The organism is Streptomyces venetus, assembly GCF_039540295.1.
GTDB lineage: Bacteria > Actinomycetota > Actinomycetes > Streptomycetales > Streptomycetaceae > Streptomyces > Streptomyces venetus.
In genome coordinates this window covers 164,015-219,668 of the sequence record NZ_BAABET010000014.1, presented here as the reverse complement: position 1 = coordinate 219,668, position 55,654 = coordinate 164,015, and the positions used below count along the sequence as shown (strand labels likewise).

At 73.0% G+C, this 55,654-nt stretch carries 50 protein-coding genes and 1 pseudogene (2 of these 51 cut by a window edge); 24 read left to right on the top strand and 27 right to left on the bottom strand.

The features are described 5' to 3' along the window. The 3 genes from ABEA82_RS35950 to ABEA82_RS35940 all read right to left on the bottom strand — a co-directional run. On the bottom strand, window positions 1-1,132 hold the 5' portion of the coding sequence (locus ABEA82_RS35950; protein WP_345665949.1) for a sugar ABC transporter ATP-binding protein. 419 nt of this gene lie to the left of the window's left edge; 1,132 of the gene's 1,551 nt are visible here — the first part of the coding sequence; its start codon is at window positions 1,130-1,132; its stop codon lies off the left edge, out of view. A gap of 65 nt (window positions 1,133-1,197) precedes the next feature. Continuing rightward, window positions 1,198-4,140, bottom strand: coding sequence for a SpoIIE family protein phosphatase (locus tag ABEA82_RS35945; RefSeq protein WP_425588589.1), 2,943 nt, complete (start codon window positions 4,138-4,140; stop codon window positions 1,198-1,200). 143 nt (window positions 4,141-4,283) lie between these two features. Next, on the bottom strand, window positions 4,284-4,706 hold the full coding sequence (locus tag ABEA82_RS35940) for a secondary thiamine-phosphate synthase enzyme YjbQ (protein WP_345665947.1): 423 nt from the start codon (window positions 4,704-4,706) through the stop codon (window positions 4,284-4,286). A gap of 85 nt (window positions 4,707-4,791) precedes the next feature. On the opposite strand from ABEA82_RS35940, the gene ABEA82_RS35935 reads away from it, so the two are divergent. Further along, the gene (locus ABEA82_RS35935; protein ID WP_345665970.1) at window positions 4,792-5,868 is read left to right on the top strand and encodes an NAD(P)-binding domain-containing protein; all 1,077 of its coding nucleotides are present in this window, start codon (window positions 4,792-4,794) and stop codon (window positions 5,866-5,868) included. Window positions 5,869-5,959: 91 nt separating this feature from the next. Here the strand turns inward: ABEA82_RS35935 and mltG are convergent, their stop codons facing one another. Both mltG and ABEA82_RS35925 read right to left on the bottom strand, forming a co-directional pair. Then, window positions 5,960-6,805, bottom strand: a complete 846-nt coding sequence (gene mltG, locus ABEA82_RS35930; RefSeq protein ID WP_345665946.1) for an endolytic transglycosylase MltG — start codon at window positions 6,803-6,805, stop codon at window positions 5,960-5,962. 43 nt (window positions 6,806-6,848) lie between these two features. Then, a complete protein-coding gene (locus ABEA82_RS35925; RefSeq protein ID WP_345665945.1) occupies window positions 6,849-8,651 on the bottom strand; it encodes an ABC transporter ATP-binding protein in 1,803 nt (600 codons plus the stop codon). Window positions 8,652-8,755: 104 nt separating this feature from the next. On the opposite strand from ABEA82_RS35925, the gene ABEA82_RS35920 reads away from it, so the two are divergent. After that, window positions 8,756-9,205 (top strand): MarR family winged helix-turn-helix transcriptional regulator, encoded by a 450-nt coding sequence (locus tag ABEA82_RS35920; RefSeq protein ID WP_345665944.1) that lies wholly within the window; start codon window positions 8,756-8,758, stop codon window positions 9,203-9,205. A 148-nt stretch (window positions 9,206-9,353) separates the two neighbouring features. Here ABEA82_RS35920 and ABEA82_RS35915 read toward each other — a convergent pair whose 3' ends face one another. Beyond that, complete coding sequence (locus ABEA82_RS35915; protein ID WP_345665943.1) at window positions 9,354-10,781, bottom strand: cation:dicarboxylate symporter family transporter; 1,428 nt, start codon at window positions 10,779-10,781, stop codon at window positions 9,354-9,356. A 174-nt stretch (window positions 10,782-10,955) separates the two neighbouring features. Continuing rightward, entirely contained in the window at window positions 10,956-12,539 is a 1,584-nt protein-coding gene (locus ABEA82_RS35910) for a peptide-N4-asparagine amidase (RefSeq protein ID WP_345665942.1), read from the bottom strand. 203 nt (window positions 12,540-12,742) lie between these two features. Between ABEA82_RS35910 and ABEA82_RS35905 the strand changes: the two genes are divergently transcribed. From ABEA82_RS35905 to ABEA82_RS35890, 4 genes are all read left to right on the top strand, one after another. Continuing rightward, window positions 12,743-14,563: an ABC transporter ATP-binding protein gene (locus ABEA82_RS35905; protein WP_345665941.1), complete on the top strand. Its 1,821-nt coding sequence runs from the start codon at window positions 12,743-12,745 to the stop codon at window positions 14,561-14,563. Next, on the top strand, window positions 14,560-16,341 hold the full coding sequence (locus tag ABEA82_RS35900) for an ABC transporter ATP-binding protein (protein ID WP_345665940.1): 1,782 nt from the start codon (window positions 14,560-14,562) through the stop codon (window positions 16,339-16,341). Before ABEA82_RS35905 ends, ABEA82_RS35900 begins: the two co-directional genes overlap by 4 nt. 98 nt (window positions 16,342-16,439) lie before the next feature. Continuing rightward, window positions 16,440-16,910 (top strand): DUF5709 domain-containing protein, encoded by a 471-nt coding sequence (locus ABEA82_RS35895; RefSeq protein ID WP_345665939.1) that lies wholly within the window; start codon window positions 16,440-16,442, stop codon window positions 16,908-16,910. Window positions 16,911-16,945: 35 nt separating this feature from the next. Beyond that, window positions 16,946-17,191, top strand: a complete 246-nt coding sequence (locus ABEA82_RS35890; protein WP_003988613.1) for a type B 50S ribosomal protein L31 — start codon at window positions 16,946-16,948, stop codon at window positions 17,189-17,191. Between the two features lie 46 nt (window positions 17,192-17,237). Here ABEA82_RS35890 and ABEA82_RS35885 read toward each other — a convergent pair whose 3' ends face one another. After that, complete coding sequence (locus ABEA82_RS35885) at window positions 17,238-18,032, bottom strand: metal-dependent hydrolase (RefSeq protein ID WP_345665938.1); 795 nt, start codon at window positions 18,030-18,032, stop codon at window positions 17,238-17,240. A gap of 145 nt (window positions 18,033-18,177) precedes the next feature. On the opposite strand from ABEA82_RS35885, the gene ABEA82_RS35880 reads away from it, so the two are divergent. The 5 genes from ABEA82_RS35880 (at window position 18,178) to ABEA82_RS35860 (ending at window position 25,342) form a co-directional block, all read left to right on the top strand. Then, a complete protein-coding gene (locus ABEA82_RS35880; RefSeq protein WP_345665937.1) occupies window positions 18,178-20,691 on the top strand; it encodes a DEAD/DEAH box helicase in 2,514 nt (837 codons plus the stop codon). Between the two features lie 37 nt (window positions 20,692-20,728). Further along, window positions 20,729-21,601 (top strand): acyl-CoA thioesterase, encoded by an 873-nt coding sequence (locus ABEA82_RS35875; protein WP_345665936.1) that lies wholly within the window; start codon window positions 20,729-20,731, stop codon window positions 21,599-21,601. Window positions 21,602-21,808: 207 nt separating this feature from the next. Continuing rightward, window positions 21,809-23,194, top strand: a complete 1,386-nt coding sequence (locus tag ABEA82_RS35870; RefSeq protein ID WP_345665935.1) for a phospholipase — start codon at window positions 21,809-21,811, stop codon at window positions 23,192-23,194. A 119-nt stretch (window positions 23,195-23,313) separates the two neighbouring features. Beyond that, window positions 23,314-24,288, top strand: a complete 975-nt coding sequence (locus ABEA82_RS35865; RefSeq protein WP_345665934.1) for an alpha/beta hydrolase family protein — start codon at window positions 23,314-23,316, stop codon at window positions 24,286-24,288. A gap of 157 nt (window positions 24,289-24,445) precedes the next feature. Next, on the top strand, window positions 24,446-25,342 hold the full coding sequence (locus ABEA82_RS35860) for a DMT family transporter (RefSeq protein ID WP_345665969.1): 897 nt from the start codon (window positions 24,446-24,448) through the stop codon (window positions 25,340-25,342). 145 nt (window positions 25,343-25,487) lie between these two features. Here ABEA82_RS35860 and ABEA82_RS35855 read toward each other — a convergent pair whose 3' ends face one another. From ABEA82_RS35855 to ABEA82_RS35840, 4 genes are all read right to left on the bottom strand, one after another. After that, complete coding sequence (locus ABEA82_RS35855) at window positions 25,488-26,273, bottom strand: Fpg/Nei family DNA glycosylase (protein ID WP_345665933.1); 786 nt, start codon at window positions 26,271-26,273, stop codon at window positions 25,488-25,490. A gap of 45 nt (window positions 26,274-26,318) precedes the next feature. Further along, entirely contained in the window at window positions 26,319-26,513 is a 195-nt protein-coding gene (locus ABEA82_RS35850; RefSeq protein WP_345665932.1) for a cupin domain-containing protein, read from the bottom strand. A gap of 69 nt (window positions 26,514-26,582) precedes the next feature. Next, on the bottom strand, window positions 26,583-27,470 hold the full coding sequence (locus ABEA82_RS35845; RefSeq protein WP_345665931.1) for a DUF6397 family protein: 888 nt from the start codon (window positions 27,468-27,470) through the stop codon (window positions 26,583-26,585). A gap of 163 nt (window positions 27,471-27,633) precedes the next feature. Continuing rightward, entirely contained in the window at window positions 27,634-28,047 is a 414-nt protein-coding gene (locus ABEA82_RS35840; protein ID WP_345665930.1) for a roadblock/LC7 domain-containing protein, read from the bottom strand. A gap of 104 nt (window positions 28,048-28,151) precedes the next feature. On the opposite strand from ABEA82_RS35840, the gene ABEA82_RS35835 reads away from it, so the two are divergent. After that, window positions 28,152-28,580 carry a PPOX class F420-dependent oxidoreductase gene (locus ABEA82_RS35835; protein WP_345665929.1) on the top strand — a complete coding sequence of 143 codons (429 nt, stop codon included), beginning with the start codon at window positions 28,152-28,154 and terminating at the stop codon, window positions 28,578-28,580. Between the two features lie 59 nt (window positions 28,581-28,639). Here ABEA82_RS35835 and ABEA82_RS35830 read toward each other — a convergent pair whose 3' ends face one another. The 5 genes from ABEA82_RS35830 to ABEA82_RS35810 all read right to left on the bottom strand — a co-directional run bounded on the left by ABEA82_RS35830 (window position 28,640) and on the right by ABEA82_RS35810 (window position 33,576). Next, the gene (locus tag ABEA82_RS35830) at window positions 28,640-29,245 is read right to left on the bottom strand and encodes a GTP-binding protein (RefSeq protein WP_003988649.1); all 606 of its coding nucleotides are present in this window, start codon (window positions 29,243-29,245) and stop codon (window positions 28,640-28,642) included. 100 nt (window positions 29,246-29,345) lie between these two features. Continuing rightward, window positions 29,346-29,756 (bottom strand): DUF742 domain-containing protein, encoded by a 411-nt coding sequence (locus ABEA82_RS35825; protein WP_345665968.1) that lies wholly within the window; start codon window positions 29,754-29,756, stop codon window positions 29,346-29,348. Between the two features lie 22 nt (window positions 29,757-29,778). Continuing rightward, window positions 29,779-30,216, bottom strand: coding sequence for a roadblock/LC7 domain-containing protein (locus tag ABEA82_RS35820; RefSeq protein WP_345665928.1), 438 nt, complete (start codon window positions 30,214-30,216; stop codon window positions 29,779-29,781). Then, window positions 30,213-32,738, bottom strand: a complete 2,526-nt coding sequence (locus tag ABEA82_RS35815; protein ID WP_345665927.1) for a sensor histidine kinase — start codon at window positions 32,736-32,738, stop codon at window positions 30,213-30,215. The genes ABEA82_RS35820 and ABEA82_RS35815 overlap by 4 nt, the downstream gene beginning before the upstream one ends. Window positions 32,739-32,802: 64 nt before the next feature. Then, a complete protein-coding gene (locus tag ABEA82_RS35810) occupies window positions 32,803-33,576 on the bottom strand; it encodes an MHYT domain-containing protein (RefSeq protein WP_345665926.1) in 774 nt (257 codons plus the stop codon). A gap of 172 nt (window positions 33,577-33,748) precedes the next feature. Between ABEA82_RS35810 and ABEA82_RS35805 the strand changes: the two genes are divergently transcribed. Beyond that, window positions 33,749-34,348 carry a class I SAM-dependent methyltransferase gene (locus ABEA82_RS35805; RefSeq protein ID WP_345665925.1) on the top strand — a complete coding sequence of 200 codons (600 nt, stop codon included), beginning with the start codon at window positions 33,749-33,751 and terminating at the stop codon, window positions 34,346-34,348. A 27-nt stretch (window positions 34,349-34,375) separates the two neighbouring features. Here ABEA82_RS35805 and ABEA82_RS35800 read toward each other — a convergent pair whose 3' ends face one another. Then, entirely contained in the window at window positions 34,376-35,254 is an 879-nt protein-coding gene (locus ABEA82_RS35800; RefSeq protein WP_345665924.1) for an oxygenase MpaB family protein, read from the bottom strand. Between the two features lie 100 nt (window positions 35,255-35,354). Between ABEA82_RS35800 and ABEA82_RS35795 the strand changes: the two genes are divergently transcribed. Further along, the gene (locus tag ABEA82_RS35795) at window positions 35,355-35,651 is read left to right on the top strand and encodes a hypothetical protein (RefSeq protein ID WP_039931981.1); all 297 of its coding nucleotides are present in this window, start codon (window positions 35,355-35,357) and stop codon (window positions 35,649-35,651) included. Between the two features lie 134 nt (window positions 35,652-35,785). Continuing rightward, entirely contained in the window at window positions 35,786-36,643 is an 858-nt protein-coding gene (locus ABEA82_RS35790; protein WP_345665923.1) for a hypothetical protein, read from the top strand. An 89-nt stretch (window positions 36,644-36,732) separates the two neighbouring features. Here ABEA82_RS35790 and ABEA82_RS35785 read toward each other — a convergent pair whose 3' ends face one another. Continuing rightward, window positions 36,733-36,915, bottom strand: a complete 183-nt coding sequence (locus ABEA82_RS35785; RefSeq protein ID WP_003988658.1) for a hypothetical protein — start codon at window positions 36,913-36,915, stop codon at window positions 36,733-36,735. A gap of 292 nt (window positions 36,916-37,207) precedes the next feature. Here ABEA82_RS35785 and ABEA82_RS35780 point away from each other — a divergent pair, with 292 nt between their 5' ends. Together ABEA82_RS35780 and ABEA82_RS35775 are read left to right on the top strand one after the other, a co-directional pair. Further along, window positions 37,208-40,069: a DEAD/DEAH box helicase gene (locus tag ABEA82_RS35780; protein WP_345665967.1), complete on the top strand. Its 2,862-nt coding sequence runs from the start codon at window positions 37,208-37,210 to the stop codon at window positions 40,067-40,069. Then, window positions 40,066-41,372, top strand: a pseudogene (locus tag ABEA82_RS35775) (SWIM zinc finger family protein). Before ABEA82_RS35780 ends, ABEA82_RS35775 begins: the two are co-directional and overlap by 4 nt. A gap of 182 nt (window positions 41,373-41,554) precedes the next feature. Here the strand turns inward: ABEA82_RS35775 and ABEA82_RS35770 are convergent. Together ABEA82_RS35770 and xylA are read right to left on the bottom strand one after the other, a co-directional pair. After that, a complete protein-coding gene (locus ABEA82_RS35770; protein ID WP_345665922.1) occupies window positions 41,555-41,905 on the bottom strand; it encodes a hypothetical protein in 351 nt (116 codons plus the stop codon). A gap of 193 nt (window positions 41,906-42,098) precedes the next feature. Beyond that, window positions 42,099-43,265, bottom strand: coding sequence for a xylose isomerase (gene xylA / locus ABEA82_RS35765; protein ID WP_345665921.1), 1,167 nt, complete (start codon window positions 43,263-43,265; stop codon window positions 42,099-42,101). Between the two features lie 131 nt (window positions 43,266-43,396). Here xylA and xylB point away from each other — a divergent pair, with 131 nt between their 5' ends. The 5 genes from xylB (at window position 43,397) to ABEA82_RS35740 (ending at window position 49,141) form a co-directional block, all read left to right on the top strand. After that, window positions 43,397-44,842: a xylulokinase gene (gene xylB / locus ABEA82_RS35760; RefSeq protein WP_345665920.1), complete on the top strand. Its 1,446-nt coding sequence runs from the start codon at window positions 43,397-43,399 to the stop codon at window positions 44,840-44,842. A 15-nt stretch (window positions 44,843-44,857) separates the two neighbouring features. After that, complete coding sequence (locus tag ABEA82_RS35755) at window positions 44,858-46,066, top strand: ROK family protein (RefSeq protein ID WP_345665919.1); 1,209 nt, start codon at window positions 44,858-44,860, stop codon at window positions 46,064-46,066. Between the two features lie 122 nt (window positions 46,067-46,188). Continuing rightward, complete coding sequence (locus ABEA82_RS35750; protein ID WP_345665918.1) at window positions 46,189-46,584, top strand: luciferase domain-containing protein; 396 nt, start codon at window positions 46,189-46,191, stop codon at window positions 46,582-46,584. A 3-nt stretch (window positions 46,585-46,587) separates the two neighbouring features. After that, a complete protein-coding gene (locus ABEA82_RS35745; protein ID WP_345665917.1) occupies window positions 46,588-47,760 on the top strand; it encodes a bifunctional class I SAM-dependent methyltransferase/NUDIX hydrolase in 1,173 nt (390 codons plus the stop codon). 124 nt (window positions 47,761-47,884) lie between these two features. After that, on the top strand, window positions 47,885-49,141 hold the full coding sequence (locus ABEA82_RS35740) for a phosphodiester glycosidase family protein (protein WP_425588588.1): 1,257 nt from the start codon (window positions 47,885-47,887) through the stop codon (window positions 49,139-49,141). Between the two features lie 2 nt (window positions 49,142-49,143). Here the strand turns inward: ABEA82_RS35740 and ABEA82_RS35735 are convergent, their stop codons facing one another. The 6 genes from ABEA82_RS35735 to ABEA82_RS35710 all read right to left on the bottom strand — a co-directional run bounded on the left by ABEA82_RS35735 (window position 49,144) and on the right by ABEA82_RS35710 (window position 54,397). Beyond that, window positions 49,144-49,338 carry a hypothetical protein gene (locus ABEA82_RS35735; protein ID WP_003988670.1) on the bottom strand — a complete coding sequence of 65 codons (195 nt, stop codon included), beginning with the start codon at window positions 49,336-49,338 and terminating at the stop codon, window positions 49,144-49,146. Window positions 49,339-49,449: 111 nt separating this feature from the next. Further along, on the bottom strand, window positions 49,450-50,322 hold the full coding sequence (locus ABEA82_RS35730) for a phosphatidylinositol-specific phospholipase C/glycerophosphodiester phosphodiesterase family protein (protein ID WP_345665916.1): 873 nt from the start codon (window positions 50,320-50,322) through the stop codon (window positions 49,450-49,452). 185 nt (window positions 50,323-50,507) lie between these two features. After that, window positions 50,508-51,590 (bottom strand): acyl-CoA dehydrogenase family protein, encoded by a 1,083-nt coding sequence (locus tag ABEA82_RS35725; protein ID WP_345665915.1) that lies wholly within the window; start codon window positions 51,588-51,590, stop codon window positions 50,508-50,510. Continuing rightward, window positions 51,587-52,771, bottom strand: a complete 1,185-nt coding sequence (locus ABEA82_RS35720; protein WP_345665914.1) for an acyl-CoA dehydrogenase family protein — start codon at window positions 52,769-52,771, stop codon at window positions 51,587-51,589. The genes ABEA82_RS35725 and ABEA82_RS35720 overlap by 4 nt, the downstream gene beginning before the upstream one ends. Further along, window positions 52,768-53,736 (bottom strand): NADPH:quinone oxidoreductase family protein, encoded by a 969-nt coding sequence (locus ABEA82_RS35715; protein WP_345665913.1) that lies wholly within the window; start codon window positions 53,734-53,736, stop codon window positions 52,768-52,770. The genes ABEA82_RS35720 and ABEA82_RS35715 overlap by 4 nt, the downstream gene beginning before the upstream one ends. 88 nt (window positions 53,737-53,824) lie before the next feature. Further along, complete coding sequence (locus ABEA82_RS35710; protein ID WP_345665912.1) at window positions 53,825-54,397, bottom strand: helix-turn-helix domain-containing protein; 573 nt, start codon at window positions 54,395-54,397, stop codon at window positions 53,825-53,827. 78 nt (window positions 54,398-54,475) lie between these two features. Between ABEA82_RS35710 and ABEA82_RS35705 the strand changes: the two genes are divergently transcribed. Both ABEA82_RS35705 and ABEA82_RS35700 read left to right on the top strand, forming a co-directional pair. Next, on the top strand, window positions 54,476-55,417 hold the full coding sequence (locus ABEA82_RS35705; protein ID WP_345665911.1) for an NAD(P)/FAD-dependent oxidoreductase: 942 nt from the start codon (window positions 54,476-54,478) through the stop codon (window positions 55,415-55,417). Window positions 55,418-55,576: 159 nt separating this feature from the next. Beyond that, window positions 55,577-55,654 carry the 5' portion of an ATP-dependent DNA ligase gene (locus tag ABEA82_RS35700; RefSeq protein WP_345665910.1) on the top strand. The gene runs 1,461 nt beyond the window's last position, so the window shows 78 of its 1,539 coding nt (coding positions 1-78); its start codon is at window positions 55,577-55,579; its stop codon lies beyond the right edge, outside the window.

The window sequence follows — 55,654 nt, the reverse complement described above, 5'->3', positions numbered from 1 at the left end:
GCGGTGCCCGCAGGTCTCCCGCGCGGGGATTGGCCAGGAAGTTCTCCCGTACGGTCAGCTCGGCGAGGCAGCCCTCGCGCAGCCGGTCACCCGGCACGAAGCCGACTCCCCGGGCGACGGCTTCGGCGACCGTGCGGGGGCGGTAGGGCCGCCCGTCGAGCAGCGCCTGCCCGCCCAGGAGGGGCTGTGCCCCGGCGAGGGCGCGGCCCAGGTCCATGTGCCCGGCGTCCGAGAGGCCGACCAGGCCCAGGACCTCCCCGGCGGTGAGTCCCAGGGTGACCGGCCCGGTCCGGGCGGTCCGTGCACCGTCGAGGGTGAGGACGGCCGGTGTGCCGGCCGGGGTGCCGGCGGGGCGGTGGGCGGCCGGTTCCTCCTCCTCGCCGACGATGTCGTGGACCAGGCGGGCGGGGCTGTGGCCGGCGAGCCGGCCGTGGCTGACGAGCGTGCCGTCGCGCAGGACGGCGAAGGTGTCGGCGACCTGGTACACCTCGTCCAGGCGGTGGCTGACGTAGAGGATGGCGTGCCCCCGGTCGCGCAGGCCGTGCAGCACGTGGAAGAGCCGGGCGCTGTCCGCGGCCGGGAGGCGGGCGGTCGGTTCGTCGAGGACGATGAGCTTCGCGCGGGCCGCGAGCGCCCTGGCGATCGCCACCAGCGAGCGGTCGGCCGGCGCGAGCCCGGAGACCGGCGCGTCGGGGTCGAGGTGCGCGGCGACGATCCGCAGCGCGTCCACGCAGCGCTCACGGGTGCGGCGCCAGGAGATCAGCCCGGTGCGGCGCGCGTAACCGGTGGTCAGGGCGATGTTCTCGGTGACCGTCATCCACTCCACGAGACCGAGGTCCTGGTGGATGAACGACATGTTCCGTGAGGCGGCGGGGCTGCCGAGAGGGTGCCCGTCCACCGTGATCCGGCCGGCGTCGGCGTGGTGGACACCGGCGAGCACCTTGATGAGCGTGGACTTCCCGGCGCCGTTGGGCCCGAGGAGGGCGAGCACGCTGCCGGCGTGGACGTCGAGGTCGACCCCGGCCAGCGCGACGGTCCCGCCGAACCGCTTGCCGAGCCCGCGGATGCGGACCAGGGGTTCGGGCCCGGAGGGCGAAGGCGCCTTCGCTGGCGTGTCGGGAGCGTCGCACACCCGATCAAATTACAGCATTTCGGGCATTTATCGGCTGCCGTGACGCACCCGGGCAGGCGGACGCCTCACGCCGCTTCCAGCCCGCATTCGGCCCAGATGACCTTGCCCTCCGGGAGGTAGCGCGTGCCCCAGCTCTGCGAGAGCTGCGCGACGAGGAACAGGCCGCGTCCGCCCTCGTCGGTGCTGGCCGCCCGGCGCAGATGGGGAGCGGTGTTGCTGGCGTCGGAGACCTCGCAGACGAGGGTGCGGCCGTACAGCAGCCGCACCCGGATGGGCCCGGCGCCGTGCCGGATGGCGTTGGTGATCAGCTCGCTGAGGATGAGCTCCGCGGCGAACGCGGTCTCGTCGAGCCCCCGGTCGGCCAGCCACCGCAGCGCGGACGCCCGGACGTCGCCGACGACCGCCGGGTCGGCGGGCAGCTCCCAGGCGGCGATCCGGGCGGGGTCCAGGGCGTGGACGCGGGCGACGAGCAGGGCGATGTCGTCGTTCGGGTGCACGGGCGCCACGGTGTCCAGGATTGCCTGGCAGGTCTCCTCGGGCGGGCGCTCCGGGTGAGCCAGGGCCGTGCGCAACTGCTCCAGCACCACATCGACGTCGCGGTGCCTGTCCTCGATGAGCCCATCGGTGTAGAGGACCAGCTGGCTGTTCTCGGGGAGGTCGATCTCGGCGGCGTCGAAGGGCAGCCCGCCGAGGCCGAGCGGGGGCCCGGCCGGCAGGTCGGGGTAGGACACGGCGCCGTCGGGGTGGACGAGCGCGGGCGGCGGGTGGCCGGCGCGCGCCATCAGGCACCGCTGCACGGTGGGGTCGTAGATGGCGTAGAGGCAGGTCGCGCCGATCACCCCGGCGCCCTTGCCGTCGGGGTCCTCGCGGTCCAGCCGGCCCACGAGGTTGTCCAGGTGGGTGAGGACCTCGTCCGGGGGGAAGTCGAGCTCGGCGAAGCTGCGGGCGGCGGTGCGCAGCCGGCCCATGGTGGCCGCGGAGAGCATGCCGTGGCCGACGACGTCGCCGACGAGGAGCCCGACGCGTGCACCGGGGAGGGGAATGACGTCGTACCAGTCCCCGCCTACGTCGGACTCGGCGGGCAGGTAGCGGTGGGCGACCTCGACGGCGTCCTGGTCGGGCAGCCCGTGCGGGAGGAGTCTGCGTTGCAGGGCCAGGACCATGGCGCGTTCATGGGTGTACTGCCGGGCGTTGTCGATGGACAGGGCGGCACGGGCGACGAGTTCCTGGGCGAGCGAACAGTCGTCGTCCCCGAAGGCGCCCCCGGCGCGGTAGAAGCTGGCGACGCCCAGGACGACACCGCGGGCGAGCAGCGGCACCGCGATGAGGGAGTGGACGTGGGCCAGCAGGTGTCCGGTGTGCTCCGGGTCCTGAGCCAGCCATCCCGCGGCGGCCCCCAGGTCGGGTTCCAGCACCGCCTCGCCACTGGTCAGACTGTGCAGCTGGGGAGCGGTCGGGCCGAAGTCGCTGCGCTCGCCGGGTGGGGTGAAGGGCAGCCCCGCACGGATGCCGTGGACCACCGTGCGCCGCAGGTCGGCGAGGGGGTCGGTGGATTCCTCGCCGCGCAGGACGGCGTCGGCCAGGTCGATGGTGACGTGGTCGGCGAGGCGCGGGACCGCCGTCTCGGCCAGTTCCTCGGCGGTGCGGCGTACGTCCAGGGTGGTGCCGATGCGGGCGCTGGCCTCGGACAGCAGCTCCAGACGCCGGCGGGCCGCCAGGGCGTAGGCCCCGACGTGCGGCTCCCCCACCATGACGAGCCCCCGGGCCGGGAACGGTGATCCGGGGTGGTCGCCCGGCCCTCCCCCGCCGCCGACCGTGACGGTGCCGCCGAACTCCGCCGCCGCGCCGTTGCCGTCCGCTGCGACCGTGGCGCCGGGCTGCGCCGAGCCGCGGTCACCGTTGGGCGTGACGATGGCGCCGGACTCCGCCGGGGCTCGGTCGGCGGCAGGCCCGATCGCCGGTCCGGGCGCGGTGGGGAGAGGCTCCGGCGGCAGGGTGAGCGACTCTCGAGCGGGCCCCGGGGCGAGGGCGAGGGCGGCGAGGTCCGGCACTTCGTCCGCCTGGTGCGGGAGGACGAGGTGGCCCCCCGCCCGGGTGGTGCCGGGCAGCATGGCCTCGACGGCGAAGCCCCGCACGCCCGAGGCACTCGTCATGGGGCGGCTCACGAGCGTCACACGCCGGCCGTCGGGCAGGGTCACCTCCACGGCCGCCCGCTGCGCGCGCGAGATCAGTTCGGCGGCCTTCTCCGTCAGGATCGCCTGGTCACGGGGGTGGAACGCGTCGGCCAGCGCATCCATGGCGAGGCCGTGCCGCAGGTCGGCCCCGGCGGCCAGGTACGTCCGCAGCAGGGCCCGCTCGTGCGCGGAGCTCTGCCCCAGCAGCCGCCGCTCGATGGTCTCGGCCGCCCGGCGGATCTCCGCACTCAGGGCGGGGTGCTCGAAGCCGCGCGGATAACCGAGGCACAGGACGCCCTCGATGCGCCCGCTGAGCGGGTCACGCACGGGCAGCGCGACGCAGGCGTTGGACTGGGCGCGCTCCGCGAAGTGCTCGGCGCCGTAGACGCGGATGAGCTGCCGCTCCGCCAGGGCCAGTCCGATGCCGTTGGTGCCGGCGACCTGCTCGGCGAACACGAACCCCGGGACCACCTGGATCGGCGGGAGGCTCCTGGCCATCGAGGGATCCCCGAAGCGGCGCAGCAGCACCGTGCCGTTCGCGTCGGCCACCGAGATGTTGACCTGGCTGCCGGAGAACGTGTCCTGGAGACGGTCGATCACCGGGACGGCCGCCCGGACGATCCGGCCACCCGGGTCGAAGTCGTCCGTGTAGGGAAGGTCGGACCGGTCCGGTGACAGTCCCAGGGTGCGGCTGCGCTGCCAGGAGTTCAGGATGGACGGCCGCACGCCCGTGTCGACCGGCTCGCCCTGGAGAAACCGCTCGCGGAGACCAGCGGGCCCCGTGCTGTCACTCGCACGCCCCGCCGGCCTGAATTCCTCGCCGGACCGAACCACGCTTCGCCTCGCTTGCGCCCGGGATCATCGCTGCCCGGAAGAGCATCTGGCATTGATGAGGATACGGGCATTGCGGGCATGCGTCACGGTGCGCCAGGGCCGTCGGGGCAGGGCGACGGGGCGGACAGCCCGGGCGGGCGGCCTCACCCCAGGAAGCTCAGCCGCACCTTCCGCTGCGGATTGTCCTTGTTGGTGTCCACCAGGCACACCGACTGCCACGTCCCGAGCTCCAGCCGGCCGCCCAGCACCGGCAGGGTCGCGTGGGGCGGGACGAGGGCCGGCAGGACGTGGTCGCGGCCATGACCGGGACTGCCGTGCCGGTGCTGCCAGCGGTCGTCGGCGGGCAGCAGGGTGTGCAGCGCGGCCAGGAGGTCGTCGTCGCTGCCGGCGCCGGTCTCCAGAACGGCGATCCCGGCAGTCGCGTGCGGGACGAAGACGTTGAGCAGGCCGTCGCGGCCGGCGGCCGCCTCGCGCAGGAAGGACTCGCAGTCGCCGGTGATGTCGACGACCTTCTCCGTGGCACCGGTGGCGACGTTCAGAACTCGGGTGGTGAAGACATCTGACATGCCCTCCATCCTGACGTACGTGCCGTCGGCCGTGCCGCAGCACCGGCCCGGGAAGATCCACGGCCCCGGCGCGGTTGGCAGCAGCGTGAACCACACACGCGAGGTCGAGGTAGTCGTCGCGGGCGCCGGTCAGGCCGGTCTGGCCGGTGCCTATCACCTGCGGCGGTCCGGTTTCGAGCCGGACCGCGACTTCGTGGTGCTGGACCACTCCCCCGGGCCCGGCGGCGCCTGGCAGTTCCGCTGGTCGTCGCTGACGTACGGCAAGGTGCACGGGATGCACGCGCTGCCGGGGATGGAGCTGACGGACGCGGACCCGGCGCGCCCGTCCGCCGAGGTGATCAGCGACTACTTCGACCGGTACGAGCGGGCCTTCGACCTGCGGGTGCGGCGGCCCGTCGACGTGCGTGCCGTACGCGGGGGCCCCGGCGGGCGGCTGCTGGTGGAGACCTCGGAGGGGGTGTGGTCGACGCGGGCCCTGATCAACGCGACCGGCACGTGGGACCGGCCGTTCTGGCCGCGTTATCCGGGGCAGGAGACCTTCCGGGGACGGCAGTTGCACACCGCGCAGTACGCCGGGCCCGAGGAGTTCGCGGGACGGCGGGTCGTCGTGGTGGGCGGGGGCGCGTCGGGCACGCAGCACCTGCTGGAGCTCGCCCCGTACGCCGCGGCCACCACCTGGGTGACCCGGCGCCCGCCCGTCTTCCGCGAGGGTCCGTTCGACGAATACGCGGGCCGGGCGGCCGTCGCGCTCGTCGAGGAGCGGGTCCGGCAGGGGCTGCCGCCGCGCAGCGTCGTCTCGGTCACCGGGCTGCCGCTCAACGACGCGGTCCGGCAGGGCATCGAGGACGGGGTGCTGGATCGCCGGCCGATGTTCGACCGGATCACCCCGGACGGGGTGGAGTGGGACGACGGCGGGCACGTCGACGCCGATGTCATCCTGTGGGCCACGGGCTTCCGGGCCGCCATCGACCACCTCGCTCCGCTGCGGCTGCGCGGACCGGGCGGCGGCATCCGCATGGAGGGGACGCACGCCGCCGCAGACCCCCGCGTCCATCTCGTCGGCTACGGCCCCTCGGCCAGCACCATCGGCGCCAACCGCGCGGGCCGCGCGGCCGTGCGGGACATCAGACGGCTGCTGGAACGGGAGCCGGCCGCGGCGTGACCGACCGGTTCCCGGGGGGCGCGGGCCGTGGGCGACTGCGGGCCGTCCCCAGCTGATCGCACACTTCCCCGCGCCCCTGTGGGGGAACGGGTCACCCGGCCGCCTGTGCGCCCGCGCTCTGCTGCCGGGCGTTGAACTCGGCCACGTTGCGCTGGTGTTCGGCGTAGTCCGCGGTGAAGCGCGTGTCGCCCGGGCGGACCGTGACGAAGTACAGCCAGTCGCCCGGCGGCGGGTTGACGGCGGCGCGCATGGCGGCCTCGCCCGGGTTGTCGATCGGTGTGGGCGGCAGCCCCATGCGCTGGTACGTGTTGTAGGGGCTGTCGATCCGGGTGTCCTCCGCCGTGGTCCGGAGGGTGGAACGGCCGAGGGCGTAGTTGACCGTGGAGTCCATCTGGAGCGGCATGCCGCGTTCGAGGCGGTTGAAGACCACCCGGGCGACCTTGCCCATGTCGGCCTCGGTGGCCGCCTCCGCCTGGACGATGCTCGCGATGGTGACGGCCTGGTAGACGTTCATGGCGTTGCGCTGCGCCCCCGCCGCGAGGGGAGCGCCGTTGAACTTCTGGTTCGCGGTGTCGACCATCAGCGCCAGAAGCTCCTCAGGACCGGTCTCCTCCCGGAGCGGGTAGGTCGCCGGGAAGAGGTACCCCTCCGGGTTGCCCCGGGCGTCGTCCGGCAGTTTCAGGTCGACCTTCGCGAGGGACTTCTCCGTGCTGCCGGCGGGCAGGGCGAGCGCCTTGTCGACGGCCTCGTACACCTGGCTCGCGCGCCGGCCCTCCGGGATGACCAGGGTCAGGGCCCCACGGCCCTCCTGGCGCCCCAGGATCAGCAGCGGCACCGCCACAGCGGTGCCGACGACGACAGCTCCGGTCACGACGAGGGCGATACGGCCCCGGCGTGTCAGCCGGATCCTGCTCCGTGGCGGAGTGTTCTTCTGCATGCGGGCACAGTAACCCGCATATCGTCACTATCCGGGCATATTTTCAGCTTGTCGGCTCCAGTTGCGCGTCCCGGCGTACGAGCGCCGCGTACCGGCCGTCCCGCTCCAGCAGTTCCTCGTGCGTGCCGAGTTCGACCGCGCGCCCCGAGTCGAGGACCACGATCTGGTCGGCGCCCCGGACGGTGGACAGGCGGTGGGCGATGGTGAGGGTGGTGCGGTCGGCCGACAGGGCGTCGATGGCCTTCTGGACGGCGGCTTCGGTCCGGGTGTCCAGGGCGCTGGTGGCCTCGTCGAGGATGAGGACCGGCGGGTCGCGCAGGATGGTCCGGGCGATGGCCAGGCGCTGCTTCTCGCCGCCGGAGAAGCGGTGGCCGCGCTCGCCCACGACGGTGTCGTAGCCGTCGGGCAGGGAGGCGATGTGGTCGTGGATCTGCGCCGCCTTCGCCGCCTGGTACAGCTCCTCGTCGGTGGCGTCGGGCTTGGCGAAGCGCAGGTTGTCGGCGACCGAGGCGTGGAAGAGGTACGTCTCCTGCGAGACGACGCCGACCGCGCGGGCCAGGGTGTCGAAGTCGAGGTCGCGGACGTCGACCCCGTCGAGGGTGACGCGGCCGCCGGTGACGTCGTAGAGCCGCGGCACCAGATAGCCGAGCGTGGACTTGCCGGCGCCGGTGGGGCCGACGATCGCCAGGCTGCCGCCGGCCGGGACGGTGAGGCCGATGCCGTCGAGGACGGGGCCGCCCTTGCCGTCGTAGCCGAAGGAGACGTTCTCGAAGCGGACTTCGCCCTTGACCCGGTCCAGACGCACCGGGTCCGGACGCTCGGTGATGTCGACCGGCAGGTCGAGGTACTCGAAGATGCGCTGGAAGAGGGCGAGCGAGGTCTGGATCTGCACACCGGTCGACAGCAGGCTCACGGCCGGGCGGAACAGGCCCTGCTGGAGCGAGACGAAGGCGACGATGGTGCCGATGGAGACCTCGGGGCCGCCCGTCTGGAGGGCGATGCCGGCGGTCCAGTAGATGACGGCGGGCAGGGCGGCCATGACGATGGTGATGACGGCCATGCGCCACCGGCCGGCCATGTTCGACCGCACTTCGAGGTCGACGAGTTCCTCGGACTCCTCGGCGAAGGACCTCGTCAGCGAGTCGGAGCGGCCCATCGTGCGGCCGAGCAGGATGCCGCTGACGGAGAGCGACTCGGTGACCGTGGCGGCCATGGCGGCCATCTGCTTCTGGCGCCGGGTGGTGATCTTCCGGCGTTCGTTGCCGACGCGGCGGCTGATCCACACGAACACCGGCAGCAACAGCAGTGAGACGACGGTCAGGCGCCAGTCGAGGGCGACCATCGCGACGATCGTGGCGACCACGCTGGTGAGGTTGGAGACCAGGGAGGTCGCGGTGGAGGTGACGGTGGCCTGCATGCCGCCGATGTCGTTGGCGATGCGGGACTGCACCTCGCCCGTGCGGGTGCGCGTGAAGAACGCGAGGGACATCCGCTGGAGCCGGCCGTAGACGGCGGTGCGCAGGTCGTGCATGACGCGCTGCCCCACCGTCGTGGAGATCAGGGTCTGCAGCACACCGAAGACGCTGGTGAGGACGGCGCTGAGGATCATGCCGAGGGCGAGCAGGCTGAGCAGTCCGGTGCGCCCCTCGGGGATCGCGACGTCGAGGATCTCCTTCAGCAGGAACGGCGTGGCGACCGAGACCAGTGACGAGGCGCCGACCAGCAGGCCGACGATCGCCAGGCGGCCCCGGTAGGGGCGGAAGAGCCGGAGGATGCGGCGGACCTGGCGCGGCTGTTCCTCCGAGCCGGCGGGTGGGGTCCAGGGGGCTTCGTGGTCGGGATGCATGGGCTCCTTCGAGAGCGGTACGGCGCCGGGGGCGCTGGGCGGATCGGATCGTAGCTCATTGTTACCTATACTCACAATGAACGGCATCCTGATATTGTTCCCGCATGACCACGCCCGATCCCGACGGTCTGCTCGCCGAGCAGTTGCTACGGCTCACGCGCCGGGTGCACCGCATCCAGAAGCGCCATCTGGAGCACCGCGACCTCGGCATCACACCGGCCCAGTCCCGGCTGCTGCGCACCCTCGCGCACTGGGGCTCGCCACCGCGCATGGCCGATCTGGCCGAGCGCCTGGAGGTGGTACCGAGGGCCGTGACGACACTGGTCGACGGGCTGGAGGCGAGCGGCAAGGTGCGCCGGGTCCCGGACCCGGCGAACCGACGGGTGATCCGCATCGAGCTCACCGACGACGGCCGGGACGCGCTGCGCGAGCTGCGCGCGGCGCGCAGGTCGGCCGCGGAGGAGATCCTGGAACCGCTGACGGAGGATCAGCGCGAGGCGCTCGGGGGGCTGCTGGACGCCCTGGTCGACGGGGCCCCGGCGCGCTCTTGCTGAGGGGCCGGTCAACGAACCCTTGCCGAGGAGCTGGTCAACGCGCCCTTGCCGAGGAGCCGGCCCAAGACGCCCGCCGTCCGGCGCACACAACGGGCCGCGGCCGCCGCTCGTCCTGCTGGAGCGGTGGCCGCGGCCCGTTCACCTGCGGTCAACCGACCTCGGGGGCGGGTTCCTTGGGCTTCTGGGTGGGGATGCCGGGCGCCGGGTCGAGCACCGCCGGCGGCTCGACGGCGCTCTCGCCACCGTCGCTCCCGGCATCGTCCTTCTCGTCGCCCGGCTCGGCCGCGTACTCCCCGTCGAGGGTCTTCCTCGCCCGGTCGATGTCCAGCGCACCCTCCCAGCGGGACACCGCGAAGACCGCGACGCAGTTGCCGAGCAGGTTCGTGACGACGCGCATCGAGTCCATGATGCGGTCCACACCGAGCAGCAGGGCGACGGCTCCCGCCGGGATGGCCCCCAGGGAGGAGGCGGTCGCGGACAGGGCGAGGAACGCCGAACCGGGGATGCCCGCCATGCCCTTGCTGGTCAGCATCAGCACCAGGACCACGGTGACCTGCTGCCCCAGGCTCAGGTCCACGCCCACGGCCTGGGCGATGAACAGCGTGCCGATGGACAGATAGAGCGAGGCGCCGTCGAGGTTGAAGGAGTAGCCCGTGGGCAGCACCAGACCCACGGCGTCGTCGCGGGCACCGGCCCGGCGCAGCTTCTGCATCACACGCGGCATGACGGCCTCGGTGGAGGCGGTGCCGAGCGCGAGCAGCATCTCCTCGCGGATGTAGCGCAGGAACTTCCACAGGCTGAGCCCGGTCACCAGCCGCAGGGCGACGGAGAGCAGCGCGATGAACAGCGCCGCCGCCACGTAGCAGAGCACGATGAGCTTGGCGTAGGTCTTCATCACGCCCAGCCCGTAGTTGCCGACCAGGTGGGCCATCGCGCCGAAGACCGCGAGCGGGGCCAGCCGCATGACGAACCCGACGACCGTGAAGATCACGTCCTGGGCCTGGTCGATGGCGGGCAGGATCTTCGGCACCCTGGTGTGCCCGAGGTGCAGCAGGGCGGCACCCACCAGGCAGGCCAGGATGAGGACCTGGAGCAGCTCGTTCTCGGCGAAGGCCCCGACGAAACTCTCCGGCAGGGCGTTGAGGACGAACTCGGTCGTCGAGGGCAGCTGACCGCCGCCCGTCGTCTGGTCGACCGCCGCGGCGTCCAGCGAGGAAGGATCGACGTTCATGCCCTTGCCGGGGCCGACGACGTTGGCGGCGACGAGACCGATGACCAGGGCGGCCGTGGAGGCGACCTCGAACCAGACGAGGGCCTTGACCCCGATCCGGCCGAAGGCCTTCAGGTCACCGGCCTTGGCGATGCCGACGACGACCACGCAGAAGACCAGGGGCGAGATCACCGTTTTGATGAGCCGGGTGAAACCGTCGCCGAGCGGCTGGAAAGCCGTGGCCGTGTCCGGCCACAGTTTCCCGACGACGATTCCGAGCACGAGCGCGCAGAGGACCTGCGCGAAGAGTGAGGTACGCAGAGTGCGTGCGACGCGTCGCGGCAGGGACGGTACGGACGGTGGCACGGGGCCTCCTAGGGGGACGGGGCACGCAGAAGCCGGAGGGGACTTCTGCCATACGGAAAGCGGCTTCCGTAGCCGTACACAATGGAGGCCGTCTTGATCGCGCACAAGACCGCAACGTTTCAGCCACGTAAAAGCGTCATAAGTGACACACGTCACACGCGCCACTCAGGTCACTCAGCAGCGGCGGTGATCCTCCGTGAGCACCCCCTGCGCGGTCGTGAGCGTCCGGTCGTAGCAGCCCCGTGAGCCGTACTGCCGGTAGCGCTCGCTGGTGGCACCGACCGCATGCCGCTGGTCACGCGGCACGTTGGCGGTGTAGGTGGCATCGCCCGTGTAGCTGTCGTCGAGTCGTGACCAGGCGGTCCGCCGGGCGCCGTGCGAGGCGACGGTCGTGGCGCGGTCGCCGAGCGTGAGCACCGTGCGCAGCCGGTCACCGGCACCGAGGGTGGTCGTGCCGTCCATCGTGTAGGTCCGGTGCGTGCGGGTGGTGCGGCCGTCGGACGTCACCGACTCGTCGTCGGTCCAGGTGGCGTTCAGGCCGTCGGTCGTCTCACCGTCGGTCCAGCGGTGCACCGAGGCGTGGGCGAGGGAACGGCTGACGGTGGTCGTGACGCGCCCGTGCGAGGTGTCGACGTATCCGGCGACGGTCAGCCGGTGGGCGCCCTCGGTGTCCACCCGGTGCTCCGCACCGGGCGTGTAGGCCGAGGAGTCGGTCAGCTCGCCCGCGCGGTGCGCGGTCAGCTTCCCGGTGACCCGGGCCCGGTGCTCGTCCTGCCAGACGAGCACGTTCACCGGCGTGCTCCAGCCGGTCTGCCCCTCGGGGACACCGACGACCGAGACCTCGACGCGGTGCGGGCGGCCGTCGTTGAGGATCCCGGCGAAGGGGGTGAGGTCGTAGGTGATCGGCTTGATGTCGAAGGCGCGCGGGCCCGGGGTCACGTACCAGAGGAACGGGTTGGACCAGCCGCCCGTCCACACCGTCGGGAACGGCGTGGCGATGCCGGCGAGGCGGCCGTCCACACTGATCTGCACCTCGCGGTAGGGACCCCGCCCCGCCTTGCAGGAGTACGGAGCCGGATCGGGCACCGACAGGTACCAGTACTCCTCGCAGCCGCCGCCGGAGCCCGTGGCGTACACCCCGGCGAGGATGCGTTCGCTGTTGCGCGGGGTGGTGAGCGTCGAGTCGCCGCCCAGGGTGAGGACCCGGTCGGGGCTCGTGCCGTCCGGGCGGCCCCGGTAGAACGTCAGCGTCACCGTGACGTCGAGGACGCCCGTGTAGGTGTCGTCGACGACGTTCCCGATGAGCATCTCGACGTCCTGGGCGTGGCGGAAGGTGTCGCTGTAGCGCGTGACGTCCTTCTCCACGGACCACTCGATGCCGTCGGGCGAGGGCTGCGGCGTCGAGGTGCGGAAGATCTCGACCCCTCCGACGTGCAGATAGCCGAGCCGGTCGTACTGCCGCCCCTTGACCTTGCCGTCGAGCCGCAGCACCACCTTGCTCCAGCGGTCGCCGCAGTCGCCGGGCGGGGTGTACGCGCCCCGGTACGGGGTGAAGTCGCGGAACTGCGCCCGGGCCACGGTGACTTCGCAGGAGGCGCCGGCCGGCTTCGGGACGGGCGGTGCGGCCGTGACCGGGTCGTGCCAGTCGGTGCCGAACTCTGCGGGGACGTCGGCCGCGTGGGCCGGACCGGTTCCCAGGAGGGTGCTCGCCAGGAGAGCCGCTCCGGCAAGCATGGACATGACTATCCGTCTCTTCATGGCCGGTGTTCTACGGGGAGTCCACCGCCTCCGCAATGAGCACCCGCCCGTCCGGGCAACCCTGTTCCCGCCCCTGTCGGCCGGTTCCGTTCGGTGCGCGGAAAACCGGTTGCCCCCGACCACGCGGCGGCGCGAACCTGTCACGGTTTGTTGCCGTCGGCCTCACCCCCCCCTTCCCCCCTGACACGAGCCACTGGGACGTCATGCAGATTCAAGACCTTCCCTACCCCGACCCGGGCGTGCCGGACGCGCGTTCGGGTCCCCGATTCCTGTGGTGGCTCTTCCGCAATCAGCTGGGCGGCCAGCTCAAGTCGCTGACCTGGGGGCTGCTGCACTTCGCCTCCGTCGCCACGCTGCCGTTCTGCGTCGGTGTCGCCGTGCAGGCCGTGGTGGACCGCTCCGGTTCCCGACTCGCCCTGGCGGGCGGGCTGCTGGCGCTGGCCTGCGCCGGAAACGCGGTCGGCGACACCTTCTTGCACCGCACCGCCATCACCAACTGGATCACGGCCGCCGCCCGCGTCCAGCAGCTGCTCGCCCGCAAGGCCGCCCACCTGGGCTCGGCGCTGACCCGCCGGGTCGCGGCGGGTGAGGTGGTCTCCGTCTCCACAGGGGACGTCGAGAAGATCGGCTGGTTCGTGGAGGCCTTGTCGCGGTTCACCGCGGCCCTGGTCACCATCGTGCTGGTCTGCGCCGGCCTGCTCGTCTACCAGCCGGCGCTCGGCGTGGTCGTCGCCGTGGGCCTGCCCGTGCTGGCGATCGCCGTGCTGCCCCTGCTCCCCCGTGCCACCCGGCGCGCCGACATCCAGCGCGAGAAGGCGGGACGCGCCACCGAACTCGCCTCGGACACCGTCGCCGGCCTGCGCGTGCTGCGCGGCATCGGCGGGGAGGAGCTGTTCCTGGAGCGCTACCGCCACGCCTCCCAGGAAGTCCGCCACGCGGCCGTGCGCAGCGCCCGGATGTGGTCCCTGATCTCCGCGATCCAGGTCCTGCTGCCCGGTCTGCTGCTCATCGCCGTCGTCTGGTACGGCGTGCATCTGGCGCGCCAGGGCCGGATCACCGTCGGCGAACTGGTCACCGTCTACAGCTCGGTGATGGTCCTGACGTATCCGCTGCGGCACTTCGAGGAGATCGCCATGGCGTACTCCTTCTCCCGGCCGTCGGCCAGGCGGGCCGCGCGCGTGCTGTCGCTGGAGCGGGCGACGGACACCGCCGGGTCACGCGCGGCCGACGGACCCTCCGGAGACCTGTACGACCCGGACACCGGACTGCTCGCGAACGCCGGCCGGCTGACCGCGGTGGTCTGCGGGGACCCGGACGCGGCCGGCCGGCTGGCGGAACGGCTGGGCGGACACCCCTCGCAGGAGGGCACCTCGGTGCTGCTGGACGGGGTGCCGCTCGACGAACTCCCGCTGGAGAGCGCCCGCACGTCCGTCCTCGTCCAGGACAAGGACCCGGTGCTGCTCTCCGGCACGCTGCGCGAACTGCTCGACGTGCCCTCCTCGGGCGGCGTCGAGCCGCGGGCGGCGCTGGCCGCCGCCCAGTGCGAGGACGTGCTGACCGCGCTGGTGCAGGGTTCGCTGGACGCCGCCGATCCCATGGACGCCCGGATCACCGAACGCGGCCGGTCCCTGTCCGGCGGTCAGCGCCAGCGGCTCGCACTCGCCCGGTCGCTGCTCACCGACCCCGAGGTGCTCGTCCTGGACGAGCCGACCTCGGCCGTCGACTCGCACACCGAGGCACGGATCGCCCAGGGCGTGCGGGAGCTGCGCGCGGGGCGCACGACCGTGGTGTTCACGTCCTCGCCGCTGCTGCTGGACCGCGCCGACCAGGTCGTCTTCCTGCACGACGGCGAGGTCGCGGCGGCCGGCACCCACCGCGAGCTGGTGCACACCGAGTCCCGCTACCGGGCGGTCGTCACCCGCGAGACGGACGAGGAGACCGCCACGCACGAGCGGTCCGGCCGGGTGGCTCTCGACGACGTACTGGAACTGGAAGAACTGGAAGAGATCGAGGAGACAGCATGATCGGCGTGGCGCCACCGGCGTACGACCCGGCGGCCCCGACGACGGCGAACACCCTGCCGGTCGGCGCCCCCTCGACCGTCCGCGCCTACGTGGCCGAGCTGCTGCGCAGGCACCGTCGGGCGTTCCTTCTGCTCATCGCCGTCAACACGGTCGCCGTCCTCGCCTCCATGGCCGGGCCGTGGCTGCTGGGCGGGCTGGTGGAGCGGGTGTCCGACGGGGTTCGGGACCTGCGGCTGGAGCTCACCGCGGGGCTCTTCGTGGCCGCGCTGGCCGCCCATGCCGTGTTCGTGCGCGAGGTGCGGCTGCGGGGCGCGATGCTGGGCGAGCGGATGCTGGCCGATCTGCGCGAGGACTTCCTCGTCCGGTCGGTCGGGCTGCCGCCCGGCGTGCTGGAGCGGGCCGGGACCGGCGACCTGCTGTCCCGCATCACGACGGACGTCGACCGGCTGGCCAACGCGATGCGCGAGGCCGTGCCGCAGTTGTCGATCGGTGTGGTGTGGGTGGCACTGCTCATGGGCGGCCTGGTCGTCACGGCGCCGCCGCTGGCGCTCGCCGTGCTCGTCGCCCTGCCGCTGCTGGTGGCCGGCTGCCGCTGGTACTTCCGGCGGGCGCCGGCCGCCTACCGCTCGGAGGCGGCCGGGTACGCCGCCGTGGCCGCGGCGCTCGCGGAGACGGTGGACGCCGGGCGCACGGTCGAGGCACACCGCCTCGGCGCCCGGCGGGTGGCGCTCTCCGAGCGCCGGATCAAGGAGTGGACGGCGTGGGAGCGCTACACGCTGTGGCTGCGGTCGGTGCTCTTCCCGGTCGTCGACGTCACCCATGTGACCGTGCTCGGGTCGGTCCTGCTGATCGGCGGTGTGTTCGCCCTCCGGGGCTGGATCGACGTCGGCCAGCTCACGACGGGGGCGCTGATCGCCCAGATGCTCGTCGACCCGGTGGGCATGATCCTGCGCTGGTACGACGAGCTCCAGGTGGCCCAGGTGTCGCTGGCCCGGCTGGTCGGTGTCCGGGACATCGAGCCCGACGCCGGTGACTCATCCGTGGCTCCCGACGGCCGCCGGGTCCATGCCGACCAGGTGCGCTTCGGCTACCTGGAGGGCGTCGACGTGCTGCGCGAGGTGTCCCTGGAGGTCGCTCCCGGCACCCGGCTGGCCCTGGTCGGCCCCTCGGGTGCGGGCAAGTCGACCCTGGGCCGGCTGCTCGCCGGGATCTACACGCCGCGGGAGGGCCGGATCACCCTGGGCGGCGCCGAGCTGTCCCGGATGCCGGCGGAACGCGTCCGCGCCCACGTCGCCCTGGTCAACCAGGAGCACCACGTCTTCGTGGGCTCCCTGCGCGACAACCTCAGGCTCGCCAGGACCGACGCGGCCGACGCCGAGCTGTGGGCGGCGCTGGGCGCGGTCGACGCGGACGGCTGGGCCCGTGCCCTCGACGGCGGCCTGGACACGGAGGTCGGCTCGGGCGGCCTGGCGCTCACGCCCGCGCAGGCGCAGCAGATCGCGCTGGCCCGCCTGGTGCTGGCGGACCCGCACACCCTGGTCCTGGACGAGGCGACGTCCCTGCTCGATCCCCGCGCCGCCCGTCACCTCGAACGCTCCCTGGCCAAGGTCCTCGACGGCCGCACCGTCGTCGCCATCGCCCACCGCCTGCACACCGCGCACGACGCGGACGTCATCGCGGTCGTCGAGAACGGCCGGATCAGCGAACTGGGCAGCCACGGAGAACTGGTGGCGGCGGACGGGGCGTATGCGGCGTTGTGGAGGTCGTGGCACGGGTGAGACACCGGGCGGGGCCACCGGGTCCTTGGCGTTGCGCGGTGCCGAGGCTCGGTGGAAGGCTGGAACCAGGCACCGGCTCGGGGAACCTGGAGGCACCCGTGAACAGCTCCGACGGCTGGGGAGACGAGGTCTACCAGCCGGACCAGGACGAGCAGAGGGAGGACACGGGGCTGCTCGACGCCGAGGACACCCTGGAGGACGACGGCGTCGACGATCCCCTGGACCGGGGCTGGTCCCCTCCGGAGCGGCCCTGGGCCGTCGAGCACCTCGGTGTGACGGCGGCCGAGCGGCAGCGGGGCGAGACGCTGGACGAGCGGCTCGCCGAGGAGCTGCCGGACTCCGCCGGCCAGGACGGTGACGGCCTGGGGGACTGCGACGGCACCGACGGGGAACTCCTCGACAACGAGGTCGGCGCCGCCCGCTCCGGGCGGCTCGTCGCTCCCGACGAGGGCGCGCACGAGGACGAGGAGAGCGCGCTGGTCGCCACGGACGTGGGCATCGACGGCGCGGCCGCGTCGGCCGAGGAGGCCGCCGTCCACGTCGTCGACGAGGACACCCTGTCCGGCTGACCGCAGCACCGAACCGAGTCGTCCGAGGAGCGGCCATGCAGCAGGACAAGCACCCCGACTACCACCCCGTGGTCTTCCGCGACCGTTCCGCCGGTTACGCGTTCCTGACCCGGTCGACCGCGACCAGCGAGCAGACCATCGAGTGGGACGACGGCGAGACCTACCCGGTCGTGGACGTGGAGATCTCCTCGGAGAGCCACCCCTTCTACACGGGCAAGGCCCGCACGGTGGACTCGGAGGGCCGGGTCGCCCGCTTCGAGCGGCGGTACGGCGGCTCGTGAGCCCCCGAGGGCCAGCCCCGGGTGAGAGCGCCCGGGCCGCAGGCGCTCAGATGACGTTGAGCGCCGCCGCGCAGCCCACTCCGCCGAGCACCATGAACACCGGCATCAGGACCCTGATCTCGACCCAGCTGCCCGCTCGGAAGCGCATCGGCTTCGGCGGCCCGACCGGGTACCAGCGCTTGCGGCCGACCGGGACGGGCCACAGGATCGGGCAGCCCGACACGGTCAGCGCGTCCCCGATGTCGTGCACGATCGCGCCCAGCACCACGGGCAGCCCCAGCCACAGGTACTCCTGGCCCGGCGCAGTGAACAGCCAGTCCGCTCCGTTGCCCGGCTTGTCCAGGACACCCGCGAGGATCCACGAGGTGGTCGCGGCCAGCAGCCACACCAGCACTTCGCTGCTGGAGCCGCGCGTCGCCCGCCACAGCAGGCCCTCGATGGCCAGGACCAGGTGCACGAAGAGGATCGCCAGCACCCCCCACCGGTCGCTGCTGATCGCCACGACCGAGGTGCCCGCGCCGATGAGGACCGCCCACAGCCAGGTGTGCGTGAGCGTGCGGTGCCCGCCGGAGCGGCGCGGGTCGCCCTGCTTCTTGGTGGCCTTGTAGACGGCGTACGACAGCTTGTCGACGATCTCGCACAGCCAGCGCGACAGCGGCCCGAAGGACCGGGAGATGGTGGCCGCCTTGTGGTCGAGGTCCGGGGCGAGCGCGGCGCCGGCGCATATCAGGGCGCCGACGAGGAGGACCGGCCAGGGCATCGCGTGCCCGGCGGCGGCCGCCGCCGCACCGACGCCGAGCCAGGCAGCGGCGCCCGACAGTGAGTGTGCTGGTCCCATCATCGCGCTTGTCCGCCCCATTCCTCATGTGCCGCTGTCCAGTTGACCAGGTGCGCTGACGTGTCGTCGGCGGCCAGCGTATCGCTCGTGATCTTGGGGCCCGCAGCCGATTCCCGCATCGGGCGCCTCGCCAGGCAAGATGGGGGGCGTGACCCTCATCGATCAGCTGCCGCGGACCGCCGACCCCGACGCCCTCTACGAAGCCTTCGAGTCGTGGGCCGGTGAGCGGGGTCTCACGCTCTACCCCCACCAGGAGGAGGCGCTGATCGAGGTGGTCTCCGGCGCGAACGTGATCGTGTCGACGCCCACCGGGTCCGGCAAGAGCATGATCGCGGCGGGTGCGCACTTCGCGGCCCTCGCCCGGGACGAGGTCACCTTCTACACGGCGCCGATCAAGGCTCTGGTCTCGGAGAAGTTCTTCGAGCTGTGCAAGATCTTCGGCACGGAGAACGTCGGCATGCTGACCGGCGACGCCTCCGTCAACGCCGATGCCCCGGTGATCTGCTGCACCGCCGAGGTCCTCGCGTCGATCGCGCTGCGCGACGGCAAGGACGCGGACGTCGGCCAGGTCGTGATGGACGAGTTCCACTTCTACGCGGAGGGCGACCGCGGCTGGGCCTGGCAGATCCCCATCCTGGAACTGCCGCAGGCGCAGTTCGTGCTGATGTCGGCGACGCTCGGTGACGTCTCCTTCTTCGAGAAGGACCTCACCCGCCGCACCGGCCGCCCGACGGCGGTGGTCCGCTCGGCGACCCGCCCGGTGCCGCTGTCCTACGAGTACCGCTACACGCCGCTCACGGAGACGCTCACCGACCTGCTGGAGGCCCGGCAGGCGCCCGTCTACATCGTGCACTTCACGCAGGCGCAGGCCGTCGAGCGGGCGCAGGCGCTGATGAGCATCAACATGTGCTCGCGTGCGGAGAAGGAGCAGATCGCCGAGCTGATCGGCAACTTCCGCTTCACCACCAAGTTCGGCCGCAATCTCTCCCGTTACGTCCGGCATGGCATCGGCGTGCACCACGCCGGCATGCTGCCCAAGTACCGCCGCCTGGTGGAGAAGCTCGCGCAGGCCGGTCTGCTGAAGGTCATCTGCGGCACGGACACGCTCGGCGTGGGCGTCAACGTCCCCATCCGCACGGTGCTGTTCACGGCCCTCACCAAGTACGACGGCACCCGGGTACGCACCCTGCGGGCCCGGGAGTTCCACCAGATCGCGGGCCGGGCCGGGCGCGCCGGTTACGACACGGAGGGCTTCGTCGTCGCGCAGGCGCCCGAGCACGTCGTGGAGAACGAGAAGGCGCTCGCCAAGGCGGGCGACGACCCGAAGAAGCGCCGCAAGGTCGTCCGCAAGAAGGCCCCCGAGGGTTTCGTCGCCTGGTCGGAGCAGACCTTCGAGAAGCTCATCGGCTCCGAGCCGGAGCCCCTGGCCTCCCGCTTCCGGGTCACGCACACCATGCTGCTGTCGGTGATCGCCCGCCCCGGCAACGCCTTCGAGGCGATGCGCCGCATGCTGGAGGACAACCACGAGCCGCGCAAACAGCAGCTGCGGCACATCCGCCGGGCCATCGCCATCTACCGTTCGCTGCTCGACGGCGGCATCGTCGAGAAGCTCGACGAGCCGGACCCGACCGGCCGGGTCGTCCGCCTCACGGTCGACCTCCAGCAGGACTTCGCGCTCAACCAGCCGCTGTCCACCTTCGCGCTCGCCGCGTTCGAGCTGCTCGACCCCGAGTCGCCGTCGTACGCCCTGGACATGGTGTCCGTCGTGGAGTCCACGCTGGACGACCCGCGGCAGATCCTCGCCGCCCAGCAGAACAAGGCGCGCGGCGAGGCCGTGGCCCAGATGAAGGCGGACGGCGTCGAGTACGAGGAGCGCATGGAGCGCCTCCAGGACATCACGTACCCGAAGCCCCTGGAGGAGCTGCTCTTCCACGCGTACGACACGTACCGCAAGAGCCACCCCTGGGTCGGCGACCATCCGCTGTCGCCGAAGTCGGTCATCCGTGACATGTACGAACGGGCGCTGTCCTTCACGGAGTTGGTGTCCCACTACGAGCTGGCGCGCACCGAGGGCATCGTGCTGCGCTACCTCGCCAGCGCCTACAAGGCCCTCGACCACACCGTCCCCGACGACCTCAAGTCCGAGGATCTTCAGGACCTGATCGCCTGGCTGGGCGAGATGGTGCGCCAGGTCGACTCCAGTCTGCTGGACGAGTGGGAGCAGCTCGCCAACCCGGCGGAGATGACCGCCGAGGAGGCCCAGGAGAAGGCCGACGAGGTCAAGCCGGTCACCGCCAACGCGCGTGCCTTCCGCGTCCTGGTCCGTAACGCCATGTTCCGCCGGGTCGAACTCGCCGCTCTCGACCAGGTCGAGGAGCTGGGCGAGATGGACGCGGAGTCCGGCTGGGACGCCGATGCCTGGGGCGAGGCGATGGACAAGTACTGGGACGAGTACGAGGACCTCGGCACCGGCCCCGACGCGCGTGGCCCCAAGCTGCTGATCATCGAGGAGGAGCCGGAGAACGCCCTGTGGCGCGTCCGGCAGATCTTCCACGACCCCAGCGGCGACCACGACTGGGGCATCAGCGCGGAGGTCGACCTCACCGCCTCCGACGCGGAGGGCCGCGCGGTCGTCCGTGTCACCGACGTCGGCCAGCTGTGAACGGCCGGGCAGCAGCGAGCACAGGAGAATCCCACCCATGACGACGAATCCGGCCGAGAGACTGGTCGACCTGCTCGACCTGGAGCAGATCGAGGTCAACATCTTCCGTGGCCGGAGCCCGGAGGAGTCCCTCCAGCGGGTCTTCGGCGGGCAGGTGGCGGGCCAGGCCCTGGTCGCCGCCGGCCGCACCACGGAGGGCGACCGCCCCGTGCACTCGCTGCACGCGTACTTCCTGCGGCCGGGCATCCCGGGCGTGCCGATCGTCTACCAGGTCGAGCGGGTCCGCGACGGACGGTCGTTCACGACCCGGCGGGTCACGGCCGTGCAGCAGGGCCGCACGATCTTCAATCTGACCGCCTCCTTCCACAAGCCGGAGGAGGGCAGCTTCGAGCACCAGCTGCCGCCCGCCCGCGAGGTTCCGGACCCCGAGTCGCTGCCGACGGTCACGGACGAGATCCGGGAGCATCTGGGCGCGCTGCCCGAGCAGTTGGAGCGCATGGCCCGCCGCCAGCCCTTCGACATCCGCTACGTGGACCGGCTGCGCTGGAGCGCGGACGAGGTCGAGGACGCCGAGCCGCGCAGCGCCGTGTGGATGCGCGCGGTCGGCCCGCTCGGTGACGACCCGCTCGTCCACACCTGTGCCCTCACCTACGCCAGCGACATGACCCTCCTGGACGCCGTCCGCATCCCGGTCGAGCCGCTGTGGGGCCCGCGGGGCTTCGACATGGCGTCGCTGGACCACGCCATGTGGTTCCACCGCCCGTTCCGCGCGGACGACTGGCTGCTGTACGACCAGGAGTCGCCGATCGCGGTCGGCGGGCGCGGCCTGGCCCGGGGCCGGATCTACGACCGTGAGGGCCGGCTGGTCGTGTCGGTGGTGCAGGAAGGGTTGTTCAGAAAGCTGGGCTGACACGAGGCTCCACCGGTGCCACTCGGGGCGGTTTCGGCTGCCTCCCCGGAGCTGGGATTCATACGCATGTCGCATGCATATATGCCGGTTCGATGCTGGACGCCGATCGGCTGTCGCTCGGAAACTCTCGCGTAGCACGTCCGCACCGCGCTCATTGCACCCTCCCGTGCGGAAGGCCCGGGAGACCGGACGACGCGAAGAGGACTCATGCCAAGGATCTCCAGACGTACGGCACTCACCCTGACTGCGAGCGCCCTCACGGCGGTCGCGGTCACGCCGGAGGCGACCGCCGCGGCGGCCGACGCCGTGACACCGGGCCGGCCGGACACGCACTGGCTGAACCCCGTTGTGCGGTGCGACCTGCTCACGCAGGTGACGCCGCGGCACAACTGGCTGGTGACGGCCGTCGCCATCCGGTACGCGGCACCGATCGACACGCGCGGGGGTGTGATCCCGCCCTCCGCGTTCCACGTCACCGTGACCGTGGCCGGGCGGACCACGGCCCGGACGGTGACCCGCGTCTACCCGAACACAGCGGCCGAGGTGGACGACCGGGCCGACCCAGGACGCCCGGGCGACCACCTGATCATCGAGCTGGATCCCGGCGACGCCAACGCGCGGGCCGCCGGGGCGACCGACCCGCTTCCGCTCGACCGGGCCTACGCGGTCAGGCAGGTGGCCGACGTCACGGCGGGCGGCAGCGGCCCGGTGCTCGCCGCGCATCCGTTCACCATCCGCAACGACGGAGTGCGCACCCCCGTGGTGGACGGCTTCAGCGCCGGATCGTTCACCGACTCCACCGGATTCGAGCTGGACTTCCGCCTCCATCAGCCGGCCCGGTACCTGCGGCGCCCCGGGGCGGGCACCCGGTACCCGCTCGTGGTCACGCTGCACGGCGGCGGCGAGGTCGCCGACAACAACATGACCCAGCTCACCGGCAACCGGATCGCGGTCGCCTTCGCCCAGCCTGAACGTCAGCGCAGGAACCCGGCGTTCGTGCTCGCCCCGCAGATCCCCCTGCCCCGCCCCATGGACGGGCCGGACGGCACGGACTGGACCGACACCAAGGTGCAGGGCGCACTGGTCGGACTCATCGACGCGGTTGCGGCCGGGTACCCGGTCGACGCGGACCGGCTCTACCTCGTGGGCCTGTCGTCGGGCGCGCGGGGAATTCTCGACCTGCTCCCGAAACAGCCCCGCAGATACGCCGCGGCCGTCGCCACCGCCGGCTGGGGAGACCCCTCGGTCATGGACAGGATCACGCACGTCCCGCTGTGGACCGACCACTCCGTCGACGACGCCACCGTCCCCTACAAGGACGGGCGCTTCGGCAAACCAGGCACCTGGACGCTGATGAACGCGTTGGAGGACGCCGGCGCCAAGGTCACCCGCGGGGAGTGGGGCAACGACCTGCCCAAGGCGCAGTTCGAGGCCCACTCCCGGGCGCTGCTGCGCCGGGCCCGCCGTACGGGCAGTCATGTGCTGTTCACCAGCTACCCGGCCGGGACGACGCCGGTGAACCCGCACCTCGCCTGGGCGCAGACGTACGAGAACGACGTCCTGATCGACTGGCTCTTCGCCCAGTCGCGCTGACCGATCGATCCGGCGGTGCCGACCGCCTGGTTTCCCGCCTCACCGGAGGTCATTCGATGCTTCCACCCCAGGGTCCCGCCGGCGCCGCACGGTCGTCCGGGTCCAGATCCCGCGTTGCGATGACGCTGACCGCGCCGGCCACCACCATCGCCCTGGTCCTGCTGGCCCTTTTGGTCCCTGCGACGGCCACTGCCGGGTCGCTGTCCCGTGACGAGCGGGACAAGCCCGCCGAAGCCGCCGGCGAGCTGCTGTCGCAGGGCAAGCCCGCGACCGCGTCCTACGGATCCGGCGGCGGCACACCACCTGGAGACGGCGTCCCGGACCCGACGACCGCCTCACTGGAGGCCACGAACGGACCGCTCGCCACCGCCAGGTACACCGTTCCCGACCCGAGCGGATACGGATCCGGCACGGTGACGTACCCGACGACCGGCGGCTCGTACCCGGGCATCGTGCTGATGCCGGGCTATCGAGGGACGCAGCAGAACCTGCAATGGCTCGCACCCCGCCTCGCCTCATGGGGCTTCGTCGTCATCAACGTCGGCACCCACACGCTCACCGACGATCCCGAATCGCGCGGCCGTCAGATCACCGCCGCCGGAAGCCAGTTGCTCGCACTCGGCGACGCCGCCGGAACTCCGATATCCGGGAAGCTCAACGGCACGCTCGGCGCGGTCGGCCACTCGATGGGCGGCGGCGGTGTGATGGCGGCCCTCCGGGACGATCCCCGCTTCCGGGCCGGTGTGCCCACCGCCCCGTACCATCCGGCGGGGAACTTCTCCTCAGTCACCGACCCCACCCTGTTTCTGACCTGCGAGAGCGACCCCGTCGCCAACGGCGACACCTACGCGGTGCCCTGGTACGACTCCATGTCTCGGGCCGAGAAGCTCTACATCGAGGTTCCCGGGGACCATCTCTGCCCCATGACCGGCTACGGCGACAAGGCCAAGCAGGGCAAGTGGATCGTGTCCTTCCTCAGCCGCTGGCTGCGCTCCGACACTCGCTTCGGCCCCTTCCTCTGCGGCACGGAGCGGGACCCCGACAAGAACAACACCTCGCTGGTCACACGCTGGATGGACAGCTGCCCGTTCTGAGCCGGAACGCTTCGAGCGCTGCCAGGCATCGCGATCGCGGTCGGCGGGCCGCAAGCCATCCGCACGCCTGCGATCGCGCTCGTGCCCCGCTGCGGCGACCATGGCAGGAGGAGACACCGCCGGCGTCACACGCCCGCCGATCGGGGAGGTGGACACGCTGCACACCGTGCTCCCCGTCGTCTTCGCGGTCTGCGCGGCCTTCAGCAACGCCGTCGCGACGGTGTTGCAGCGCAAAGCGGCGCTGACCGTGCCGCGCTCCCAGGGGTTCCGGGCCGGACTGATGCTCGACCTGCTGCGCCGGCCCGTCTGGCTGGCCGGCATCCTCGCGGTGATCGGCGCCGCCGTCTGCCAGGCACTGGCGCTGGCGACCGGGCCGCTGACGATCGTGCAGCCCCTGTTCGTGCTGGAGCTGCCGCTCACTCTGATCGTCGCGTCACTGCTGATGCACCGGCGGCTGCCGGGTTCGGGCTGGCTGGCCGTGACGGTGGTGGTGGCCGGGCTGGCGGTCGCGCTGGCCGCCGCCTCCCCCGCCGGCAACCGCACGCATGTGGAGCTGGACCGCTGGATCCCCGCGCTCGCCGTGTGCGCGGGGGCGGTCGCGGGCCTCATCGTCGCGGCTCTGCGGCGTCCGGAGGGCCGCGCCCGGGCCGCCTGCCTGGGTGCCGCGACGGCGATCAGCTACGCGGTGACGGCGGCGCTGATGAAGACGGCCACGCACGTGCTCGACGAACAGGGGCTCGTGGGCTTCTTCACCGCCTGGCAGACGTACGGGTTCGCCCTGACGGGCGTGTGCGCGCTGTTCCTGCTGGAGAACGCGATGCAGGCCGGTCCGCTGGTCGCCTCGCAGCCCGCGCTCACCCTCGGCGACGCCACGGTGAGCCTCGCGCTCGGCATCACCCTGTACGAGGAGAAGATCCGCTCCGGGTGGTGGGTGCTGCCCGAGCTGTTCGGCGTCGCGCTGATCGCGGCGGGCGTGATCGCCCTGGCGCGGATTCCGCTCACGCAGTCGCTTGTGGCGCCGGACGAGGAACGTCAGACGGCGGCAGCGCCCTGAGCCGAGGAGGTCGCCCGCAGGGTGCTCTTCATCGTCACCGAGGTGACCCTCTCCACGGGGAGCGAGTTCGTCGTGGACGGCGGCCTGCTCGCCGGGCCGCCGGCCGTGCTGGATCCCGACGGCTGAACGGGCCGCCGCGGCCGGCTCAGCCGTCCGGCTGGCAGCGCGGGCACCACACCGTGCCCCGGCCCGCCATCCGGGACCGGCGCAGTCCGGTGCCGCAGCGCGGGCACGTCGGGTCGGGGTCGTCACGGTGGCCGGTGAGCCAGGAGTCGCGCGGTGGCACGCACCCGGCGGGGACGGCGGCTCTCAGGGTGCCGCGCATCCGGCCGTACAGGCGACGGAGGTCGGCCTCGGTGAGCTCACACGCCCGGCGGTCGGGGCGCAGCCGGGCGCGCCAGAGGATCTCGTCCGCGAGGAGGTTGCCGAGACCGGCGAGCACCGACTGGTCGGTGAGCGCCGTCTTGAGGCTTCCGCGGCGGGCGGAGAGCACGGCGTCGAACTCCGCGCGGTCGACCGCCAGCGCGTCGGGGCCCTGCCGCCGCAGCAGCCGGTCGATGTCGGAGTCGTCGTGGGCCAGCCAGAGTCCCTGGAGTTTGCGCTGGTCACGGAAGCGCAGCTGACGGCCGCCGCTCAGGGTGAACAGCACGCGGTCGTGCGCCTCGACGGCATCGTCGGGGTGACCGCAGACCAGTCGGCCGGTCATGCCGAAGTGCAGGACGAGCGTGGGGCCGCCGGTCCGGGCGAGCAGCCACTTGCCGTGCCGCTCCGGCGCCCCGAACCGCCGCCCCTCCAGTGCGCTCCGCAGGCCCCGCGCACTGACGTCGTGCAGCACCCCCGCGTCCCGCACGTCGACACGCCGGACGATCCGGCCCCTCGCGCAGGACTCGAACACCTGCCGGAAACCCTCGACGTCGGGCAGCTCTGGCATGACCGTCTCCCGCCTTCGCCTCCGGACGGGGACGCGGCCGGGGCCTCATCGCCGCGTGGGGGTGCGCCGGGCCCGGGAGCGCATGATCAGCGCGGCGGCGTAGCAGACACAGGGCGTATCGCCCGGGTTCACATAGCCGTGTACCGCGTCCGCGGCGATATACGCCGAGTCCCCCGTGCCCAGATCCGTGGCCGTCTCACCGACGGGGATCGTGCGCTGCCGGCCACCGGGTTCCTCCATGACGTCCTGCTCGGCCGCGCGGCGGACCCGGACGGGCGCGGGTTCGGTGAGCAGATATGCGGCACCGTCTCACATCCGCCCGGCCGAGAATCGCCGGCCTCTGCGGCGCAGCCGTCCCAGCAGGCCGGGGGAACCGGTGGGGCCCGGGGACGCGGGCCGGTCGTCGGCCGGTGCCGGGCGTGGGGCCGGGCGCTCCTGTCGGGCCACTTCGATCGTGTGGGCCAAGTCCGTGCGGAACCAGGCCACTTCGTCCGGTTCACCAGCCGTCATGAGTGTCTCGGCGAGCTCGGCGGCGGGTGAGCCGGGCGCCCCGTGCGACGGGAGGCGAGGCCGGCAGCGGTCCAGTTGCGCGAGCTCGTACGGGCCCTGGACCACCTCCGCCACGTCAGCCGGGTCGAGGAGGCAGGCCACGGCTGCCGCCTGGGCCCACGGATCGTCCCCCGCCTGCCGCAGCAGGAACCCGATGTGGCGTCCCCGCCAGTTGCGGGGCCGGCGGTCCAGGCCCGTCTTCAGCGCCGCACGCAACGGTGCCGGCGTGACCCGGCCGGTCAGCAGCCGGGCGTTGCTCTCCTCGGCCGCGAACTGCTTCAGTTCCTCGGCCAGATACAGCCAGACGACGGTCCGGTAGCGGTTCAGGTAGAACGTCACCGGCACGAGCAGGCCGAACCGCGCGAGACTCGTGAACCTCGCGGGCGTCACCCCCATGAGCTCGGCGCCCTCGTTGGTACCGGCGGTCGCGACGCGCTCGCGCAGTCCGCCCGGGAAGCCGTCCTCGGCGCGCAGCCGGTCGATCTCCGCACGGGCGACCCGGCGGCCACCGCCTCCTTCGTCAGGAACGGTGCGGATGAGGCCGAGATGCACCGCCAGGTCGAACTCACTGCGCTTGAGGTCGAGCTCGCGGGCGGCCCGGCCGGGCGCGCAGGCGAGGCGGTCGGTCATCGTGATGGTGTTGGACATGGTCGATCCCCCGTGGAGTCAGCGGCTCGCACCGCGTTCGGTCGCCGCGTTCGGTCACTGCGTTCAGTCGCCGCGTGCGGTCGCCGTGGAAAAACGGTAGCCGCTGCGGCGCACCTCGTGGCGAGCCTGTGGATAACTCCACGGGGGATGATGAAAGAGCAGGTCAGACGTCTGTTCTCGGTTTCTGTTCGGGCTGGCGCGCATCCACGTCGAGGTGCTCGCCGACCCGGTTGACCAGAAGGGTCATCTCGTACGCGATCTGGCCGATGTCGGCCTCGGCGCCGCTGAGGACGCACAGACAGCTGCCCGTGCCGGCCGCGGTGACGAAGAGCACCGCGTCGTCGAACTCGATCATCGTCTGGCGTACGCTGCCCGCGCCGAAGTGCCGTCCCGAGCCCTTGGCCAGGCTGTGCAGTCCGGACGACACGGCCGCGAGGTGCTCGGCGTCCTCGCGGCGCAGTCCCGTGCTCGCCCCTGTCACCAGGCCGTCGTTGGACAGGACCAGTGCGTGCCGCACCTCGTGGACGCGCTCGGTCAGGTCGTCCAGCAGCCAGTCCAGTCCCTGGTTCTGCGCCATGTTCCGATCTCCCCGTTTTCTCCCCGTGCGATTCTCCTCCTGGCCGGAGGATCTCCACGCCAGCCTTCCCCACGACCGCGGCCGGGGCAAGGAGGATGGGAGCCATGGCAGAGAAGATGACCGATGCGCAATGGCGGGAGTTCGTCATGTACGGCACCCGCACCGGAAAGCTCTCGACGGTACGGGCCGACGGGAGCCCGCACGTGGCCCCGATCTGGTTCCTGCTGGACGGCGACGAGGTGGTGTTCAACACCGGCGAGCGCAGCGTGAAGGGACGCAATCTGGCCCGTGACGGCCGGGTCGCCCTGTGCGTGGACGACGACCGACCGCCGTACTCGTTCGTGGTGCTGCGGGGCCGTGCCCGCCTCGTGAAGGACCTCGACGAGGTACGGCACTGGGCCACCCGGATCGCCGCCCGGTACATGGGCGAGGAGCGCGCCGAGGAGTTCGGCGCCCGCAACGCTGTCCCGGGCGAACTCCTCGTCCGCGTCACGATCGACAAGGTCCTGGCGGAGCGGGACCTCGCGGACTGAGCGGGCGACCGGGCGACCGGGCGACCGGGCGATCCGAGAAATCCGAGGGGTCCGAGGGATCATCCCACCGAGTCGAGGAGCCGGGCGGTGTGCATCCGCCCGGCGTACTCGACCAGCCGGATCAGCACCTCCTTCCCCGAGTCGCGGTCCCGGGCGTCGCACAGCACCACGGGTGTGCCCCGGTCGAGGTCGAGGGCGCGCGAGACGTCCGGGGCGCCGTGGTGCCGGGCACCTGCGAAGCAGTTGACGGCCACCACGAACGGGATGCGCCGGTGCTCGAAGTAGTCGACCGCGGGGAAGCAGTCCTCCAGCCGGCGGGTGTCCGCGAGGACCACCGCCCCGAGCGCCCCTTGCGCCAGTTCGTCCCACAGGAACCAGAACCGGTCCTGGCCCGGCGTGCCGAACAGGTACAGGGAGAGGCCGGACCGGATGGTGATGCGCCCGAAGTCCATGGCGACGGTCGTGGTGGTCTTCTGGTCCACGCCGTCGGTGTCGTCCACCGACTGGCCTGCTTCGCTGAGCAGTTCCTCGGTGCGCAGCGGCCGGATCTCGCTGACGGCGCCCACCAGGGTGGTCTTGCCCACGCCGAATCCGCCGGCGACCAGTATCTTCAACGCCAGTGCGGCGCTCTCGCCGTCGGTGGCGTCGGAGTGCTCGGAGACCATTGATCACTTCTCTCGGGAGTACCGGCTACGGGTGGTGTGAGCAGGCAGGTGGGTGGGTGGGTGGTGTGCGGTCGTCCGCAGCGCTGTCCGTCTGGCGCGCCTACAGCGCTCTCAGTCCTTCGATCACCTCGCGCAGAATGCGTTCGTCGGGCAGCTGGGCCGGCGGTACGGGGCGGCTGACGGTGACGAAGCCGAGTTCCAGGAGGTCGCCGAGGAGGACCCTGACCACGCCCACGGGCAGGTCCGCCCCCGCGGCGAGTTCGGCGACCGACTGCGTCTCCGTCCGGCACAGGTCGAGGAGGTTCCGGTGCTCCGGGCCGAGCGGGGCGTCGTCCACGCCGGGTGCCCCGGGGTCCAGGGTGACCAGGGCGATCAGGTCGAACCGCACGCCGGTGGGCCCGGACCGGGTGCGTCCGCCCGTCATGGCGTAGGGGCGGACGAGAGGGCCGGCCTCGTGGTCGTACCACTGGCTGCTCCGCTCGTGCGGGGCTCCCGTCATGTCCTCGGTCATCTGCACCGACCGCTCTCCCGGTTCATCCGGCGGCGGGTGGCCGCGCGCCCACGCGCGGTGCCGTGCCGAGGTGCTCGCCGACGCGCTTGACCAGGCGGGCCATCTCATAGGCCACGAGGCCGATGTCGGCGGTCACGGCGGTGAGGAGGGCGAGGCAGGAACCGTCGCCCGCGGCGGCCACGAACAGGAAGCCTTCGTCCATCTCGACCATGGTCTGGCGGACCCCGCCGGCACCGAAGTGCCGCCCCGCCCCCTTGGCGAGGCTGTTGAAGCCCGAGGCGACCGCGGCCAGGTGTTCGGCGTCCTCGCGGCGGAGGCCGGACGAGGCGCCCACGGCCAGGCCGTCGTTGGACAGCACCACGGCGTGCCGGACCTCGCTCACGCGGAGCACCAGATCGTCCAGCAGCCAGTCGAGTTCGCCGGAGCGCCGGGCGGAGTGTGTGCTCGGATCCTGGATCATGCGGGGTCTCCTTCGCTGCTGTCGCTGCCCGTGGCGGGGCCGGGAGTGGTGCCGCGGCCGGGTCGCCTGCCGCCGCCGCGTGCCCAGCCGTCGCGGTACGCCGCCATGCGGTCGCGTACGAGTTCGGGCGTGCGTTGGTCGTCCCGGGGCGCGGGCGGTGACGGTTCCTCGGCGCGTTCGTCGCGCAGTTGGGGGGCGAGACTGGCCTGCCGTACGCGACGCGGGAGGTCTTCGGAGCCCTCCGGCTGCTCCTGGGGCCGGTGCAGTCGCAAGGTGGCGACTCCTGGGGGTGCGGTGTGGCTCGGGGTGTCGGCGGCTGCCGGTACCGGGGCCACCAGAGCGCGCCGGCCGGGGGGTGGGGTGACGACGTCCGGGACGGTGTCCTGGTGCGGGGCGGCGTCGGGCACGCGTGCGTGGGCGCGTTCCTCGGACTCCCGCACGGGGGCCGCCGCACCGGGGGAACGTTCGACCGCCCCGGTGGGCAGCAGGGCGGTGGGCAGCAGGACGACCGCGGTGGTGCCGCCGTAGGGCGAGGTCCTCAGGTGGACCTTGATGTCGTGCCGGGCGGCGAGCCTGCTGACCACGAACAGTCCGAGCCGGTCGCTGTCGAACAGGTCGAGCGCCTCGGACTGGGCGATCCGGCGGTTGGCCTCGGCGAGGGTCTCCTCGCCCATGCCGAGGCCGCGGTCCTCCACCTCGACCGCGTAGCCGTTGCCCACGGGTTCGCCGGTGACGCGCACGCGCGTGTGGGGCGGCGAGAACTGGGCGGCGTTCTCGATGATCTCGGCCAGCAGGTGCGTGAGGTCGGCGACGGCCGCGCCGGCGACGGCCGCCTCGGGGAGTTGCCGTACCTCCACGCGCGCGTAGTCCTCGACTTCGGAGACGGCCGCGCGGACCACGTCGGTCAGGGAGACGGGCGTGCGCCAGGCCCGGCCGGGGGCCGCTCCGGAGAGGATGATCAGGCTCTCCGCGTGGCGCCGCATGCGGGTGGTGAGGTGGTCGAGGCGGAAGAGGTCGCTGAGTTCGTCGGGGTCGTCGGAGCGGCGTTCCATGCTGTCGAGGAGGCTGAGCTGGCGGTGGACGAGGATCTGGCTGCGCCGGGCGAGGTTGACGAAGACTCCGGAGATGCCGCTGGCCAGTTCGGCGCGTTCCACGGCGGCTCGCAGCGCGGCGCGGTGGACCGTGCCGAGGGCCTCGGCGACCTGCCCGGTCTCGTCCTCCGCGGGTGGTCCCGGTGGGGCCTCCGCGCGGACATCGATCTCCTCGCCCGCGCGCAGTCTCCGCATGGCCTCGGGGAGTTTGCGCCGGGCGATCTCCAGGGCGTCGTTGCGCAGACTCACCAGCTCCACGACGAGGCCGCGGCCGATGCGTACGGAGATGACGAGTGAGGCGGCGACGGCGGCGAGGCCGAGCAGGACGGCCGCGCCGGCCGGGGTGAGCAGCCCCCGGGTGAACGGGTCGGCCCGCCGCGCGACACCGCGTCCCGCGTCGTCCTCGATGCCGCGCATACCGTCCCGCACGCGCGCGTGGGCTGTGTTCCAGGTGCCCTCGGGTGCCGCCTGGAGCGCCTTGGTGCCCGGTCCGCCGGTGAGGATTCTGTCCTCGGCGTCGCCCAGCCCGGCGTAGGCGCTGCTGCCGGAGAGGGCGTCCCATGCGGAGCGTTCGGTGCCGCGGAGGTCCGCGACCGACGTCTCGGTGAGGGTGCGGCGCAGCTCGACGGCGCCGGTGAAGAGCCGAAGCCGCTCCCCGGTCAGCGTGCCGTACAGCCGGGCGCTCGCCAGGACCGCGTCCTCCTGGGCCAACGCCTCGCCCGCGCGGGAGAATTCGAGCAGCACGCGCGCGTCGGAGCCGAGGTCGGCGTCCTGGATGCCGGTGAGGGCGCCGCCGACGCCGAAAGCCGCCGCGATGGTGCGGGTGTAGCGGCTGTACGTCTCGGCCCAGTCGGCGTGCCCGTGCCGCACCGCGGTCCGCAGCGGGCGCAGTTGCTCGGCACCCGCGACGAACGCCTCCAGCCGGCGGGCGACTCCGGCGGGCAGTTCCTCGCTGTCGGCGACGGTGTTGTCCTCGCCGAGCCGCAGGGCGGCGACGGCCCGGTCGGTGCGCCGGGCGAGTTCGTCCAGCTCGTCGGTCCGTACGGCGGACGGATCGGTGGCGTGGCGTACGGCGGCCGCGCGTTCGGCCTGGAGGGCGGCGACCGCGGCGGAGACGGGGGCGCGGACCAGGGCGTCCACCCGCTGGACCTGTCGCAGCCGGGAGACGTCCTGGGCGGTGGTGACGGTGGCGTAGGCCCACAGCGCCAGGAGGGAGACGACCGGCACCATCAGCAGACAGACGATCTTGGCGCGCACGGTTCGGGGGCGTACGTGCCAGCGCTCCGCGCGCGTGGACGCCCCGTCCGGTGCGGTGTCCGAGGACGCCTCGGGTCCCTCGTCGGCCGGTGGTCCGGCGTGCGCGCGGCGCCCGCGCGCGGGTGGGGGCGGCGCCTGGGCGCCGGTTGTGGGGGTCCTACGGGGTGTACGCATGGACTCCTCGCTCGGAAGTGGTTCGGGGGCGTGCCACCCCGGATTCAGTGCGTGCCGCCCCGGATCAGGGCGTGGCGCGCTCGACCGGTCGCTGGGCGGAGGCGGATGCCTCGCGCTCCCCTGCCGTCGGCGACAGCGCGACGAAGGCCGAGGTCAGGAAGAGGTAGGACCCGAGGCCCACGGCGAGGGGGAAGATGAACTGCATCGCCGTGGCCCCGGGCAGCGCCTCCCCGGAGGGCGTCACGCGCACGCCCACCGCGAACATGCCGGTGTAGTGCATGCTGCTGACGGCCGCGCCCATGATCAGGGAGGCGATGGTGACCGCGACCGGGGACTTGATGTTGAGCGCCGCCCACAGGGCCGCCGTCGCGGCGACGACGGCGATCAGGACGGAGAGCCCGACGAGCACCGGGTCGTAGGTCACGTCCCCGTGCAGGCGGACGGCCGCCATGCCGAGGTAGTGCATGCTGGCCACGCCGACGCCGGTGGTGAGCCCGCCGAGGAACAGGGCCCGGCCGCGGTCCCGGCCGTAGCCGACGGCGAAGACGCCGGCGCAGACCACGACCATGGCGACGAGCAGGCTCAGGAGGGTGAGCGGCACGTCGTAGCGGATGTCGGTGCCGGTCACGCGGAAACCGAGCATGGCCACGAAGTGCATGGTCCAGATGCCGGTGCCGATCGCCGAGGCGGCGGTGACGAGCCAGTTGCGGCGCGAGCGCCCGGTGGCGGCGAGCGCGCGGACGGTGCAGCGCAGCCCCAGGGCGGCGCCGATGCAGGCCATCACGTACGAGAGCGCGGGGGTCAGCCACCCCAGGGCTGCGTGGTCCAGGTGTCCCATGGCCCCGGGACGCTAGACCCGCCATGGGCGCATGAAGGGGGCGCATTTCGAAAGGTGTTGGAATATGACACAAGGACACACCGGAACGATCGGGTCACGCTCGAACGTGTGCGCTGAGACGTCATCCGTGCCGGTGAGGCGTCATCCGGGCCGGTGCGGAATCATGCCGTACATGAGCGACGACCAGACGCGTGTCCAGGAGTTCTTCACATCCCGCGCCGCCGACTGGGACAGCCGGTTCCCGGACGACGGCCCGGCCTACGCGGCCGCGGTCGCGGAGCTCGGGCTGCGTGCGGGCGACCGTGTGCTCGACGCGGGGTGCGGCACCGGACGCGCCCTGCCGCCGCTGCGTGCCGCCGTGGGGCCCTCGGGCATGGTGGTGGGGGCCGATCTGACGCCGGCCATGCTGCGGGAGGCCGTCCGGGCGGGGCGGGACCGTGACGGGGCCCTGCTGCTCACGGACGTCGCCGCGCTGCCCGTGCGCTCGGGGTCGCTGGACGCCGTGTTCGGAGCGGGCCTGATCTCGCATCTGCCGAGTCCGGCCGGGAACCTGCGGGAACTGGCCCGCGTGGTGCGTCCCGGTGGGGTGCTGGCCCTGTTCCACCCGATCGGCAGAGCGGCCCTGGCCGCACGGCACGGCCGCGCGCTCACCCCGGACGACCTGCGCGCCGAGCCCAACCTCCGTCCGCTGCTGGCCCGTTCCGGGTGGCGCATGACCTCGTACGTCGACGAGGACACCCGCTTCCTCGCGCTCGCCGTCCGCGAGGGCTGAGCCGCCCCCGAGAGGGGGCTCCCCCCTCTAGACGTCACGCACGGGACAGCCGCGGACACCCGGCACCGGGCGTGTGCCCAGGTCGGCGAGCCGGTAGCCGTACGGATAGCCCTTGATCTCCCAGTTCTGGCGGGCGAAGTGCGGGGCCCGCCGGGGCGGCAGCAGACGGACGGCGCGGCCCCGCAGCCGTACCGCGCGCCGCACCCACGCGCGCGTGGCGGCACTCGGCGGCGGGTAGCGGAAAGCCCGCAGCAGCGAGTCGTCGAGCAGCGCCAGGATCGCGGTCCGCAGCACGGGGGCGAGCGGGCGCGGGTACCAGGAGGCCATCAGGTCGAGCGTGGCGTCCGAGACCCGCCGGGCGTCCTCGTCCCAGGCGAAGTGGGCCGCCTCGTAGGCGTCGAGGTACGCCTCGAACGCCTCGTAGGTCTCGGGGATGTCCTTGATGCCCATGTGCCGGCCCAGCGTGCGGTAGTGGACGGCACTGGCGACGATCTCGTGGCGCGACATCCGGCGCCAGCCGTAGGCGTCGATCCACCGTTTGGGCATCACGACGAACGTGCAGAGCACGTAGCGCATGTCGTCGTCATCGATGTCGTAACCGCGGTGCATCTGGTTGATGCGCCGGATCGCGGTCGTCGCCTCGTCACTGCCGAAGCCGTGCTCGACGATGGCGTCCAGGAGCAGCGCGGTGTCGTCGTAGCGCTTCTGCGTCCGGTCCGTGAGCTCCGCCGTTTCGGCCAGCAGCCGGCCGATGGCCGGGACGGCGTACGTGCGGTAGAGAGCCAGCTCCAGGGCGCGGGTGAAGTCCCAGGGGAACTCGTAGGCCAGGCTCAGCCGGTAGATCTCCGTGGCGTCCCGGTGTGGGTCCATCCGCCGGATTTGTTCCAGCCGTGCGAAGCGCTTCACCGGGCACTCCCCCTTCTGTCACCGGACCTCCAACTTTACGTTGGTGACAGGGAGACGACCGGCGAGGCGGAACAATCGCCCAGGGGGAAGGTGGTTCGGCATGTGGAGCAGGGTCCGGAAGGCCGGGGTCACGGTCGCTCATGCCTGGCGCACGGAGACCAAGACCGACGAGGACAAACGTCCGCACAATCTTTTCGAGGCTGCCGCCACGTATGTGGCGGCGGGCGCGGAGGACGACCTGGACCGGGCCGACGAGGCGGCCGGCTGGGTGTCGCCGGAGGCCCTGTCGTTCGGGGTGAACGAGCTGGCCTGCCGGGCCGTCATCGCGCTGGCGCGGGAACGCGGCGAGTCACCGCGGACCGTGGCGCGTGAGCTGTTGGGACTGCCGGCGGCGTGACGCGCCGCGGCCCGGCGGCCGATTCGCCCCGTCCGCCGGAAAACTGCAGCTCCGAGCGCGCTTCCGAGGCCGTGACAAGCGGCTTCCGCGCGCACTAGGGTGCGCCGTTGGACGAAACCGATGGGGAGGCTGGGATGGCCGGGACGGACGAGGATGCCGTCGCCGCCGCGGACGACGCGCTCTATGTGCTCACGGCGGTGCTGCTGACGCCGGCGAAGTTCCCGAGCGTGCTGGGCGACGACTATCCGGAGGCGTGCGCGGCGCTCGGCCTCGCGCCGCTCGCCGACGGGTACGGGCTGGTGCTCGGCCAGGACGGCGAGGGTGCTCGCTGGACGGTGGTCATCGACGACGTCTCCCTGGTGGCCGTCGCCATCGCCTCCTGGGACTGCGGCATGGAGTACGAGCTGTCGCCGGACGAGCGCACCGTCGTCGCGGCCCTGCCCGGCTGGCCGCTCGCGGTCGCCGTCGCCGCGCCCGGAGTGCCCGCGCCGCACGACCCCGGCCCGGAGGCCGACGACCGGCCTCCGCTGGCTCCGCCGGACACCAGTACCTGGGGGCCGGCGCAGCGGCGGCTGGGCGCCGACGAGATCGCGCTGCAATGGGCGATGTGGCGGGACCAGGTCGACGACTCGGCCTTTCCCACGCCGGGGTCACCGGACGCGTCGGGCGGCACGGACGAGGCGGCCGACCGGCCGGAAGGGGGCGGGGAGAAAGCGCAGCCTCGCCACACCGGCATCCGGCGGGTCCTCGCGGAGGCCCACACCTACGTCGACTCGCCGCCGCCGCTGGGGCGGGTCCGGTCGTCGTTCGCGCCGGGTGACGCACGGACCCTGCGGGCCGACGGTCCCGGCTGGTCGCTCGTGGCCAGGACCGACGACATCGCCTTCGTGCTGCTCGACGAGGAACCCGGCGAGGTCCTGCCGGTGGGCCGGGGGCCGGAGCTGCCGGGTCTCCTCCAGGCCCTCGACAACATAGCCGTACGGCCGAACTGACGATCCCGGCCGAGCCGACGATCCCCCGACCGAGCCGACGATCCCCCGGCCGAGCCGACGACCCCTTCAGGACCGGCGGCCACGGCCGGTCAGCGGCCGATTTCCTTGCGGGTCACGCGGCGCAGCCTGCGCCGCTGCGACGGGTCCAGCGTGAGATACGCGGCGGCCGGGACTCCCAGGATGATCAGGAGCGATGCCCACCAGGGCAGCCAGATCAACAGGATGAGTCCGGCCGCCACACCGCCTGCGGCGATCTTGGCGTTCTTGGACATGTCTGTCGCCTCCTTCGCGGCCACTGCCGCTCTCTGTCTCGAGAACGGGCCCGCGCTTGCGGCGGTTCCGGACCGCGACCCTGAGACATCCCTGAGGTGCCCCCCTACGCACCCCTGACTCCTTCATGGTGACTCAGCTCACAGCCAACGCATACCTGCAGATTCCGGAAGGTGCTGTACCCTCGGCGACTCCGACTCACTAGTCAAACTTGAGGAATTAGCCATAACCGAGCATCCGACTCCCCCGGCACCCTCCTCCACGCTCTCCCCGGCATCCTTCGCATCCTCCGAACTGGCCGACTGCCGCGCCGTCTTCCTCCCCGGCGACCCGGCCCGCACCGGCAGCGTCGCCTTCTGGCGGCCGGACGGCGCGGCCCCACCGGTCGTGCCCTCGGCGTCCGTCGCCGAAGCGCCCATCGCCGACCTGACCGTCGCCGACCTCACCGTCGCCGTCCCCGGCGTCCACGGAGTCGATCCGCAGCCTGTGCGCGCCGTCCTGTTGCCGCTGAGCGGGGCCCTGCCGGTCCTCGTACGCACGCGTGCCGGCGCGTCGGGGCACCGCGCCACCCGGTTCTGGGGCGCGGCGGCCGTGCACGCCCTGCACCTGGTGGCGCGCGGGCTGCTGCTGCCGGGGCTCTCCCCGGGCGACCACGACGCCTGGCGCGCCGGCCCGCTGCGCGCCGAGGACGTCGAGGCGGTACGCCGGCTGGCCGCCGCGATGCCGCCCGAGGCGCACGCCGTACCGTTGCCGGGCGGCGGTCCGCTGCGGCTGCCCGACCCGGAGCAGCTCCTGCGCGCCTTCCTCGACGCGGTCGCCGACACCCTGCCCCGCTCCCCCGCCGCGCCACTGGTGACCGGCGGTGCCGCCTACGCGTCGCCCGATCCGGTGCACCTGCCGGAGCAGCGCGCGTGGGCCGCCGACGTCGCCGCGGGCCACGACGCGGGGGTCCGGCTGTCGCTGCGGATCGAGGCGGACGGCCTGACGGACGTGGCGGCCGGGGGCGGGACCGCCGGGGACGCGGACGTGACGTTCCGGGCCGTGCTCCAGGTGCACAGCGTGAGCGACGCCGCGCTCGTCGCGGACGCCGCGGACGTCTGGGCCGGTACCGGGGGCGAGGCCTTCGGCCCCCGCGCGCGGATGGACGCCCTGCTCGCCCTGCGCCGCGCGGCCCGGGCCTGGACCGCGCTCACGCCGCTGCTGTCGGCCACCGTGCCGGACGCGGTCGAGCTGGCCGACGAGGACGTCACCGAGCTGCTCGGCACGGGCGCCCGGGCGCTGGCGGCGGCCGGTGTGGAGGTGCACTGGCCGAAGGGACTGACCCGGGAGCTGACCACGCGCGCGGAGGTGGGCCCCTCCGACGAGGAGCCGGAGTCCGGCACGGGTTCCGCCGCCCTGCCCTCGTTCCTGTCCGCCGACGCGCTGCTGGCCTTCAACTGGTCGTTCGCGCTGGGCGACCGGCGGCTGAGCCGCGCGGAACTGGACCGACTCGCCGAGGCGAACCGCCCCGTGGTGCGGCTGCGCGACCAGTGGGTCCTGGTCGACCCCCGGGAAGTACGCCGGGCCCGCGCCCGGCAGGACCACAAGGTCACACCGATCGACGCGCTGGGCGCGGCCCTGACGGGCTGGACCGAGGTGGACGGCCGGCGGGTCGAGGTACGGCCCACCGGGTGGCTGGCGGCCCTGCGGGAGCGGCTCACGGATCCGGAGGCGCAGCGGCCCGTCGAGCAGCCGACCGCGCTCGCCGCCACGCTGCGGGACTACCAGCGGCGGGGCCTGAACTGGCTCTCCGGTATGACGTCGCTGGGCCTCGGCTGCTGCCTCGCCGACGACATGGGGCTCGGCAAGACGATCACGCTGATCGCCCTGCACCTGCACCGGCAGACCGACACCGGGACCGTCGGGCCCACCCTGGTGGTCTGCCCGACGTCCCTGATGGGCAACTGGCAACGGGAGATCGAGCGGTTCGCGCCCGGCACCCCCGTGCGGCGCTTCCACGGCCCACGGCGGAGTCTGGACGGCCTGGCCGACGGGGAGTTCGTGCTCACCACGTACGGCACGATGCGCCTGGACGCGCCCCGGCTCACCGAGGTGCCCTGGGGCATGCTCGTGGCGGACGAGGCCCAGCACGTGAAGAACCCGCACTCCTCGACCGCGCGGGCGCTGCGGACCATCGGGGCACGCGCGCGCGTGGCGCTCACCGGCACCCCGGTGGAGAACAACCTGTCGGAGCTGTGGGCCATTCTCGACTGGGCGACCCCGGGGCTGCTGGGCAGGCTCGGCACCTTCCGCCGGCGGTACGCGGAGGCCGTCGAGGGCGGGCAGGACCCGGGCGCCGCGGACCGCCTGGCCCGGCTCGTACGGCCGTTCCTGCTCCGTCGCCGCAAGTCGGACCCGGGGATCGCGCCCGAGTTGCCGCCGAAGACGGAGACCGATCACGCCGTGTCGCTCACCCAGGAGCAGGCGGGGCTGTACGAGGCCGTGGTGCGCGAGGCACTGGCGGAGATCTCCGGCGCCGGCAGCATGGCGCGTCGGGGACTGATCGTGAAGCTGCTGACCGGCCTCAAGCAGATCTGCAACCATCCGGCGCAGTACCTCAAGGAGGAGCGGCCGGTGATCGCCGGACGCTCGGGGAAGCTGGAGCTGCTGGACGAGCTGCTCGACACGATCCTCGCCGAGGAGGCGGGCGTCCTGGTGTTCACGCAGTACGTGCGGATGGCCCGCCTCCTGGAACGGCACCTGGCCGCGCGCGGCGCGCCCTCGCAGTTCCTGCACGGCGGGACGCCCGTCGCCGAGCGCGAGGCCATGGTGCGGCGCTTCCAGGACGGCGAAGTGCCCGTGTTCCTGCTGTCGTTGAAGGCGGCGGGCACCGGCCTGAACCTCACCCGGGCCGAGCACGTCGTGCACTACGACCGCTGGTGGAACCCGGCGGTCGAGGCGCAGGCGACCGACCGCGCGTACCGCATCGGCCAGACCAGGCCCGTCCAGGTGCACCGGATCGTCGCCGAGGGCACCATCGAGGACCGCATCGCCGAACTGCTCACCCGCAAGCGGGCGCTGGCGGACGCGGTCCTGGGCTCGGGTGAGGCCGCCCTCACGGAGCTGACGGACGCGGAACTGGCGGACCTGGTCGAACTGCGAGGGGGCCTGCGATGACTCGGCACGACGATGACACGGAGCGCACGTTCGCCGCGCTGCCGCCCGCGCACGGACGCGGGTTCGCGCAGACCTGGTGGGGCCAGGTCTGGCTGAAGGCGCTGGAGGACACGGCACTGGACTCGGCGCAGCTCAAGGCGGGCCGCCGGCTCGCGCGCGCCGGAGCGGTCGGGGCGGTGTCGGTACGTCCGGGCCGGCTCACGGCCGTCGTCCATGATCAGGACGGTACGGCGCACCGGGCCGACGTCCTGCTGGAGACGCTCTCGCCCGGGCAGTGGGACCGCCTGCTGGACATGACGGTGGAGCGGGCCGGTCATGTGGCGGCCCTGCTGGACCGGGAGATGCCCCCGCACCTGGTCGAGGACGCTGCGGCCGAGGGCGTCGAACTGCTGCCGGGCCTGGGCGATCTGGAGCCGGAGTGCGACTGCGGAACCTGGGACCACTGCGGGCACACGGCGGCGCTCTGCTACCAGCTGGCCCGGCTGCTGGACCAGGACCCGTTCGTCCTGCTGCTGATGCGGGGGCGCGCCGAGACGGACGTGCTGGCCGACATCCAGTCGCGCAGCGGAGCACGCGCCTCGGGTTCCTCCGCGCCGGAAGGGGTGGACGCGGCCGAGGCGTATGCGGCCGGTGACATCCTGCCCCCGCTGCCGGCGCTGCCGGAACTCCCCGACGAGCCCGGTGCACCGCCGTCCCTGGACACCGAGACGCCGCCCGCTCCGGGTGTCGACCCGGCGGCGCTGGAGTTCCTGGCCGCCCGGACCGCCGCACGGGCCCACCGGATGCTCGCGGAGGTGGCCCGGGGTGTCTTCGGCCCGTAGCCGGCCCGGAGCAAGCCGTCGCACAGGACGCGGTGCGGCTGGCCGCGGGCGATCCCGACCGCGATGTGACGGACCGGCTCGCCGCCGGATCGGGACGCGGCCGGGCCGGGCTGGCAATCGCCGTACGCGCCTGGCGGTACGGCGGTGCGGACGCGCTGTCCGTCCTCGACGAGGAGTGGCGGGTCGAGGGCGGAGCACTCGCACGCGCGCGTGCCGCCCTGGAGTCGGCCTGGGACGCGGACGAGCGGCCACCGCTGCGGGCGCGGGGCAACCGCTGGACGGTCGTCGGCGCGCCGGTCCAGCTGCGCCTCGGCCGGGACGGCCGGTGGTGGCCGTACCGCCAGGAACGCGGCCGCTGGGCGCCCGCGGGAGGCGCCGCACAGGACCCGGCCACCGCGCTGGCGGCGGCGGAGCTCGCCGCCGGGGAGGGAGCCGCGCCGTGCTCAGGTCGCAGGCGCCCGGTGGCCGGGCCTGGCTGCTGACCTGGGACCAGGCGCACGACACACTGGCGTTCTACCGCCGCGCCGCTGGTGGGAGCCCGAGCCGCTGCCGGGCGAGGCGACGGACGTCGTGGTGTTCGTCGATCCTGACCGTGTCCGTCGAGCCTGACGTGTTCGTCGATCCTGACCGGACCCGCGACGGGTCCGGCTCCGGAGCGGCGGTGTCAGGGCAGTAGCGCGCCGGGGTCCAGGGACGGCAGAAGCGATTCGAGGTCGCTCGGCAACCGGCTCGGGAGGTCCGACGGCAACCGGCTGGGCAGTTGACTCGGCAACGCGGAAGGCAACTCGGAGGGCAGCCCGGTGGGCAGCTCGACCGGGATGCTGAACGACGGACCGGGACTGCCGCTCGTGCTCTCGGCGGGCGATTGCCGGTCCGGTGAGTCGTCGCGTCCGGAGGCCATCAGCACCACGACGGACACGGCCGCGACGGCCACGAGCAGGACGAGCAGGACGAACAGCGGGTTCCGGCGCCGGTGCGGACCGGGCGGCTGAGGCGGTACGGGCGGCATGGCCATACCGACCAGAGTCGCCGCGCACCGGTCAGGGCACGAGGGGCGCACGGAAGCCGATACGGACTCATGGCATGGATCGCATGATTCCGGTGCACTGCGGACCCGTCGGCCGGTCACACCCGCGACCGGCCGACGGGTCCGCACGCACGCGTGGAGGCGCCCCGAACCCCGGAACGGCCCCCACGCGCGCGTGAGCTCAGCCACGCGCCCCCAGCAGGTGGTCCATCGCCAGCTGGTCCAGCCGCTCGAAGGCCATGCCGCGGGCGGCGGCCGCGTCGACGTCGAAGGCCTCGAAGGCCGACCGGTCGGCGAGCAGGGCCTGGAGGCCGTCCGCGGCGGTGGGCTGGGCGAGTTCGTCCAGGCGGGACGCGCGCAGCGCCTCCTGGACCTCCGGGTCGGCACGGAAGGCGGCGGCGCGCTCCTTGAGGATGAGGTAGTTGCGCATGCAGCCGGCCGCCGAGGCCCACACCCCGTCGAGGTCCTCGGTCCGCGGCGGCTTGAAGTCGAAGTGCCGCGGGCCGGTGTAGCCGCCCGACTCCAGCAGGTCGACCAGCCAGAACGCGGCCCGCAGGTCTCCGGCGCCGAACCGCAGGTCCTGGTCGTACTTGATGCCGGACTGGCCGTTGAGGTCGATGTGGAACAGCTTGCCCGCCCACAGTGCCTGCGCGATGCCGTGCGGGAAGTTCAGCCCGGCCATCTGCTCGTGCCCCACCTCGGGGTTGACGCCGTACAGCTCCGGCCGCTCCAGGCGCTCGATGAACGCCAGGGCGTGGCCGACGGTCGGCAGCAGGATGTCGCCGCGCGGCTCGTTCGGCTTGGGCTCGATGGCGAAGCGCAGGTCGTAGCCCTGGGAGGTGACGTACTCACCGAGCAGGTCGAAGGCCTCCTTCATCCGGTCCAGGGCGGCGCGGACGTCCTTGGCGGCTCCGGACTCGGCGCCCTCGCGGCCGCCCCAGGCCACGTACACCTGGGCGCCGAGCTCGACGGCGAGGTCGATGTTGCGGATGGTCTTGCGCAGCGCGTAGCGGCGCACGTCGCGGTCGTTGGCGGTGAACGCGCCGTCCTTGAAGACCGGGTGCGTGAAGAGGTTGGTGGTGGCCATCGGGACCTTCATGCCCGTGGCGTCCAGCGCCTGCCGGAAGCGCTTGATGTGGGCCTCGCGCTCGGTGTCGCTCGAGCCGAACGGGATCAGGTCGTCGTCGTGGAAGGTGACGCCGTGGGCGCCCAGCTCGGCCAGGCGCCGCACTGTCTCGGCCGGGTCGAGGGCACGCCGCGTGGCGTCGCCGAAGGGGTCGCGCCCCTGCCAGCCGACGGTCCACAGGCCGAAGGTGAACCTGTCCTCGGGGGTGGGCTGGAAGCTCATGCCGCGGCTCCTTGCTCGCTGGGGCTATTTCGTCATGCCGATTTACAAATTAGTATGCGGGCACCTCTCTGGGAAGGGACAAGATGTCCCGGGACGAGAGAAGCGGGGACGCGAGAAGAGGGAGAAGCCCGATGTCAGCAGCCGAGGGTCCGCTCGTCGTCGGCGTGGACTCGTCCACCCAGTCCACCAAGGCGCTGGTCGTCGACGCGGCCACCGGCCGGGTCGTCGCGAGCGGCCAGGCGCCGCACACGGTCTCCTCCGGGGCCGGGCGCGAGAGCGATCCGCGCCAGTGGTGGGACGCGCTGTGCGAGGCCTTGCGCCAGTGCGGTGACGCGGCCCACGAGGCCGCGGCCGTGTCGGTCGGCGGGCAGCAGCACGGCCTGGTCACCCTGGACGGCCAGGGCGATCCGGTGCGCCCGGCGCTGTTGTGGAACGACGTGCGCTCGGCGCCGCAGGCCCGGCGGCTGACGGAGGAGCTGGGCGGCGCGAAGTTCTGGGCCGACCGCACCGGAAGCGTCCCCGCCGCCTCCTTCACGGTCACCAAGTGGGCCTGGCTGGCCGAGCACGAGCCCGAGGCGGCCCGCGCCACCAAGGCGGTGCGCCTCCCCCACGACTACCTCACCGAACGGCTCACCGGGCAGGGCACCACCGACCGCGGTGACGCCTCCGGGACGGGCTGGTGGGCGTCCGGGACGGAGTCGTACGACGCGGAGATCCTGGCGCAGGTGGGGCTCGATCCCGCACTGCTGCCCCGAGTGGTCCGGCCCGGCGAGGTGGCGGGCACGGTGCGCGACAGTCATGATCTGCCGTTCTCCAAGGGCACGTTGGTCGCGCCCGGCACCGGCGACAACGCCGCCGCGGCACTGGGCCTCGGGCTGCGTCCCGGCGTGCCGGTGATGAGCCTCGGCACCTCGGGCACCGTGTACGCGGTCTCGCGGCACCGGCCCGCCGATCCGAGCGGCACGGTGGCGGGCTTCGCCGACGCCCGCGGCGACTGGCTGCCGCTCGCCTGCACTCTGAACTGCACGCTCGCCGTCGACCGGGTCGCGACGCTGCTGGGCCTGGACCGCGAGGCCGTGGAGCCCGGCACGGCCGTGACGCTGCTGCCCTACCTGGACGGCGAGCGCACCCCGAATCTGCCGAACGCCTCCGGTCTGCTGCACGGCCTGCGCCATGACACGACCGCCGGCCAGCTGCTCCAGGCCGCCTACGACGGTGCCGTCCACTCGCTGCTGGGCGCGCTCGATCTGGTCCTGGACCAGGACGCCGACCACTCGGCGCCCCTGCTGCTGATCGGCGGCGGCGCCCGGGGCACGGCCTGGCAGCAGACCGTACGGCGGCTGTCGGGGCGGCCCGTGCAGGTCCCCGAGGCCAGGGAGCTGGTGGCTCTCGGCGCCGCCGCGCAGGCGGCCGGGCTGCTGACGGGGGAGGACGCGGCGGCGGTCGCGCGGCGCTGGAACACGGCGGCCGGGCCGGTCCTCGACCCCGTCGAGCGGGACGAGGAGACGCTGGCCAGGATCGCCGGGGTACTCTCCGACGCGGCTCCGCTGCTGGAGCGGCCCGCGAAAACCCACTGAGGACTGGCGTCAGGCATGACCGCACCACCGCACGAGGCTCGTCCGGCCGGGCCGGGAAGCCCGCTGCCGGACACCCAGCAGGGCATGCGCCGCCGCAACCTCGCCCGGGTGATGCACGCCGTCAGCGCCGAGGGGCCGCTGTCCCGGGCCGCCGTCGCCTCGCGGATCGGTCTGACCCGGGCCGCGGTGTCGACGCTCGTCGACGAACTCATCCGCTCGGGGCTGCTCGAGGAACTGGGCCCGGAGCGGCCGGGACGGGTGGGCCGCCCCGGCTCTGCGCTCGCCGTCAGCGGGCGCGGGCCCGCCGGCATCGGCGCCGAGGTCGGCGTCGACCACCTGGCGGTCTGCGCGGTCGACCTGCGCGGTCGGTTGCGGTCGCGGGCGGTGCGGCAGGGCCCGAACCGGGGCCGCTCCCCCCGCCCGGTCGTCGAGGAACTCACCGAGCTGATACGCCGGGTCGTCGCCGAGGCGGAGGGCGAGGGCCTGTGGCCGGCGGGGCTCGCCGTGGCCGTGCCGGGTCTGGTGGCGCGCGACGCCCGGACCGTGGTCCGTGCCCCGAACCTCGACTGGCAGGACACGGACCTCGGTGACCTGCTGCCGGCGGGCCTCCCGCTGACCGTGGACAACGAGGCCAACTTCGGCGCGCTCGCCGAACTCTGGCTGGGCGACGGCACACCGCGCGACTTCCTGCACGTGTCGGCGGAGATCGGTATCGGTGCAGCGGTCGTGGTGGACGGCCGGCTGCTGCGCGGGACCCGCGGTTTCGCGGGCGAGCTGGGGCACGTGCCGGTCCGGCCGGACGGGCCGGAGTGCCCGTGCGGCGGGCGCGGGTGCCTCGAGCAGTACGCCGGTGAGGAAGCGGTGCTGCGTGCGGCCGGACTGGAGCCGGACGAGGACCGGGTCGGGCTGCTCGCGGGGCGTGCCGCGGAGGGCGACGAGGACGTGATCCGCGCGCTGCGCGACGCCGGCACCGCGCTCGGTGTCGCCCTGACCGGGGCGGTCAACCTGCTCGACCCGGAGAGCGTGGTGCTGGGCGGGGAGCTGTCCGGGCTGGCGCCCTGGCTGCTGCCCTCGCTGCGGGACGAGCTGGCGCGGCGCACGGCGGGCCCGGCCTGTCCCGTGTCCGTGTCCGGGCTGGGCCCGCGGGGGCCGCTGCTCGGGGCCGCGCACTCGGTCGTGCGGGCGGTGCTGGACGATCCCGCCGCCGTCGCCGAGCGGGCCTGAGACCGGTCGCCAACTCCTCCCGGACGAGGCCGGATCGAACTCCCGTGCCCCCGCACCTCACGTCCCGGTTACAAACCGCTCAACCTCTGGTTGCGGCCCGGTGATCGGGCGACGATGGGACCATGACTCTGGCCCAGCGCGCCCTGGAGCGCCTGCAGGCCTGGCCCGACCTGATGGCGGGCCCGGCGAGTTGCGGCACCGGACGGGCGCTCCGTTCCGCCCGTGACGAGATAGTCCACTTCCACTCCACGCGAGACGTGGACCTCCACCTCACCCACCGGGCCATCCAGCGCATCCACGACGACCTCGCCGGTTCGAGCGCGATCCACCTGGTTCCCGGCTCGTGCTGGGTGACGGTCCACCTCGACTGCGGGGCGGACGTCGACCTGCTGCTGGGTCTGGTCAGCATCGCCCTCAAGGCCCACCAGTCCCGGCCCGTTCTGGACGAGCCGCTGTCCGCACGGTGCAACTTCCACCGCGTCACGGTGCTTCCGCGTGACGTGGCGGCGGGCGGCTGAGCCTTGGCGGCCCGACCGGAGGCGGTCAACGCCGAGGCCTGGCGCGTCTACGGAGAACACCATCTGCGGCGCGGCACCGTGCTGCCCGAAGCGGCCAGGATCGGCTGGGGCTTCGAGGACGCGGGGCCGGGGACCGAGATCCTCGGGGAGCTGACGGGCCGACGCGTGCTGGACCTCGGGTGCGGTACGGCCCGCCACGCCGCCCATCTGGTCCGTGACCACGGCGCGCTGGTGGACGCGGTCGACGCCTCGCCCGGACAGCACGAGCGGGCGCGCGCCCGCTACGGCTCCCTGCCCGGGCTGCGCCTGGTCCTGGCGGACGCCCTGGAGCATCTGCGCACGGCGGAGCCGTACGACGTCATCTACGCCGTCAACGCCGTCCCGTACATCGATCCGCACCGGCTGCTGCCCGCGCTCGCCGGGGCTCTCAAGCCGGGCGGCAGGCTCTGCTTCACCGTGCTGCACACGAACGCGCAGGGTGCGGGGCCGTCGGAGGAGGCCGCCGCCCGTCCGGAGATCCTGCGGCCGGCCGGCGGCGGTGACGTGACCGTCCAGATGTGGGTCCTCACCGAGGACCTCTGGACGGCCCTGCTCACCGAGCACGGGCTGCGGGTGGAGCACGTCGACGTCCTCGACGCACCGCAGGCCGAAAACGACGCGTCCTACCGGCTCTTCCAGGTGACACGGCCCCTGCGCCGCTCCTCACGGCCGCGCACCGGGAAGCCGCCCCTCGCCCATGCCGCGCTCGGGGTCGGCGCGATCCTGCACGGCCCGCGCGGGCTGCTCCTCGGACGGCACCGGCACGGCACGTGGGAGCTGCCCGGCGGGACCGTGGAGCCCGGGGAGTCCCTGCGGGAGGCGGTCGTGCGCGAACTCGGCGAGGAGACGGGGCTCGAGGCCCGTCCGCAGGACGTCCGGCTGCTCGGGACACTCCTCGACGACGCGGGCGGTGTCGTACGGGTGACCGTGGCCGCCCGGGTCACCGCCTGGCGCGGCGAGCCGTCGGACCAGCCCGGGGAGAGCGTCGGCCGTTGGCGCTGGTTCGCTCTGGACCGGCTGCCGGAGGAGCTGTTCGTGTGCAGCGCGCAGGCGCTCACGGCCTGGCGGCCCGGGCTGCCGATCGACCACGCGCCCGCTCGTTTCACGCCGTACGCCACTGGAACGGACGACAGCTGAAACACCCGGAGGGGTACGTTTTCTCACCCGTTCCCGCGTAGTCGGCGCAGAGGTACTCCGTCCGCCCCCGCTGTCTGCTGCACTTCCTCTGACAGTCGGGAAACCTGACGAGACATCAGGGGGCATGGTGACAGGTCGTCACAAGCGACGGGGAGCGGGCAGAACGGTCCTGGCGTTCCTCACGGCGTTCGGCGCGCTGGCCGGTGCGGCCCTGGTGGGGGCGGCACCGGCCGGCGCCGCCCAGGAGGCCGTCGCCTCGCCGCACAAGAGGGTCGCTCCGGGCGTGACGTACGAGCAGTTCGACATCCCCGCGGCCGGAGGAGTGGCGCACGCGCATGTGCTGAGCGTCGACCTGGACCACCCACACGTCCGGGTCGATCTGCTGTACCCCGGGGCGGTGGCCTCCCGCGCGGCGGTGTCGCGGATGGCCGACGGTCAGGGGGCCGTCGCCGGTGTCAACGGGGACTTCTTCAACATCAGCGAGACTCAGCACCCGGGCGTCGAGGCGACCGGCGCGAGTGTGGGCCCGGCGATCGCGGGCGGGCAGACGCTGAAGGCGGCCGTGCCCGACGGCCAGCGCTTCGGGCCGGCGCTGCCGCCCGGCACGACCACCGAGGACGTGTTCGGCGTCGGCACCGACGGGCGGGCGCGGCTGGACCGGCTGGCCCTGGACGGCTCGGTCGGTACGTCCGAGGCGCGGCTGCCGCTCGGCGGACTCAACCAGTACGCGCTGCCGGTGGGTTCGGTCGGCGCGTTCACCACCGAGTGGGGCAGCGTCTCGCGCGTGCGCGCCACCTGCGGCACCGACACCGACCGGGCCGCTCCGTGCAGCACGGACACCTACGAGGTGACGGTCCGCGACGGCCGGGTCGTCTCGGCCGCCGACACCCCGGGCAGCGGTCGCATCAGCAAGGGGACGACCGTGCTGGTCGGCCGGGAAGCGGGCGCCCAGCAGCTGCGCAAGCTCTCCACCGGCGACGCGGTCGAGGTCGAGCACCGTCTCGTGGCGGCCGGGAACGGCGTACCGTACCGGCTCGCCCTCGGCGGCTACCCGGTCCTCACGGGCGGGCGGCCGCTCCCGGGCCTGGACGACACGACCTCGGCCGTCCGTACGGCCGTGGGCATCGCCGACGGCGGACGGCGCATGCTGCTGCTGGCACTGGACGGCGCGCCCGCCTACCGCAGCGGCCTGACGATCGCCGAAGTGGCCGCCGCCATGCGCCGGCTGGGCTCCGAGGACGCCTTCAGCCTGGACGGCGGCGGGTCGTCGACGCTGGTGGCCCGGAAGCCGGGCGCGAAGAGCGTCTCCGTTCGCAACCACCCGAGCGGCGGCGCCGAACGCGCCGTGCCGAACGGCATCGGCGTGTTCTCGGGGGCCTGACCTCAGGGCCGCAGACTGCTGACGATGTCCGCCGTCGCCGTGAGGCCGCTCTGGATGGACGGGGCGATGCTCGTGCTGGCCAGGTAGAAGCCGAGCATCAGGCAGACCAGCGCATGGGAGACCTTCAGCCCGCCGCTGCGCAGGAAGATCAGCGTCAGGATCAAGAGCAGCAGCACCACAGAGATGGAAATGGCCATCGTCAACTCCTCCGCCACGCCGCCATGTCCGGTTCACGGCGTTCGGCCGTAAGTGTGGCGTAGCGGAGGGTTCGTCCGGGCGGCTGACCTGTCCGCCGAACGTGTGATGTCCTACCGGCCCCGCACCGACCGCCGGGTGTCGAGGAACTCCTCCAGTCCGGCGAGGTCGTCGGTGTTGAGGAAGTCGACGCCCGCGGCGAGCAGTTCGCCCCACAGCGCGTCGCGGGCGGGTCCGACCAGGTCCGGGGTGGCCCAGAATCGCACTTTCTGCCCGCGCCGGTGCGCGGTGCGGACGATGCCCCGCAGCTTCTCCCGTTCGGCGTCCGGGAACGCGCCCACGCCCTGCCAGGTGAAGTTGAGTGTCCAGTTGTCGCTGATCAGCGGGATGAAGGAGGCCGGTGCCGGGCCGCCGAGGTCGGCGAGGCGGCCGTCGTAGAAGGCGCGCCGGACGGCTTGTGCCTCCATGGGCGCGCGGGCCGCGCGGTCGCCCGAGACGACGGCGGTGACGGGGCCGGGCCGGACGTGGCCCTTGGCGTACGTCGTGAACAGGTGCCGGTAGCGCCCGAGGTGGCGGTCGAGTTCGCGGTACGTCGACGCGCCCTCGGTCTTGATGTCGACGAGGAGTTGCAGTGACCCGCGGTACCCCCGGTACACACGGCCCCGGTTGGCCCGGACGCGCGCGGCGAGCGGGTCGAGGTAGAGGGATTCGAGGGTCCGGGCCGGGTCGAGATCCTCCGGGTCGTGGGCGACGAGGAGCTGGTCGCCGACGAGGTAGATGTCGGCTTCGACGCTGCCGAACCGGTGGTCCAGGGCGTCGAGCAGGGGGCGTGGGTGCTCGTAGTCGTTGTGGGCGTGGGCGCGCCACAACGGGCGGGTCCCGTGCCCCCGTTCGCCTGCCGTCGCGGGGCCGGCGGGGAGGGTGACCGCGCCCGCGAGGGCGGCGCCGAGGGTGGTGAGGGCTCTGCGACGGGTGGTGAGGGCCATGCTCTGCCTCCCTGGAAGTGCCGTACGGGAACCCTGCGAGTATGGGGTTCCGGCAGGTCCAAGGAGCAGCCCCGTGCGTGGAGTTGGCCGGACTGCCGCCCCGCGTTCACTTCGCCGGAGGGGGCTGCACGAAAAAGCCCGCCCCAGGTGGGGCGGGCTTTCCGCGGCCGTAAGCCAGGTGTACGTCAGGGGGCCTGGAGGTCGACCAGTCCGGCCAGTGCCTCCCGGTGGGCGCCCGCGGTGCCGTACGCGATGGAGTCGGCCTTGGCGCGCTTCAGGTAGAGGTGCACCGGGTGCTCCCACGTCATGCCGATGCCGCCGTGCAGTTGCAGGGCTTCCTCGGCGGCGTGGACGGCCACGGGTGCCGCGAAGGCCTGGGCGACGGCGACGGCCACATCGGCGTCCTCGCCGGTGGACAGCGCGTCGGCGGCATTGCGGGCGGCCGCGCGGAGGTTGACGACCTCGAGCCACAGCTGGGCCAGCCGGTGCTTGAGCGCCTGGAAGCCGCCGACGGGCCGGTTGAACTGCTTGCGTTCCTTCAGGTAGCGGACGGTCTCGGTCAGCGTCCACTCGGCGAGGCCGGACTGTTCGGAGGCGAGCAGCCCGGCGCCCGCGCGCAGAGCCCGGCGTACGGCGGGTTCGGCGTCGCCCAGAAGGCGGCCGGTGGCGCCGTCGAGCGTGACGGTGGCGAGCGGCCGGGTCAGGTCCAGGGAGACCTGGGGCGTGACGGTCGCGGCGGTGGCGTCGACCGCGTACAGCCCGCCGTCGTCCGCGGGTACGAGCAGCACGTCCGCGGCGACGGCGTCCGCGACGCCGGTCACCTCACCGTGCAGCACCCCGCCTTCGTGGCGGACGGCCTTGTACGCGCCGCCCGGCGCGATGTTCAGCGCGACCGCGAGGGCGCCGATCCTGCGCCCCGACGCCAGTTCGCCGAGGAGGTCGTCGGCGCCGCAGGCCAGCAGGGCCTCGGTCGCGACGACGGCGCTCGTCAGGTACGGCACGGGCGCGACGGCCCGGCCCAGCTCCTCCAGGACGACGGCGGCCTCGCGGTGGGTGGCGCCCTGGCCGCCCAGGGACTCCGGGACCAGGAGACCGGCGAGGCCCATGCCGTCGGCCAGCGCCTTCCACGCCGCGCGGTCGTGCGGGGCACCGGACTCGGTGCGGGCGATCACGCCGGACGCGTCGCAGTGGTCGGCGAGCAGGTCGCGGACGGCGGCGCGCAGCGCCTCTTCCTCCTCCGAGTACAGCAGGTCGGGCTGTGCGCTCATCGGGCCAGGTCCTTCCAGGCGACGTCCTTGTCGGTGCGCGGTTCGGCGGGCAGGCCGAGGACCCGCTCGGCGACGATGTTCAGCAGGACCTCGGTGGTCCCGCCCTCGATGCTGTTGCCCTTGGAGCGCAGGTAGCGGTAGCCGGCCTCGCGGCCGGTGAAGTCGACCAGTTCCGGGCGGCGCATGGTCCAGTCGTCGTACGACAGGCCCTCCTCACCGAGGAGTTCGACCTCCAGGCCGCTGATCTCCTGGTTGAGGCGGGCGAAGGCCAGCTTCATGCCGGCGCCCTCGGGGCCGGGCTGGCCCGCGACGAGCTGCTGACGCAGGCGTTCGGCGGTGAGGCGGGCGACCTCGGACTCGACCCAGAGCTTCAGCAGCCGCTGGTGCAGGTCGTGGGTGCGCAGCTCGGGGCGTTCGCGCCAGGTCCTGGCGGCCGGGCCGATCATGCCGCCCTCGCGGGGCAGCCGCATGCCGCCGATGGCGACGCGTTCGTTGTTGAGCGTGGTCTGCGCGACGCGCCAGCCGTCGCCGATCTCGCCGAGGCGGCGGGAGTCGGGGATGCGGACGTCGGTGAGGAACACCTCGTTGAACTCGGCCTCACCGGTGATCTGCCGCAGCGGCCGGACCTCGACGCCGGGGTCGGTCATGTCGCAGACGAAGTAGGTGATGCCGGCGTGCTTGGGCACGTCCGGGTCGGTGCGGGCGATGAGGATGGCCCAGCGGGAGTTGTGCGCCCCGGAGGTCCACACCTTCTGCCCGTTCACCACCCAGTCACCGTCGTCCTGCCGGACGGCACGGGTGCCGAGCGCGGCGAGGTCGGAGCCGGCGCCGGGCTCGCTGAACAGCTGGCACCAGACCTCCTCGCCGGTCCACAGCGGCCGCAGATAGCGCTGCTTCTGCTCCTCGGTGCCGTACTTGAGGATCGTCGGGGCGGCCATGCCGAGCCCGATGCCGTTGCGGCGTGAGTCGTTGTCGGGGGCGCCGGCAGCCTCCAGCTCGGCGTCCACGACGGCCTGAAGGGAACGGGGAGCACCGAGTCCGCCCAGACCTTCCGGGTAGTGCACCCATGCCAGCCCGGCGTCGTAGCGGGCCCGGAGGAAGTCAAGGCGGTCGGTCGAGGCCGGCGGGTGGGCGGCCAGCAACTCCCGTGTGAGACGGCGCAGTTCCTCGGCACTGCTCATGCTGTTGCCTCCTCCATGACGACGGCGATCCGGCCGGTGGTGAGGCCGTCCGCGACCTTCTGCACGGCCGCGGCGGCCCCGGCGAGCGGCACCCGCTCGCTCACCAGCGGCTTGATCGCGCCCCGGGCGGCCAGTTCGGTGAGCTGCTCGTGGCAGTGCTGGACCAGCTTCGGGTTCTTGGTGTTGTACAGACCCCAGTGCAGACCCAGGATGGAGTAGTTCTTCACCAGGGCGTGGTTCAGGCCAGGACTGGGGATCGTGCCGCTGGCGAAGCCGACGACCACGATGCGGCCCTCGAAGGCGACGACCTTGGCGGACTGGGCGTAGGCCTCGCCGCCGACCGGGTCGTAGATCACGTCGGCACCCCGGCCGCCGGTGGCCTCCTTGACCGCGGCGACGACGTCCTCGGCGCGCCGGTCGATCACGACGTCGCAGCCGAGCTCACGGGCGACGGCCGCCTTCCCGGAGCCGCCGACGACACCGATGACGGTGGCGCCGGCGGCCTTCCCGAGCTGCACGGCCGCGCTGCCGACCCCTCCAGCGGCAGCGTGGACGAGCAGGGTCTCCCCCGCCTCCAGACCGGCCCGGCGGTGCAGACCGAACCAGCCCGTCTGGTAGCCGATGTGCAGGGCGGCGGCCTCCGCGTCGTCCAGGGCGTCCGGCGCCGGCAGCAGAGCGGCGGAGTCGGCGACGGCGTACTCGGCGAAGCCGCCGTGCGGCAGTGCCGGGTTGGCGATCACCCGGCGGCCGTCCTCGGTCTCGCCGCAGATCTCCACGCCCGGGGTGAACGGCAGCGGCGGCCTGACCTGGTACTGGCCCCGGCACAGCAGCGCGTCGGGAAAGTTGATGTTCGCGGCGCGCACCTTCAGCAGGACCTGGCCGTCACCGGGCGTGGGCGGCTCGGCGTCCTCGAGCCGCATCACCTCGCTCGGCTCGCCGTTCTCGTGCACGTGCCATGCCTGCATGCGGTGCCTCCACGGGGGACTGCTTCGTCTGACCGGGGTCGTTCGCATACTAAGCGGTCGCTTGCCGATCAGGGAACAGTCAGATGCGTCACGACCGCTTCGGCCGCGCCCGGACGTGCATCCGCTCGCCCTGCGGGCCGAACAGACTGAGGAACTCCACGGGCCCCTCACCGGTCGACCCGAACCAGTGCGGAACCCGGGTGTCGAACTCGGCGGCCTCCCCCGCCGTCAGCACCACGTCGTGCTCGCCCAGCACGAGACGCAGTTTTCCGGACAGCACGTACAACCACTCGTAGCCCTCGTGCGTGCGCGGGTCCGGCTCCTGTCTGCGCTTCGGCTCCAGCACCTTGTACGCCTGGAGGCCGCCGGGCTGGCGGGTGAGCGGCCAGTGGGTACGGCCGCCCATCACGATCGGTTTCGACCGCACGCGCGGATCACCGGCCGGCGGGGCTCCGACCAGTTCGTCCAGCGCCACCTGGTGAGCGCGCGCGATCGGCAGCAGCAGTTCCAGACTGGGTTTACGCAGGCCGGACTCCAGTCGCGACAGGGTGCTGACGGAGATGCCGGTGGTCTCGGAGAGCGCCGCCAGGGTCACCTCCCGCTCCTTGCGCATCTGCCGCAGCCGGGGGCCGACGCCCGCGAGCACCTCGTCCGTAGTCATGGTCGTATTGCAGATTCGGCAAACATGTTTGTCAATACCGAAGGGCCGGGGCGACTCTCGGCGGCGGAGGTGGTCACCATGACCGAGCAGTACTCGGTGGTAGTCGTCGGCGGGGGTGCCGCGGGCCTGTCCGCCGCGCTGGTGCTGGGCCGGGCCCGGCACCGCACGCTGGTGGTCGACGCGGGCGAGCCGCGCAACGCCCCGGCCGCGCACATGCAGGGCTACCTGACGCGGGACGGGATGCCGCCCGCCGAGTTCCTGGCGATCGGCCGGGAGGAGATCGCCCGCTACGGCGTTGAGTTCGCGCGGGGCCGTGTGGTGGAGGTGGCCAAGGGCGGGGCCGAGGAGGAGGACTTCCTCGTGGGGCTGGCCGACGGGCGGTCCGTGCGGGCCCGGCGGCTGGTCGTCGCGACCGGGCTGAAGGACGAGCTGCCGGCGGTTCCCGGGGTCGCCGAGCGGTTCGGCCGGGACGTGCTGCACTGCCCGTTCTGCCATGGCTGGGAGGTGCGCGACCAGCCGTTCGGCGTGCTCGGCACGAGCCCGAACAGCGTGCACCAGGCGCTGATGGTGTCCCAGTGGTCGAAGGACGTGCGGTTCTTCCTGCACACGGTGGCCGAGGAGGAGCTGTCCGACGACGATCTGCGCCGGCTCGCCGCGGCCGGGGTGGACGTGGTGCCGGGCGAGGTCGCGGGGCTGGTGGTCGAGGACGACCGGCTGACCGGCGTCCGGCTCACGGACGGGACCACGCACGCCCGCTCCGTGCTCTTCGTCGCCCCGCACGCCGTCCCGCGGAACGGGCTTCTGGAACAGCTCGGCGCCGAGCTGCACGAGACGCCCTTCGGCTCCTACCCGGTGGTCGACCCGACCGGCCTGACGACGGTGCCGGGCGTGTGGGCCGCGGGCAACGCGATCGGTTTCGCGGAGCAGGTGGTGCACGCGGCGAGCGGCGGCTACCGGGCGGCGTCGGCGATCGTCGGTGACCTGCTGATGTCGGACCTCGACGCCGCCGTGCGGGTGTAGCGGCTGCTCCGTGATCACCGGGGCCGGGTGCTCACCGGACTCGGCGCGGCAGCCCGCCGGTGGCCGCGCCGCCTTCGAGCTCGCCGGACTTGCGCCGACGACCGGCCTCGGCGCACCCGCCCAGGTGTAGAGGCATCCCCTCCGGTGCACCATGGCTGCATGCTGCTGCACCGGCTGGCCCGAGTGTCCCAGGAGGTCGCCGCCACCTCGGCGCGGTCCCGCAAGACCGCCCTGCTC

Excerpts from the sequence above, each read along its gene's own strand:
- ABEA82_RS35940 (WP_345665947.1), bottom strand. The coding sequence starts at position 4,706 with ATGTCAGATGTCTTCACCACCCGAGTTCTGAACGTCGCCACCGGTGCC.
- mltG (WP_345665946.1), bottom strand. The coding sequence starts at position 6,805 with ATGCAGAAGAACACTCCGCCACGGAGCAGGATCCGGCTGACACGCCGG.
- ABEA82_RS35925 (WP_345665945.1), bottom strand. The coding sequence starts at position 8,651 with ATGCATCCCGACCACGAAGCCCCCTGGACCCCACCCGCCGGCTCGGAG.
- ABEA82_RS35920 (WP_345665944.1), top strand. The coding sequence starts at position 8,756 with ATGACCACGCCCGATCCCGACGGTCTGCTCGCCGAGCAGTTGCTACGG.
- ABEA82_RS35910 (WP_345665942.1), bottom strand. The coding sequence starts at position 12,539 with ATGAAGAGACGGATAGTCATGTCCATGCTTGCCGGAGCGGCTCTCCTG.
- ABEA82_RS35905 (WP_345665941.1), top strand. The coding sequence starts at position 12,743 with ATGCAGATTCAAGACCTTCCCTACCCCGACCCGGGCGTGCCGGACGCG.
- ABEA82_RS35900 (WP_345665940.1), top strand. The coding sequence starts at position 14,560 with ATGATCGGCGTGGCGCCACCGGCGTACGACCCGGCGGCCCCGACGACG.
- ABEA82_RS35890 (WP_003988613.1), top strand. The coding sequence starts at position 16,946 with ATGCAGCAGGACAAGCACCCCGACTACCACCCCGTGGTCTTCCGCGAC.
- ABEA82_RS35885 (WP_345665938.1), bottom strand. The coding sequence starts at position 18,032 with ATGATGGGACCAGCACACTCACTGTCGGGCGCCGCTGCCTGGCTCGGC.
- ABEA82_RS35875 (WP_345665936.1), top strand. The coding sequence starts at position 20,729 with ATGACGACGAATCCGGCCGAGAGACTGGTCGACCTGCTCGACCTGGAG.
- ABEA82_RS35870 (WP_345665935.1), top strand. The coding sequence starts at position 21,809 with ATGCCAAGGATCTCCAGACGTACGGCACTCACCCTGACTGCGAGCGCC.
- ABEA82_RS35865 (WP_345665934.1), top strand. The coding sequence starts at position 23,314 with ATGACGCTGACCGCGCCGGCCACCACCATCGCCCTGGTCCTGCTGGCC.
- ABEA82_RS35855 (WP_345665933.1), bottom strand. The coding sequence starts at position 26,273 with ATGCCAGAGCTGCCCGACGTCGAGGGTTTCCGGCAGGTGTTCGAGTCC.
- ABEA82_RS35850 (WP_345665932.1), bottom strand. The coding sequence starts at position 26,513 with ATGGAGGAACCCGGTGGCCGGCAGCGCACGATCCCCGTCGGTGAGACG.
- ABEA82_RS35845 (WP_345665931.1), bottom strand. The coding sequence starts at position 27,470 with ATGTCCAACACCATCACGATGACCGACCGCCTCGCCTGCGCGCCCGGC.
- ABEA82_RS35840 (WP_345665930.1), bottom strand. The coding sequence starts at position 28,047 with ATGGCGCAGAACCAGGGACTGGACTGGCTGCTGGACGACCTGACCGAG.
- ABEA82_RS35835 (WP_345665929.1), top strand. The coding sequence starts at position 28,152 with ATGGCAGAGAAGATGACCGATGCGCAATGGCGGGAGTTCGTCATGTAC.
- ABEA82_RS35830 (WP_003988649.1), bottom strand. The coding sequence starts at position 29,245 with ATGGTCTCCGAGCACTCCGACGCCACCGACGGCGAGAGCGCCGCACTG.
- ABEA82_RS35825 (WP_345665968.1), bottom strand. The coding sequence starts at position 29,756 with ATGACCGAGGACATGACGGGAGCCCCGCACGAGCGGAGCAGCCAGTGG.
- ABEA82_RS35820 (WP_345665928.1), bottom strand. The coding sequence starts at position 30,216 with ATGATCCAGGATCCGAGCACACACTCCGCCCGGCGCTCCGGCGAACTC.
- ABEA82_RS35815 (WP_345665927.1), bottom strand. The coding sequence starts at position 32,738 with ATGCGTACACCCCGTAGGACCCCCACAACCGGCGCCCAGGCGCCGCCC.
- ABEA82_RS35810 (WP_345665926.1), bottom strand. The coding sequence starts at position 33,576 with ATGGGACACCTGGACCACGCAGCCCTGGGGTGGCTGACCCCCGCGCTC.
- ABEA82_RS35805 (WP_345665925.1), top strand. The coding sequence starts at position 33,749 with ATGAGCGACGACCAGACGCGTGTCCAGGAGTTCTTCACATCCCGCGCC.
- ABEA82_RS35795 (WP_039931981.1), top strand. The coding sequence starts at position 35,355 with ATGTGGAGCAGGGTCCGGAAGGCCGGGGTCACGGTCGCTCATGCCTGG.
- ABEA82_RS35790 (WP_345665923.1), top strand. The coding sequence starts at position 35,786 with ATGGCCGGGACGGACGAGGATGCCGTCGCCGCCGCGGACGACGCGCTC.
- ABEA82_RS35785 (WP_003988658.1), bottom strand. The coding sequence starts at position 36,915 with ATGTCCAAGAACGCCAAGATCGCCGCAGGCGGTGTGGCGGCCGGACTC.
- ABEA82_RS35770 (WP_345665922.1), bottom strand. The coding sequence starts at position 41,905 with ATGGCCATGCCGCCCGTACCGCCTCAGCCGCCCGGTCCGCACCGGCGC.
- xylA (WP_345665921.1), bottom strand. The coding sequence starts at position 43,265 with ATGAGCTTCCAGCCCACCCCCGAGGACAGGTTCACCTTCGGCCTGTGG.
- xylB (WP_345665920.1), top strand. The coding sequence starts at position 43,397 with ATGTCAGCAGCCGAGGGTCCGCTCGTCGTCGGCGTGGACTCGTCCACC.
- ABEA82_RS35755 (WP_345665919.1), top strand. The coding sequence starts at position 44,858 with ATGACCGCACCACCGCACGAGGCTCGTCCGGCCGGGCCGGGAAGCCCG.
- ABEA82_RS35750 (WP_345665918.1), top strand. The coding sequence starts at position 46,189 with ATGACTCTGGCCCAGCGCGCCCTGGAGCGCCTGCAGGCCTGGCCCGAC.
- ABEA82_RS35740 (WP_425588588.1), top strand. The coding sequence starts at position 47,885 with ATGGTGACAGGTCGTCACAAGCGACGGGGAGCGGGCAGAACGGTCCTG.
- ABEA82_RS35735 (WP_003988670.1), bottom strand. The coding sequence starts at position 49,338 with ATGGCCATTTCCATCTCTGTGGTGCTGCTGCTCTTGATCCTGACGCTG.
- ABEA82_RS35730 (WP_345665916.1), bottom strand. The coding sequence starts at position 50,322 with ATGGCCCTCACCACCCGTCGCAGAGCCCTCACCACCCTCGGCGCCGCC.
- ABEA82_RS35725 (WP_345665915.1), bottom strand. The coding sequence starts at position 51,590 with ATGAGCGCACAGCCCGACCTGCTGTACTCGGAGGAGGAAGAGGCGCTG.
- ABEA82_RS35720 (WP_345665914.1), bottom strand. The coding sequence starts at position 52,771 with ATGAGCAGTGCCGAGGAACTGCGCCGTCTCACACGGGAGTTGCTGGCC.
- ABEA82_RS35715 (WP_345665913.1), bottom strand. The coding sequence starts at position 53,736 with ATGCAGGCATGGCACGTGCACGAGAACGGCGAGCCGAGCGAGGTGATG.
- ABEA82_RS35710 (WP_345665912.1), bottom strand. The coding sequence starts at position 54,397 with ATGACTACGGACGAGGTGCTCGCGGGCGTCGGCCCCCGGCTGCGGCAG.
- ABEA82_RS35705 (WP_345665911.1), top strand. The coding sequence starts at position 54,476 with ATGACCGAGCAGTACTCGGTGGTAGTCGTCGGCGGGGGTGCCGCGGGC.